This is a genomic window from Streptomyces purpureus (assembly GCF_014648195.1).
GTDB classification, from domain to species: domain Bacteria; phylum Actinomycetota; class Actinomycetes; order Streptomycetales; family Streptomycetaceae; genus Streptomyces; species Streptomyces purpureus.
In genome coordinates, this window is record NZ_BMQQ01000004.1 from 104274 (window position 1) to 161944 (window position 57671).

Genomic DNA, 57671 nt, shown 5'->3' on the forward strand with positions numbered 1-57671 from the left:
GGAGCTGACCCGACCATGCCCATCGCCGCCCGCCTCGCCCCCGGCTGCCGCCCCCGCGGCTGCCGGGCGCCCGCGCGGCGCGTGCACGGGCGACGCGTGCGGTACGTGATCGGCGACGAGCCGGGCCAGGTCAACGGCATGCGATGGTGCGCGCGCTTCACGCGCGCGATCTGACCCGTCCGTAAGCCCGTTGTGCCCACCCCCTGACGTGGTCCAGGGGGACGATTGCCCACACGGGACGGCGGCGGATCGCGCGCATAACGTCGCCATCGAACCGCACGTCACACGGGGCCCCGCCCCGCGAGGAGCAGTCGCATGTCCAGCGAGTTCTTCATTCCGGACCCCCAGGGTCAAGTCCCCAACGCCGAGGGGTACTTCGGCGCCTACGGCGGCAAGTTCATCCCCGAGGCGCTCGTCGCCGCCGTCGACGAGGTCGCCGTCGAGTACGAGAAGGCCAAGGCCGACCCCGCCTTCGCCGCCGAGCTGAACGACCTGATGGTCCACTACACCGGCCGGCCCAGCGCGCTGACCGAGGTCCCCCGGTTCGCCGAGCACGCGGGCGACGCCCGCATCTTCCTCAAGCGGGAGGACCTCAACCACACCGGCTCGCACAAGATCAACAACGTGCTCGGGCAGGCCCTGCTCACCAAGCGCATGGGCAAGACCCGGGTCATCGCCGAGACCGGCGCCGGCCAGCACGGCGTCGCCACCGCCACCGCCTGCGCGCTCTTCGGCCTCGAGTGCACCATCTACATGGGTGAGATCGACACCCAGCGCCAGGCGCTCAACGTCGCCCGGATGCGGATGCTCGGCGCCGAGGTCGTCCCCGTCGCCTCCGGCAGCCGCACCCTCAAGGACGCCATCAACGAAGCGTTCCGCGACTGGGTCGCCAACGTGGACCGCACCCACTACCTCTTCGGTACGGTCGCCGGTCCGCACCCCTTCCCGGCGATGGTCCGCGACTTCCACCGCGTCATCGGCGTCGAGGCCCGCCGCCAGATCCTGGAGCGGGCCGGCCGGCTGCCCGACGCGGCCGTCGCCTGCGTCGGCGGCGGCTCCAACGCCATCGGCCTCTTCCACGCCTTCATCCCGGACACCGACGTCCGCCTGATCGGCTGCGAGCCCGCCGGGCACGGCGTCGAGACCGGCGAACACGCCGCCACCCTCACCGCCGGCGAGCCGGGCATCCTGCACGGCTCCCGGTCCTACGTCCTCCAGGACGACGAGGGCCAGATCACCGAGCCGTACTCGATCTCGGCCGGCCTGGACTACCCCGGCATCGGCCCGGAGCACTCCTACCTCAAGGACACCGGCCGCGGCGAGTACCGCGCGGTCACCGACGACGCCGCCATGCAGGCCCTGCGGCTGCTCTCCCGCACGGAGGGCATCATCCCGGCCATCGAGTCCGCCCACGCCCTCGCCGGCGCGCTGGAGGTCGGCCGGGAGCTCGGCAAGGACGGGCTGATCGTGGTCAACCTCTCCGGCCGCGGCGACAAGGACATGGACACCGCCGCCCGCTACTTCGGGCTGTACGACGACACCGCCGAGGGGGACTCGAAGTGAGCGGCAACATCCAAATCCTGAGCGAGACCCTCGCCAAGGCGAAGTCCGAGAACCGGGCCGCGCTCATCGCCTACCTGCCGGCCGGGTTCCCGACCGTCGACGGCGGCATCGAGGCCGTCAAGGCCGTCTTCGACGGCGGCGCCGACATCGTCGAGATCGGCCTCCCGCACAGCGACCCGGTCCTCGACGGCCCGGTCATCCAGACCGCCGACGACATCGCCCTGCGCGGCGGCGTCAAGATCGCCGACGTGATGCGCACCGTCAAGGAGGCCTACGCCGCCACCGGCAAGCCGGTGCTGGTCATGACCTACTGGAACCCCATCGACCGCTACGGCGTCGAACGCTTCACCGCCGAGCTCGCCGAGGCCGGCGGCGCCGGCTGCATCCTGCCCGACCTGCCGGTGCAGGAGTCCGCGCTGTGGCGCGAGCACGCCGACAAGCACGGCCTCGCCACCGTCTTCGTCGTCGCCCCCAGCAGCAAGGACGAGCGCCTGGCCACCATCACCTCGGCCGGCTCCGGCTTCGTCTACGCCGCCTCGCTGATGGGCGTCACCGGCACCCGCGAGTCCGTCGGCGAGCAGGCCGCCGACCTGGTCCGGCGCACCCGGGCCACGAGCGAGCTGCCGGTCTGTGTCGGCCTCGGCGTCTCCAACGCGCAGCAGGCCGCCGAGGTGGCCGGCTTCGCCGACGGCGTCATCGTCGGCTCCGCCTTCGTCAAGCGGATGCTGGACGCCGACGACCACGCGTCCGGTGTGGCCGCCGTACGCGAACTGGCGGCCGAACTCGCCGAGGGCGTCCATCGCGATTCGTAGTCCGAACGGGTGGAAGTGGGACCGGGGAGGCACGCACGTGCCTCCCCGGTTCGTTTGCGAGGCGTGAGCGAGAAGAACCGTGATGCAAAGCGAAGCGCCCGGGAGCGGCTCCACGAGGAGCGCGAGCGGCAGAAGGCGCGCGAGAAGCGACGGCGTCTGCTGATCGTGTCGTCCGCCGTGGTGGGCGTGCTGGCCCTGGCCACGGTCGTCGGCGTGATCGCCGCCAACACCGGCGGCAAGGGCGCCGACGGTGACAGCGCCACCGGCCCCGTCGTCGCCCCCACCGGCGCCAACGGCGACGATCAGCTGGCGATCCCGACCGGCTCGCCCGACGCCCCGTCCACGCTCACGATCTGGGAGGACTTCCGCTGCCCCGCGTGCGCCTCCTTCGAGAACGGGTTCCGGGACACCATCCACGAGCTGGAGGCGGCCAAGAAGCTCAAGGTCGAGTACCGCCTCGCCACGCTCATCGACCGGAACATGGGCGGCAGCGGCTCCCTGCGCGCCGCCAACGCCGCCGCCTGCGCGCAGGACGCCGGAAAGTTCACGCCGTACCACGACGAGCTGTACATCAACCAGCCGCCGGAGCCCGACGACGCCTTCGCCAAGAACGACCGGCTGATCGAGCTGGCGGGCAAGGTCGAAGGCCTCGACACCCCCGCCTTCCGCAGCTGTGTGCAGGAGGGCAAGCACGACAGCTGGGTGGTGAAGTCGAACGAGGCCTTCCAGAAGAGCGACTTCCAGGGCACCCCGACCGTGCTGCTCAACGGAGAATCGATCTTCCCGTCGAAGGGGGACGAGCAGATCTCCCCGGAGAATCTGAAGAAGTGGGTCGACGAGGCCAACAAGACCCGGAAGCCGAATTCCCCCTCGCCCGGCTGACCCCGTTACTCAGACGTAGCCGGGTGCGGTTGCCGCTTCGCCCACCCGGCACGGTAGCGTCGGGTCTGCCATGGACCTTGCCTACATTCCCAGCCCGTCGACCGGAGTGATCCACCTCGGACCCCTCCCGCTGCGCGGCTATGCGTTCTGCATCATCATCGGTGTCTTCGTCGCCGTCTGGTACGGCAACAAGCGCTGGGTCGCCCGCGGCGGCAAAGCCGGCACCGTGGCCGACATCGCCGTCTGGGCCGTGCCCTTCGGCCTCGTCGGCGGCCGCCTCTACCACGTGATCACCGACTACCAGCTGTACTTCAGCGAGGGTGAGAACTGGGTCGACGCCTTCAAGATCTGGGAGGGCGGCCTCGGCATCTGGGGCGCCATCGCGCTCGGCGCGGTCGGCGCGTGGATCGGCTGCCGCCGCCGGGGCATCCCGCTGCCCGCGTACGCCGACGCCCTCGCGCCCGGCATCGCCTTCGCCCAGGCCATCGGCCGCTGGGGCAACTGGTTCAACCAGGAGCTGTACGGCAAGCCGACGGACCTGCCGTGGGGCCTGAAGATCACCGCGGGCGCGAACCGCGAGGCCGGGATCTACCACCCGACCTTCCTCTACGAGTCGCTGTGGTGCGTCGGCGTCGCCCTCCTGGTGATCTGGGCGGACCGCCGCTTCAAGCTGGGCCACGGCCGGGCGTTCGCGCTGTACGTCGCCGCGTACTGCGCAGGCCGCGGCTGGATCGAGTACATGCGGGTCGACGAGGCGCACCATGTGCTGGGGCTGCGGCTCAACGTCTGGACCGCGATCTTCGTCTTCATGCTGGCCGTGGCGTACATCGTGATCTCCGCCCGGGTGCGGCCCGGCCGGGAGGCGGTCGTGGAACCGCCGAGGGACGCGGCGGCCCCCGTCGAAGCGGGCAAGGACGAGGACGAGGACGGGGTGGAGGACGCCGCCCCGAAGACCGCCGATGCCGATGACTCCGCCGTGGAGCGGAAGGACAAGCCGGACCAGGCCGAGAACTCCGGATCGGGGTCGGCCGCCAAGGGCTGAGCAGGACATGGCCGTCGTACGGGGCCGCCGGACCACACAGGGTCCGGCGGCCCCGTCGTGTGTCCGGCAGTGGTGGCGGCCCGCGCGGGTTCGGCGAGCCTGGTACCTGCCAGGGCGGGGTGGGCCGTGGCGGGCATTGGCGGCGGCCCTGTCGTGTGTCGGGTCGCGGTGGCGGCGGCCCGCGCGCGGGTTCGGCGAGGCTGGCATCTGCCAGGGCGGGGTCGGCCGTGGCGGGCAAGAGGCGGGGGCAGGGGTGACGTCGGATCGCACGGTCCGGCGGGCCCCGGGCTTGTCACAGACGGTCGGCCAGGGTCAGGGTGCGGTGGGCGCAGGCCACCAGGGCCGGGTCGACGAAGCGGCCGTCCGGCAGGGCCTGGGCGCCCTCGCGGGCCGTCGCGGCGTGGACGATCTCGCGCGCCGAGGCGACCTCCTCCGGCGTCGGCAGGTAGGCCCGTTCGATGACCGGCAGCTGGCACGGGTGGATCGCCGCCCGGCCCATGAAGCCCAGCGCCCGGCCCCGCGCACAGCTCGCCGCGAGTCCCTCCAGGTCCCGGATGTCGGGGTGGACCGACTGGGCCGGCGGGGGCAGCCGGGCCGCGCGGGCGGCGACCACGACCCGGCTGCGCGGCCACAGCAGCCCGGCCTCGTCCCGTACGCCCAGGTCGGCGCGGAGATCCGCCTCGCCGAGAGCGATGCCCGCCACCGAAGGGTGGGCGGTGGCGATGGCATAGGCGTGTTCCACGGCGAGCGCGGACTCCAGCAGGGGGTGGAGCGCGATGCCCGGGGCAAGAGCGGCCGCGCGGTGGACCTGGGACGGGGTGGCGGTCTTCGGCAGCCGCAGGGCGGCCAGGCCTGGCAGGGCGCACAAGGCCTCGATGTCCGGCTCGGCGTGGACCCGGACATGGACCGGGACCTCATGGCGGGTGGTGAGCAGCTCGGCCGTGGCGGCCAGCGCGTACGCCTTGCGCTCGGGGGCCACCGCGTCCTCCAGGTCGACGATGACCACGTCGGCGCCGCAGGCGAGCGCCTTGCGGACCGTCTCCGGCCGGTCGCCGGGCACGTACAGCCAGGTCAGCGGGGTCGTCATAGGGCGCCTTCGGTGGCCAGGGAGGTGATCTCGGCGGGGCTCAGGCCCAGCTCGGCGAGGACGTCGGCGGTGTCGGCGCCGTGCGGGCGGCCCGGCCAGCGGATGGCGCCCGGGGTCTCGGAGAGCCGGAAGAGGACGTTCTGCATCCGGATGGTGCCCAGCTCGGGATCGGGGAGTTCGGTGATGGTGTCCAGGGCCTGGAACTGCGGATCGGCCAGCACGTCCCGGATGTCGTAGACCGGCGCGATCGCCGCCTCCGCCTTCTCGAACGCGGCCAGCGCCTCGTCGCGGGTGTGCCGGGCGATCCAGGAGCCGACGGCCTCGTCCAGGACGTCCGCGTGCGCGACCCGCCCGGCGGCGGTGGCGAACCACTCCTCGTCGATCAGCTCGGGCCGGCCGACCAGAAGCATCAGGCGTTCCGCGATCGACTGGGCGGAAGTGGAGACGGCGACCCAGGAGCCGTCGGCGGTGCGGTAGGTGTTGCGGGGGGCGTTGTTACGGGTGCGGTTGCCGGTGCGGGGCTGGACGTAGCCGAGCTGGTCGTACCAGAGGGCGTGCGGGCCGAGAACCGAGAGGATCGGCTCGATGATCGCCATGTCGACGACCTGCCCGCGCCCGGTGCGCTCGCGCGCGCTGAGCGCGGTCATCACGGCGTACGCGGTGGCCAGCGCGGTGATCGAGTCGGCGAGGCCGAACGGCGGCAGGGTGGGCGGACCGTCCGGCTCGCCGGTGATGGCGGCGAAGCCGCTCATCGCCTCGGCGAGCGTGCCGAAGCCGGGACGGTGCGCGTACGGACCGAACTGTCCGAAGCCGGTGACCCGGGTGAGGACCAGCCGGGGGTTGACGGTGGAGAGCTCCTCCCAGCCCAGACCCCACTTCTCCAGGGTGCCGGGACGGAAGTTCTCCACGACGACATCGGCGGTGGCGGCGAGCCGCAGCAGGGTGTCGCGGCCGCCGGGGGTGGACAGGTCGAGGGTGACCGTGCGCTTGTTGCGGCCCAGGACCTTCCACCACAGCCCGACGCCGTCCTTGGCGGGGCCGTGGCCCCGGGACGGGTCGGGCCTGCGGGGGTGCTCGATCTTGATGACGTCGGCTCCGAAGTCGCCGAGCATGGTGGCGGCGATGGGCCCGGCGAAGAGGGTGGCGAGGTCGAGTACGCGGAGTCCGTGCAGGGGCTGGGCGTCGGTGTGGGGGTGCGGCTCGGGCGGCGGCTGATGACGTGGCTGGGTCACAGGGCGTCCATTCGCGAGTTGGTCTCCATGTCGATCTCGGAGCGGTACGGCATCGACGTCGAGGCGCCCGGCCGCTGGACCGACAGCGCGGCCGCGACCGACGCCCAGGCCAGGGCGCCGGGCACCGGACGGCCCTCGCCGAGGGCGACGGCCAGGGCGCCGACGAAGGTGTCCCCGGCGGCGGTCGTGTCCACGGCCGTCACCCGCGGCGCGGACACCGTGACCGGAGGGGCCTCGCGGGAGGCGTACAGACTTCCCCGCGCCCCGAGCGTGATCACGACCTCGGGCACGACCCGCAGCAGCGCCTCGGCCGCCGCGTACGGGTCGGTCACGCCGGTGAGGGCGGCGGCCTCGTGTTCGTTGGGCACCAGCAGGTCGGTGGCGGCGACGAGTTCGGGCGGCAGCGGCTTGGCGGGCGCGGGGGTGAGGATCGTCCGTACCCCGAGGCGGCGGGCGGTCCGGGCGCCCTCCGTCACCACCGACAGGGGCAGTTCGAGCTGGAGGAGCAGCGCGTCGGCGTTGCCGATCAGGGCCTCGTCGCCGTGGGTGAGCGCGGTGACGGCGCCGTTGGCGCCGGGAATGACGACGATGGCGTTGCCCCCCTCGTCGTCGACGACGATGTGGGCGGTGCCGGAGGGTCCCTCGGCGGTGCGCAGAAGGTCCGTGTCGACGCCCGCGCCGTCCAGCGCGGCCCGGAGGCGTACCCCGAAGTCGTCCGTGCCGACCGCGCCGATCATCGACACCTCGGCTCCGGCGCGGGCGGCGGCGACGGCCTGGTTGGCGCCCTTGCCGCCGGGGACCGTACGGAACTCCCGGCCGGTGACGGTCTCGCCCCGGGCCGGGGCCCTGGCGACGTAGGCGACCAGGTCCATGTTGGTGCTGCCGAGCACGACGATGCTGGTCATACGGGGCGTACCTCCTGGAGGGTGAGTGTGGCGAGCGCGTCGAAGCCGATGCCGTCGAAGCCGCCGACGGAGGTGGCGAGCCGGTTCTTGAGCGGGTCCGTCCAGCGGGCGGGGATCCGGTCCGGGTGGCCGGCGAGCAGACCGGCGACCGAGCCGGCGGTGGCGCCGTTGGAGTCGGTGTCCCAGCCGCCGGAGACCGCGGAGCAGATGGAGCGGGAGAAGTCGCCGTCGGCATGGGTGAGGGCGGCGGCGACCAGAGCGGCGTTGGGGACGGCGTGCACCCAGTGGTACGCGCCGAGGGCGTCGTGGAGGCGGTCGGCGACGGTGTCGAAGTCCTGGTGGCGCCGGGCGGTGTCGATTCCGAGGCGGACGGCCTGGGCGAGACGCGAGCCGGGCGGTACGACGGTGAGACCGGCGGCGAGGCACTGGTGGACGTCGGCCGTGCCGGTCGCGGCGGTGGCGGTCACGGCGGCCGCGAACAGCGCCCCGTACAGGCCGTTGGCCGTGTGGGTGAGGGAGGCGTCACGGTAGGCCTGCGCGGCGGCGGCCCCGGGGTCGCCGGGGTGAGTCCAGCCGTGCACGTCGGCGCGGATCTGGGCGCCGATCCACTCCCGGAAGGGGTTGCGGACGACGGCGGTCAGCGGGGGCTCGATGCCGTCGAGGAGGTTGCGGTACGCGACCCGCTCGGCGGTGAACGTCCGCCCGGCGGGCAGCTCGTCGAGCCAGAGCCGGGCGACGTCGGCGGTGGTGAAGTCCGGCCCGTACCGCCGCAGGAGCAGCAGATTGAGCAGCGGGTAGTTGAGGTCGTCGTCCTCGGGCATCCCGTCGATGTTCTCGGCGAGCGAGGTCGGCGCGGAGCGTCTGTTCCAGGGGTACGTGGCGGTGAGCTCGGCGGGCACGCCGCGTGCGGTGAACCAGCCGACCAGGGGCCAGTTGCCGGCGGCCCGGGCCAGGGCGCGGATACCGGCCAGGGGCAGCTTCTCGACCGGCTTCCCCAGCAGACACCCCGCGGCCCGGCCGAGCCACGCGGCGTGCAGCGCGCCGCGGAGCCGGTCGTCCGCCGGACACGGTCCGGACGGCGGTGTCCGGGGCCAGTCCGGGCAGGCGGCGACGATCGCGCCGAGGCCGCCCGGCTCCCGGGGCGCGAGCGGGCTCGGAAGGGCGGCCAGGTCGGCGAGGAGCCGCTCGGCCAGGGGGCGCAGATGGGGCGCCGGGGTGAGGGAGGCGCCGGAGGCGGGCGGGGCGGGGTGGCCACCGTGGGAGAGCCACTGGAACTCGAGGGTGTGCGGGGCGCGCCCGTCCTCGTGTGCCTGGCGCAGCTCATGCGCGACGAGGTCCTCCGGCTGGACCCAGGTGAGACGGAGGGTCATGTGGGGTCCGCGAGGTTGGTGGGGCGGGCGGGGCCGACTGGGGTGGCCGGGTGGGCTGTGTCAGCGGGGGCGGTCGGGATTGCTGGGGTGGCCGGGTGGGGCGGCGCGTCGGCGGGGGCGGTCGGGAGGGCTGAGGAGACCGGGGCTGGTGTGGCTGGTGGGGCTGCCCCCTCGGGCAGATCCGTCAGGCCGGACACGTCCGGCACGTCCGTCAGGACCGGCACCTCCGTCAGGCTCGGCAACCCCGCCGGCCCCGGGGTCTCGGTCATGCCGCCCGGCACGTCCGTGAGGCTCGGTACCTCCGCCAGGCCCGGGGTCTTGGTCATGCCGCCCGGCACGTCCGTGAGGCTCGGCACCTCCGTCAGGCCCGGGGTCTTGGTCATGCCGCCCGGCACGTCCGTGAGGCTCGGTACCTCCGTCAGGCTCGGGGTCTTGGTCATGCCGCCCGGCACGTCCGTGAGGCTCGGCACCTCCGCCAGGCCCGGGGTCTTGGTCATGCCGCCCGGCACGTCCGTCAGGCTCGTCGGGCCGGCCGGGTCCGTCAAGGACGCGAACGCGGCCTCGTGGGCGCGGCGGCGGGCCACGTCGCGGGCGAAGATCTCCCGGGCGACCCCGGCCAGGACCGTCGCGGGGGCCCGCAGGTCCAGCCTGCTCGCCTCGGCGACCGCCGTCGCCCATTCGGCCGGCACCGCCGCCTCGCCGTGCAGCGCGCCCACGAGCGCGCCGGCCATCGTGGCGATCGAGTCGCAGTCCCGGCCGTAGTTGACGGCGCCCAGGACCGTACGCCGGTAGTCGCCGCCCTCGATCAGCAGCATTCCCAGCGCGATGGGCAGCTCCTCGATCGAGTGCAGCCGGGAGGGGCGCCGGGCGCCGAGGGACGGCGAGCGGTAGTCCGGGCCGACGGTGTCGAACGGCGCGACCGCCTCCCGGAGCGGGACGAGCGCCGACTCGAAGTCCGCGTGGCCGGGGGCCACTTCGGCCACCGCCTCGATCGCCGCCTGGGTGCCGTCCTTGGCCAGCGCCACCGCCGTCTCGACCACCGACTCCGGGGTCGCCCCCGGTGCGCAGGCCGCCGCGACCGCCGCCGCGAAGACCCCCGCCGCCTCCCGACCGTACGACGACTGGTGCGCCCCGGCGAGGTCCAGGGCCTCGGCGTACGCGGCGCGCGGATGGGCGGCGTTGACCAGACCGACCGGCGCCATGTACATCGCCGCACCGCAGTTGACGATGTTTCCGTTGCCGGCCTCGCGCGGGTCGACGTGCCCGTAGTGCAGCCGGGCGACGAGCCACTTCTCGGCGAGGAAGATCCGCTGGAGGGGGAGCGCCTCGGTCTCCAGCTCGGGGATCCAGACAGGGGTCCCCATGAGCTGGGGGACCAGGTGGTCGGCCGTCGAGTACGCGTCGAGGTGGTCGCGGACCGTGTCGTACACGCGGATCAGCGCGTGGGTCATCAGGGTGTCGTCGGTGACGTGTCCGTTGCCCTTGTGGTACGGGGCGAGGGGGCGGGCGGTGCGCCAGTGGGCGCCGTTCCAGGGGCCGACGATGCCGGTGACCCGGCCGCCGTGGCGCTGGACGATCTGGTCGGGGCTGTACCCCTCGACCGGGCCGCCGAGCGCGTCACCGACGGCCGCTCCGACGAGACTGCCCGTGATCCTGTCCTCGAGTGTGGTGACCCTCCCGGCCACTGTGGTCGTCATGCCGGAATTGTCCACCTTGGGTGGTCAGTTCCGTGGGTGCGAGCCGCTCGGCGAGTTCGACGAGGTCGGTGCCCGCGAGGCGCGGCAGCGCGCAGCCCGCGAGGGTGCGGCAGGCCTCGCGCCAGGTCGCGGGGATCGCGTCCGCGCCGCCGAGCGCGCCGGTCAGCGCCCCGACGAGGGCGGGCGCGGAGTCCGCGACGCGAGAGAGGCAGGCGGCGGCGGGAAGGGCCGCGGCGACCTGGCCCCGGGCCACGGTCGCGAGGGCGAGGGCGACGGGGACGGTTTCGGCAGCCGCGATGCCGTAGCTGTAGACGTGGTCGACGATCTCGTGCTCCAGGAGCGGGACGAGTTCGAACGCGCTGCTCGCGGTGCGGGCGGTCTTGACGGCGTGCTGGGCGTTGCGGCCGATCTCGGTGGCGGGCGGGAGCTGGTCGAGCGCCGCCTCCACGGCGTCGTCGACCCCGGCCCCGCCGAGCGCCACCGAGACGGCCGCGGCCATGGCGCGGGCGCCGTGCACGCCGTCCCCGTCCTGGGTGTACCGGGCGTCGAACTCGGCGAGTTCGGCGGCCGATTGGGGATCGCCCGGATGGACGACGGCGAGGACGGCGGCGCGGACGCAGGCGGCGTCGTCGAAGTAGTGCGGGTTGTCGTGGCCGGTGGCGGGCGGGCGCAGACCGGTGGCGAGGTTGCCGAGCCCGGCGCGTACGGAGATCCGGGCGCGCAGGGGCAGGACGGCGGACTCGACCTCGGGGGCGCGGTCGGCGGCGGCGGCGATCTGGCCGGCGAGGGAGTTCCAGGCGAGATCGACGGCGGCGCGCAGCCGCAGGCCGGGCGCGATCCCCAGGAAGACCTCGCCGGAGGCGGCGAGTACGGCCTCGGCGGTGAACGCGGCCCACTCGGCGTCGTCGGAGGGCCCGAGCCGCAGGGGCTCGGGAGGCTGGTTGAGGGCGATGGGCACGGGCAGGGTGGTGGTGGCGTTCTGCTCGGCGAACGTGTCGAGCTCCCGGGTGAGCCGCCGCGTCCACTCCGGCATCCGCGCGGCCCGATGCCGCGCGGCGGGCCACCCGGCGGCATCCCCGGCGGCCAGCCCCAGCAGCATCCCCTCGACTCGGCGGGGGTGGGGGGCGGGGGCCCGGGCCCCACCCCCTTCCATGGAACCCAGGTCCGTCATCTCGACTCCTCCTCCGGGGTCAGCAGCTCCGCGATGTCCAGCACGTGGTAGCCCCGCATCGAGGGCAGACAACTGCCGCGGACCGGGCCGATCGCCGAGGACCACTCCTCGGGGATCGCGCTCGCGCCCGACATCGCGCCGGACAGCGCTCCCGCCACCGCCGCCGTCGTGTCCGCGTCCCGGCCCATGTTCACGGCCGTGAGCACCGCCGTACGGAAGTCGCCGCGCGCCGCCGCGAACGCGCCGAAGGCGAGGCCTACGGCCTCCGGGGCGAGGTCGGTCCAGGGGTAGCCGCCGATGACCACGGCCGAGCGGACCGTACGTTCGCGGATCAGCGGGTCCCGCTCCACGCGCTGCGCCGCGACCACCGCGCGCCGTATCGAGCGCGCCGTCCACGAATCCATCGGGACCACCGAAAGCGCCGCCGCGATGACCGACGTCACCCCCGCCCCGGACATCGCCGCCGCGACGCCCGCCGCCACCGCCTGGCCGCCGTAGATGCCCTCCCCGTCGTGGCTGACGCAGCCGTCGATGGCGACCAGGCGGGCCGCCTCCGCCGGGCGGCCCGCGGCGAACACCCCGAACGGCGCCGCCCGCATGGCCAGTCCGTCGCTCCAGGCGTGCCGGTGCTGCGCGGAGATCGGGGCGGCCAGCCCGCGCCGCAGGTTCTCCAGCGTGCCCCGCTCGCTGAAGCCCGCCCCGCGGAACGGGCCCTCGTCCAGATCCGCGATCCAGTGGTGCCACGCCTTCTCCACATGGGCGACGGTCAGCGCCGAACCGTGCCGGGCCAGCAGCAGCCCGGAGAAGATCGCGTACTCGGTGTCGTCCGTACCGGCCGGACTGTCCGTCACGAACCCCTCGATCCGGCCCCACCGGCGCCGGATCTCGGAGGGCCGCATGTTCTCGGCCGGGGCGCCGAGCGCGTCGCCGACCGCCAGACCGAGCAGCGCGCCCTGCGCCCGGTCCCGTAGCGTCTCGGCCTCACCGTGGACCGGATCGCATGCAATCGCCTCCAACGCCTGGCCCCTTCCTGCGTACCCGAGCCCCTCCTGGATCTGTGCCACACGGCGGGGCCCGGGAGTCGGGCGAGGCGCCGGAGTCACCCGGCTGACACTCCGGCCGCCCAGGCCCGGCACGGTGGCCCGCACCGGTCGGCGTCGCCATGCTCCCCCGCTGGTCAGGGTGGCCTTTCTGAGGTTCACCTACCTGAGGCAGACCTTCGTAAGTAAGGCCTTACTTGCTGGCAGACCCCTTACATCGGGCGTATTTTCGGGGGTGTTGGCGGGGGAGCGGACCCATCGGGGAGCCGGACCGCGAGAAACGTAAGGGGAGAGCTGTGTCCATCATCGAGACCGAGGCGACGCTTCACGAGGCGCACCGCGACAATCACACGCACCGCGATGTGAACGGCGGTTGGCTGCGTCCGGCGGTCTTCGGCGCGATGGACGGACTCGTCTCCAACCTCGCCCTGATGACCGGTGTCGCCGGAGGCGCCGTCTCCCAGCAGACCATCGTCATCACCGGCCTCGCCGGTCTCGCCGCGGGCGCCTTCTCCATGGCCGCGGGGGAGTACACCTCCGTCGCCTCGCAGCGTGAGCTCGTCCAGGCCGAACTGGACGTCGAGCGGCACCAGTTGCGCAAGCATCCCATCGACGAGATGGAGGAGCTCGCCGCGCTGTACGTGGCCCGCGGCGTCGAGCCCGCGCTCGCCCGCGAGGTCGCCATGCAGCTCTCCCGCGACCCCGAGCAGGCGCTGGAGATCCACGCCCGCGAGGAGCTCGGCATCGACCCGGACGACCTGCCGTCGCCGATGGTCGCCGCCGTGTCGTCGTTCGGCTCGTTCGCGCTCGGCGCCCTGCTGCCCGTCCTGCCGTACCTGCTGGGCGCGACCGCCCTGTGGCCGGCGGTGCTGCTCGCGCTCCTCGGCCTGTTCGCCTGCGGCGCGCTGGTGGCCCGGGTCACCGCCCGCACGTGGTGGTTCAGCGGCCTGCGCCAGCTGGCCCTGGGTGGCGCCGCGGCGGCCGTCACGTACGGCCTCGGCATGCTCTTCGGCGCGGCACTCTGAGTCGTACGCGTAGGCCGTAGGCGCGTGACGGCGCCCACGCGCGTGGCGGCGCCATGCGTGTGGGCCGTATACGCGTGGGTCATACACGCGTGACGGGCGCCGGCCCTTTACGGTCGCCCGTCGCGCCCGGCGCCTACTGCGGCCCGGGTGCCGCCCGTACGGCCCGGCGGCAGGCCCTGGGGCCGCTGTTCGCCCGTACGGCCCTGCGGCGTCGGCCCCTGCGCGGGCCGGGCGCCGTCGCCCGTACGGCCCAGCCCTCGCACCCCCCGCCCCCGGCGGGGTTTCGCGCGTCTCACGGCCGCTGTGACCAATCTCCCTGGGCGGATCCGGCCCGTCGATGAGACACTATGCGCAGCGCCGAATAAGTAGCCATTACCTGTCGGTTTCGATTCCCTCATCATCGGGCATGAGCCGAAGGCGCCGCGGGCAATGACGCCTGCTCCTGCGACGGGTCGCCGGCGACCCCCGGATACCGATCCCGTCCCTTGTGACACCACACGTGTGATCGCACCCGTGATGACGCCCCTGTGATCACACCCTGAGCACTCCACCGCCACCCCGCGGTGTCCGCATGCTGGAATGAGCTATCCACTTTCCGAGAATCACTCCATCATGTAACCTGCACGAAATTTCGCGGAGGGCCAACGTCGTCCCTCGGCTGCTTCATATGCCACGACGACGACGGGAGTGCCGATGCGTTCCGACGCCTGGTCGCCCATGGACGGTCGCCCTGCACCGCAGGGGATGTACGACCCCCGTAACGAACACGACGCCTGCGGTGTCGGGTTCGTGGCCACCCTCACCGGTGTTGCCAGCCACGCACTGGTCGAGCAGGCGCTGACCGTACTGCGCAATCTCGAGCACCGCGGCGCCACCGGCTCCGAGCCCGACTCCGGAGACGGCGCCGGCATCCTCCTCCAGGTCCCCGACGCGTTCCTGCGCGAGGTCACCGACTTCGACCTGCCCGAGCCCGGCGCGTACGCCGTCGGCATCGCCTTCCTCCCCGCCGACGGCTCCGCACAGGCCGTCTCGCGGATCGAGACGATCGCCTCCGAAGAAGGCCTGACCGTCCTCGGCTGGCGCGAGGTCCCCGTCGCCCCCGAGCTGCTCGGCGCCTCCGCCCGCTCCACCATGCCGGTCTTCAGCCAGCTCTTCGTCGCTGGGGGCACCTCCCGGACGGAGTCTGGGGGAGGCGAGAACACGGGCATCGCGCTGGACCGCAAGGCGTTCGTGCTGCGCAAGCGCGCCGAGCGCGAGGCCGGAACGTACTTCCCCTCGCTCTCCGCCCGCACGATCGTCTACAAGGGCATGCTGACCACCGGCCAGCTGGAGCCCTTCTTCCCGGACCTCTCCGACCGGCGCTGCGCCACCGCCGTGGCCCTGGTCCACTCCCGCTTCTCCACGAACACCTTCCCCAGCTGGCCGCTGGCCCACCCGTACCGCTTCGTCGCCCACAACGGCGAGATCAACACGGTCAAGGGCAACCGCAACTGGATGCGGGCCCGCGAGTCCCAGCTCGCCTCCGACCTCTTCGGCCAGGCCGAGCTGGAGCGGATCTTCCCCGTCTGCACGCCGGACGCCTCCGACTCCGCCTCCTTCGACGAGGTCCTGGAGCTGCTCCACCTCGGCGGCCGCTCCCTGCCCCACAGCGTCCTGATGATGGTCCCCGAGGCGTGGGAGAACCACGACTCCATGGACCCGGCCCGGCGCGCCTTCTACCAGTACCACTCCACGATGATGGAGCCCTGGGACGGCCCGGCCTGCGTCACCTTCACCGACGGCGTCCAGGTCGGCGCGGTCCTCGACCGCAACGGTCTGCGCCCCGGCCGCTACTGGGTCACCGACGAGGGCCTCGTCGTCCTCTCCTCCGAGGTCGGCGTCCTCGACATCGACCCCGCCAAGGTCGTCCGCAAGGGCCGCCTCCAGCCCGGCAAGATGTTCCTCGTCGACACCGCCGAGCACCGCATCATCGAGGACGACGAGATCAAGGCCGCCCTCGCCGCCGAGCACCCCTACCAGGAGTGGCTGGAGACCGGCGAGATCGAGCTCGAGGACCTCCCCGAGCGCGAGCACATCGTCCACACCCACGCCTCGGTCACCCGCCGCCAGCAGACCTTCGGCTACACCGAGGAAGAGCTCCGCGTCATCCTCGCCCCGATGGCCCGCACCGGCGCCGAGCCGATCGGCTCCATGGGCACCGACTCCCCGATCGCGGCCCTCTCCGAGCGGCCCCGGCTGCTCTTCGACTACTTCACCCAGCTCTTCGCGCAGGTCACCAACCCGCCGCTGGACGCCATCCGCGAGGAGCTCGTCACCTCGCTGCGCTCCTCGCTCGGCCCGCAGGGCAACCTCCTGGAGCCGACCGCGGCCTCCTGCCGCAGCGTCACCCTGCCCTTCCCGGTGATCGACAACGACGAGCTGGCGAAGCTCATCCACATCAACGCCGACGGCGACATGCCCGGCATGAAGGCCGCCACACTCTCCGGTCTCTACCGCGTCTCCGGCGGCGGCGACGCGCTCGCCGCCCGGATCGAGGAGATCTGCGCCGAGGCCGACGCCGCCCTCGAGTCCGGCGCCCGGCTGATCGTGCTCTCCGACCGCCACTCCGACGCCGAGCACGCGCCGATCCCGTCGCTGCTGCTCACCGCCGCGGTCCACCACCACCTCATCCGCACCAAGCAGCGCACCCAGGTGGGCCTGCTGGTCGAGGCCGGCGACGTCCGTGAGGTCCACCACGTCGCGCTGCTCATCGGCTACGGCGCCGCCGCCGTCAACCCGTACCTCGCGATGGAGTCGGTCGAGGACCTGGTCCGCGCCGGCACCTTCATCGAGGGCCTGGAGCCCGAGAAGGCCATCCGCAACCTGATCTACGCGCTGGGCAAGGGCGTCCTGAAGGTCATGTCCAAGATGGGCATCTCGACCGTCGCCTCCTACCGCGGCGCCCAGGTCTTCGAGGCCGTCGGCCTCGACCAGGCCTTCGTCGAGAAGTACTTCGACGGCACCGCCACCAAGATCGGCGGCGCCGGCCTCGACGTCGTCGCCCAGGAGGTCGCCGCCCGGCACACCAAGGCGTACCCCTCCTCCGGCATCCCCTCCGCGCACCGCGCGCTGGACATCGGCGGCGAGTACCAGTGGCGCCGCGAGGGCGAGCCGCACCTGTTCGACCCCGAGACCGTCTTCCGCCTGCAGCACGCCACGCGCTCCAAGCGGTACGACATCTTCAAGCAGTACACCGAGCGGGTGAACGAGCAGTCCGAGCGGCTCATGACGCTGCGCGGCCTCTTCGGCTTCACCTCCGACCGCCCCTCGATCCCCCTCGACGAGGTCGAGCCGGCATCCGAGATCGTCAAGCGCTTCTCCACCGGCGCCATGTCGTACGGCTCCATCTCCAAGGAGGCGCACGAGACCCTCGCCATCGCCATGAACCAGCTGGGCGGCAAGTCCAACACCGGTGAGGGCGGCGAGGACCCGGAGCGCCTGTACGACCCGGCGCGCCGCTCGTCGATCAAGCAGGTCGCCTCCGGCCGCTTCGGCGTCACCTCCGAGTACCTGGTCAACGCCGACGACATCCAGATCAAGATGGCCCAGGGCGCCAAGCCCGGCGAGGGCGGCCAGCTGCCCGGCCACAAGGTCTACCCCTGGGTCGCCAAGACCCGGCACTCCACCCCCGGCGTCGGCCTCATCTCCCCGCCGCCGCACCACGACATCTACTCCATCGAGGACCTGGCTCAGCTGATCCACGACCTCAAGAACGCCAACCCCGAGGCCCGCATCCATGTGAAGCTGGTCTCCGAGGTCGGCGTCGGCACGGTCGCCGCCGGTGTCTCCAAGGCCCACGCGGACGTCGTCCTGATCTCCGGCCACGACGGCGGTACGGGCGCCTCGCCGCTCACCTCGCTCAAGCACGCGGGCGGCCCCTGGGAGCTCGGCCTCGCCGAGACCCAGCAGACCCTGCTGCTCAACGGCCTGCGCGACCGGATCGTCGTGCAGACCGACGGCCAGCTCAAGACCGGCCGTGACGTCGTCATCGCCGCGCTGCTCGGCGCCGAGGAGTTCGGTTTCGCCACCGCGCCGCTCGTCGTCTCCGGCTGCGTCATGATGCGCGTCTGCCACCTGGACACCTGCCCGGTCGGCATCGCCACCCAGAACCCGGTCCTGCGGGAACGCTTCTCCGGCAAGGCCGAGTTCGTCGTCAACTTCTTCCAGTTCATCGCCGAGGAGGTCCGCGAGCTCCTCGCCGAGCTGGGCTTCCGCACGCTGGAGGAGGCCGTCGGCCACGCCGAACTCCTCGACACCACCCGCGCCGTCTCGCACTGGAAGGCGCAGGGCCTCGACCTCGCCCCGCTCTTTTACGTGCCCGAGCTGGCCGAAGGCGCTGCCCGCCACGCCCTGGTCGAGCAGGACCACGGCCTGGAGAAGGCCCTCGACAACGAGCTCGTCGAGCTCGCCGCCGAGGCGCTGAACGCGGCCACCGCCGAGGACGCCCAGCCGGTCCGCGCCCAGGTGCCGATCCGCAACATCAACCGCACCGTCGGCACGATGCTCGGCCACCACGTCACCAAGAAGTTCGGTGGCGCGGGCCTGCCCGACGACACCATCGACATCACCTTCACCGGCTCCGCAGGACAGTCCTTCGGCGCGTTCCTGCCGCGCGGTGTCACACTGCGCCTGGAGGGCGACGCCAACGACTACGTCGGCAAGGGGCTCTCCGGCGGCCGTATCGTGGTCCGCCCCGACCGGGGCGCCGACCACCTCGCCGAGTACTCCACGATCGCGGGCAACACGATCGGCTACGGCGCCACCGGCGGCGAGCTGTTCCTGCGGGGCCGTACGGGCGAGCGCTTCTGCGTCCGCAACTCCGGCGCGCTGGTGGTCTCCGAGGGCGTGGGCGACCACGGCTGCGAGTACATGACCGGCGGACAGGCCGTCGTCCTCGGCGAGACGGGCCGCAACTTCGCGGCCGGTATGTCGGGCGGCACCGCCTACGTCGTCGACCTCGACCGGGACAACGTCAACGCCGGCAACCTGGAGGCGATCGAGGCCCTGTCGGACACCGACAAGGCGTGGCTGCACGACGTCGTGCGCCGCCACCACGAGGAGACGGGCTCCACCGTCGCCGAGAAGCTCCTCGCCGACTGGTCCGTGAACGTGGACCGCTTCAGCAAGATCATCCCCACCACGTACAAGGCAGTGCTCGCCGCCAAGGACGCCGCTGAGCTCGCCGGTCTCTCCGAGGCCGAGACCACCGAGAAGATGATGGAGGCGGCGACCAATGGCTGACCCCAAGGGCTTCCTGACCACCGGCCGTGAGGTCGCCAAGACCCGCCCGGTGGCCGAGCGACTCAAGGACTGGAACGAGGTCTACGTCCCCGGCTCCCTGCTGCCGATCATCAGCAAGCAGGCCGGCCGCTGCATGGACTGCGGCATCCCGTTCTGCCACAACGGCTGCCCGCTGGGGAACCTGATCCCCGAGTGGAACGACTACGCCTACCGTGAGGACTGGGCGCAGGCCTCCGAGCGGCTGCACGCCACCAACAACTTCCCGGAGTTCACCGGCCGCCTGTGCCCGGCTCCCTGCGAGTCGGCGTGCGTCCTCGGCATCAACCAGCCCGCCGTCACCATCAAGAACGTCGAAGTCTCCATCATCGACAAGGCGTGGGACTCCGGCGACGTCACCCCGCAGCCGCCGGAGCGGCTGTCCGGCAAGACCGTCGCGGTCATCGGCTCCGGCCCCGCGGGCCTGGCCGCCGCGCAGCAGCTGACCCGGGCCGGCCACACCGTCGCCGTGTACGAGCGGGCCGACCGCATCGGCGGCCTGCTGCGGTACGGAATCCCCGAGTTCAAGATGGAGAAGGTGCACATCAACCGGCGCATCGAGCAGATGCGTGCGGAGGGCACCAAGTTCCGCACCGAGGTGGAGATCGGCGTCGACGTCGACGCGGCGCAGCTGCGCCGGCGCTACGACGCGGTCGTCGTCGCGGCCGGGGCGACCGTCTCCCGCGACCTGCCCGTGCCGGGCCGTGAGCTGAACGGCATCCACTTCGCGATGGAGTACCTGCCGCTCGCCAACAAGGTCCAGGAGGGCGACTTCATCGCCCCGCCCATCACGGCCGAGGGCAAGCACGTCGTCGTCATCGGCGGCGGCGACACCGGCGCGGACTGCGTCGGCACCGCCCACCGCCAGGGCGCGGCCTCGGTCACCCAGCTGGAGATCATGCCGAGGCCGGGCGAGGAGCGGAACGCCAACCAGCCCTGGCCCACCTTCCCGATGCTGTACAAGGTGACATCGGCCCACGAGGAGGGCGGCGAGCGGGTCTACTCCGTCTCCACCACCCACTTCGAGGGTGACGAGGACGGCAACGTCCAGGCGCTGCACCTGGTGGAGGTGGAGTTCAAGGACGGCAAGCTGGAGCAGAAGCCGGGCACCGAGCGCCGCATCCCGGCGCAGCTGGTCACCCTGGCGATGGGCTTCACCGGCACCGACCAGTCCAACGGCCTGGTGTCGCAGTTCGGCCTGGAGCTCGACGCGCGCGGCAACGTCGCCCGCGACGCGGACTTCGCCACCAACGTCGACGGTGTCTTCGTCGCCGGTGACGCGGGCCGCGGCCAGTCCCTGATCGTCTGGGCGATCGCCGAGGGCCGCTCGGCCGCCCGCGGCGTGGACCGCTACCTCACCGGTACGAGCGCCCTGCCGGCCCCGATCCGTCCGACCGACCGCGCGCTGACCGTCTGACGGACGGCACCAAGCGTCCCGTACAACGGCGTACGGAACTGAGCGTGGCGCCTGCCAAGTCCCCGACCGGACCACGGCAGGCGCCACGCGCCCTTTTCCCGAAGTTTTCTCCGAGCGTTACGGTCGCGCCACACCGGCCAGCCAGGCCGCGGCCGAGTCCAGCGCGGCGTCCGCCTCCGGCAGGACGCCCGTCGCGCCCAGGAAGCCGTGGAACATGCCGGTGTGCACATGCACCGCCGCGCGTCCGCCGGCCGCCGAGAGGCGACGGGCGTACGCCACGCCCTCGTCACGCAGCGGATCGCAGTCCGCGACGACGACCAGGGCCGGCGGGAGCCCGGACAGGTCGGCCGCCAGGCCGGGGGAGGCGGCCACCGGGTCGCCGTGCGGGCCCAGATACTGCTGCCAGTACCAGCGCATATGGGCGGTGGTGTGGAAGAACCCCTCCGCGTACGCCTCCGCCGACACACCGTCCAGCCGGTGGTCCAGCGCCGGATAGATCAGCAACTGCGCGGCGATCTCCGGCCCTCCCCGGTCCCGCGCCCGCAGCGCCGTCGCCGCGGCGAGGTTCCCGCCACTGGAGTCACCCGCCACGACCAGGGGCCGCCCCGGGTACCGCCGGGCGGCCCACCATGTGACCGTGCACGCGTCGTCCTCGGCGGCGGGGTGGCGGTGCTCGGGGGCACGCCGGTAGTCGACGGAGACGACGGTGGCCCCGACCCTGGCCGCCAGCGCCCGGCAGAGCCGGTCATGGGTGTCGAGATCGCACAGCACCCAGCCGCCGCCGTGACTGAAGACGATGACGGGGCCGGGCGCGCGCGAGTCTGGGGTGCCGGTGCCGGAAGCGGCCCCCGGGGCCTGCATGCCGGGGCCGGCGGCAGCCGACCTCGGGCCCCGCGCGCCCGTGCCGACGGGACCCGTCTCCCCGAGGTCGCGTCCCGGGCCCCCGCCCGAGTCCGCCGCCCCCGCCGCCCCCAAGTCCCGTACGCCCGCGCCGACGGCACCCGCGTGCCCCAGGCCACGCCCCGGGCCCCCGCCCGAGCCGCCCGCCGCCTCCGGCGGTTCGTAGATCCGCACCCGTACCCCGTCCGCCAACTCCTCCCGCGCCGCAGGCAGTTCGCCCAGGCGTGCCCTGGCCGCCGCGCGGAGGGAGGCCGGGTCGCCCGGGGGTGGGAAGCCTGCCGTCAGGGCGTCGCAGAACGCCCGTGCCGCCGGGGTCAGCGGATCCGTCAGTGAGTTCGTCATCCTGTCGTCAGCCCTCCGTCCACCGCGAACTCCGCCCCCGTGACGTACGAGGACGCGTCCGACACCAGGAACACGACCAGCTCGCCGACCTCCTCCGGCCGGCCCATCCGCCCCAGCGGCACGTGCGACCAGTCCCTCCCCGCGACCGCCGCCGTCATGGGCGTGTCGATCGCGCCCGGGTGGACCGAGTTGACGCGGACCCCGTACGGCGCCAGGTCAAGCGCCGAGGACCGGGTCAGGCCGCGCAGGGCGAACTTCGTCGAGCCGTACGCCGCGTGGCCCGGGATGCCGACCAGGCCCGCCGTCGACGACACGTTCACGATCGAACCGCCGCCCGCCTCCTTCAGCGCCGGCAGCGCCGCCTGGATGCCGAGGAAAGGCCCCAGCAGATTGACCCGGAGCAGGGTCTCGAAGGTCTCGTACGTCTCGTCCTCCACGGAGGCCGTACGCCACAGCGCCGCGTTGTTGACCAGCGCATCGAGCCGGCCGAAGGCCCGTACCGCGGCGACCACCGCCCGCGTCCAGTCCGCCGCGTCCGAGACGTCGTGCCGGACGAACAGCCCCTGCCCGCCGAGGGAGTCGGCGACCTCCCGGCCCTCCTCCTCCCGTACGTCCGTGACGACCACTCGCGCCCCCGCCGCCGCGCACAACCGGGCCTCCGCCGCGCCCTGACCCCGGGCCGCGCCCGTCACCAGGACCACCTTCCCGGTCAGTGATATCGCGCCGTCACATGGCACACCCGCACCCCGTTCCCGCTCGACTTCCCGCTCGACTTCCCGTTCGGCTTCCCGCTTCGACATGACGAACAGGAATACTTCTAGCAGTCATATCGAGACCCGGGAAGGGCAGCGGCGACGGGAGCCGCCCGGCGATCACGTAGGCTCGAAGTCACCGCACGGAGAAGGGACTTCCCGCCCATGGCCATCAGCCTGCGCAAGGTCGAGGAGACCGCGCCCACGCTCGTCAGCCTCTTCAAGAGCGCGGGTGTCTCCCTGCGCAAGCACGGCCTGGACGGGCAGCGCGTCGCCGTCTACCTCGTGATCGACTACTCCGGTTCGATGAAGCCGTACTACAAGGACGGCAGCGTCCAGGCCCTCGCCGACCGGGTCCTCGGACTGTCCGCGCGGCTCGACGACGACGGCCGGGTGCCGGTCGTCTTCTTCTCCACGGACGTCGACGCCGAGACGGACATCTCCCTCGCCGACCACGAGGGCCGCATCGACCGGATCGTCGCCGGGCTCGGGCACATGGGCAAGACCAGCTACCACCTGGCCATGGACGCCGTCATCGACCACTACCTGGACAGCGGCTCCACCGCGCCCGCACTGGTCGTCTTCCAGACCGACGGCGGCCCCATCAACAAGCTCGCCGCCGAGCGGTACGTCTGCAAGGCGGCGCGGCTCCCGCTCTTCTGGCAGTTCGTCGGCTTCGGCGACCCCGGCAGCAGGCAGTTCGAATTCCTGCGCAAACTGGACGAGTTGTCCGTCCCCGGCCGCCGGCCCGTCGACAACGCCGGCTTCTTCCACGCGGGCCAGGACCCGCGCCGGGTCACGGACGACGAACTGTACGACCGGCTGGTCGCCGAGTTCCCCGCCTGGCTGGCAGCCGCCCGCGCCCAGGGCATCGTCCGCACCTGACCGGGGCGCAGGCGAAGGGCGGCGAGCAGGCCGAATAATCGGCTCGCCGAGCGCGGGTGCCGGCCGCGATAGTGGCGAACATGGCATCTCTCGTAAGACATGTGACATTCGACTGCGCCGACGCCTACGCCCTGGCGACCTTCTGGGGCGCGGTCCTCGACGCCCCGGTCTCGGACGAGGACCAGCCCGGCGACCCGGAGGCGCTGGTCGAGACCCCCGGCGCGGCGGTCCTCTTCGTGACCGTCCCCGAGCCCAAGACCGTGAAGAACCGCGTGCACCTCGACATCCAGCCGCAGGACCGCACCCGCGACGAGGAGGTCGAGCGGATCCTGAAGCTCGGCGCCACCCTCGTCGGCGACCACCGCACGGAGGACGGCCGGGGCTGGGTGACCCTCGCCGACCCCGAGGGAAACGAGTTCTGCGTCGAGCGCAGCGCCGCCGAACGCGGCTGAGCGTTCGGCCGACCGGGGAAACCCGACAGAAGATGTCGGGGTTCCCCGCTTTCATGGACGCATGGAGAACAGCGAGACGAACACTCCCGCGGACCGTACGGGCATGAGCTGGGCCGGTTTCGCGGCGGCCGAGCCGGACTTCGCCGCCGTGGTGCGCCGACGCTTCGAGGCCTACACCCACCACGTCCTGGCGACCCTGCGCGAGGACGGCTCCCCCCGGCTCAGCGGACTGGAGGTCGACTTCCGCTTCGGCGAGCTGTGGCTGGGCATGATGCCCAACTCGCACAAGGTACGGGACCTGCTGCGCGACCCCCGGTTCAACGTGCTGGCCAATCCGGGCAGCGGTACGGACATGGGCGGCGGCGACGTCCGCGTCGGCGGACAGGCGGTCGAGGTCACCGACCCGGAGACCGTCGACCGGTACGTGAAGGAGACCGGCCCGCCACTGCCGTTCCACCTCTTCCGCGTCGAACTGACCGAGGTCGTACGGACCTCGGTCGACGGCGAGGACCTGGTCGTGCAGTCCTGGGCGCCGGACCGGCCGCTGCGCCGTGTCCGGCGCGGCCCCGACGACAGCGCCCCGCGCGAGGACGTGCCCTAGCCCCCGAAGCCCCCGGGGCGGTCCCCGAGCCCGTCGAGGACCAGGGCCCGGCAGCGCGCGGGCGTTCCCCATGCGTCGCGCAGCGGGCGGGCTTTGCGCAGCCAGAGGGAGAGGTCGAGCTCCTCGGTGTAGCCGACCGCGCCGTGCAGCTGGAGCGCGGTGCGGGCGGCCGCGTATCCGGCCTCGCCGGCCGCGGCCTTGGCGGCGGCGACGTCGGCCGTACGGAGGGTGAGCGCCGCCCCGTACAGCAGCGGCCGCGCGAACTCCAGGGCCAGGAGCGTGTCCGCCAGCCGGTGTTTGACCGCCTGGAACGAGCCGATCGGGGTGCCGAACTGGCTGCGCTGTTTCACATACGACACGGTGCGCTCCAGGAGCGCGAGCCCGACGCCCAGCGACTGGGCGGCGGTGGCGAGGGCCGCCCAGCGAGCCGCGTACCCGGCGGCCTCGGCGACGGCGGGCCCGACGGCCAGCGGCTCCCCGCCCGCGTCCGGGCGGGCGAGCCGCCGTGCCGGATCGAGTGACCGCACCACCGGCCCATGCCCGGCCGCCAGCCGCAACTCCTCACCCTGGACGACGAGTACGGCGTCGGCGGCATCCGCGTCGAGAGCCATGCCGAGGGCGCCGGGCCGTGGCGCCGCGCTCCCGGCCTCGGGTGGTCCGTCTGGAGCGGCGCTCCCGGCCTCGGGTCGGGGGGCCGCCCCGACGGTCTCGGCTCGCCCGTCCGGCGTCGCGCTCGCGGCCTCGGGGCGTGGTCTCGCGCTCCCGGCCTCGGGTGGCCCGTCCGGAGCGGCGCTCCCGGCCTCCGGTCGCGGCGCCGCGCTCCCGGTCTCCGGTGGTCCGGGTTCCGACACAACGAGCGTTGCCATCGTCCCTCCCCCCACGATCCCCGGCAGCAGCCGTTTCGCCGGAGTGTCATGGCCGAGGGCGGCGAGCCGGGACAGCAGGGCACCCGCCGCCGCGGTCTCCGCCAGGGGGCCGGGGACCGCGTGCCGGCCCAGCTCCACGAAGGCGACGACCGTCTCGACGGGCAGCGGGCCCACCCCCTCGTACGCCTCCGGGACCGCCAGCGACCACACCCCCGCCTCCGCGAGCCGCGTCCACACCGCCCGGCCCGGCGTGTGGTCTCCGGCGCCCCACGCCCGTACTGCCGCCGCCGTGTCGGCCGCGCCGAGCATGGTGTCCAGGGCGCGGGCGAAGGCCTGTTGCTCGTCGGTCAGCAGGAATCGCATCAGCGCCGGCCCTTCGGAAGGCCGAGCAGACGCTCGGCGACGATGTCGCGCTGGATCTCGTTCGTCCCGGCGTAGATGGGGCCCGCGAGCGAGAAGACGTACCCCTCCGCCCACTCCTGGTCCGCCCGCTCACCCTCCGGTCCCAGCAGATCCAGGGCGGTCTCGTGCAGTGTGATGTCGTACTCGGACCAGAAGAGTTTGTTCAGGCTCGACTCCGCGCCGATCGTGCCCCCGGCCGCGAAACGCGACGCGCCCGCCGCCGTGAACAACTGATAGGCCCGCGCGCCGATGACCGCGTCCGCGACCCGGTCCCGTGCCCCGGGTTCCTCGCCGCGCTCGCGCCACAGCCGTACGAGCCGGTCGGCGGCGGCCAGGAACCGGCCGGGGGAGCGCAAGGTCAGCCCCCGTTCGTCGCCCGTCGTCGCCATCGCGATCCGCCAGCCCTGCCCCGGCTCGCCGATCACGTCCTCGTCGGGTACGAAGACCTCGTCGAGGAAGAGCTCGGCGAACGCGGGCCGGCCGTCCAGCCGGCCGATCGGCCGGACCGTCACCCCCGGGGCCCGCAGGTCGAACATCAGGTACGTGAGGCCGTGGTGCGGCTTGGCGGCCTCCGGGTCCGTACGGAAGAGTCCGAAGGCCCGGTCGGCGAAGGCCGCCCGCGAGGACCACGTCTTGTGGCCGGACAGCAGCCAGCCGCCGTCGGTCCGTACGGCCCGGGAGCGCAGGGCCGCGAGGTCCGAGCCGGCCTCCGGCTCGGACCAGGCCTGCGCCCAGACGGCCTCGCCGCTCGCCATCGACGGCAGCACCCGGGCCCGCTGTTCCTCCGTGCCGTGGTCGAAGAGGGTGGGGGCGAGGAGGCTGATGCCGTTCTGCGAGACCCGGCCGGGCGCCCCGGCCGCGTAGTACTCCTCCTCGAAGACCAGCCAGCGGAAGATCCCGGCGTCCCGGCCGCCGTACCGCTCCGGCCAGGACACCACCGACCAGCGGTCGGCGGCGAGCTCGGCCTCCCAGGCGCGGTGGGCGGCGAATCCCACCTCGGTCTCCAGCGAGGGCAGCGGCCGGGCGGGCACATGGGCGCGCAGCCACTCACGCGCCTCGGCCCGGAACGCGTCCTCGTCCGCCGTGTGCGTCAGATCCATGCGGTTCCGTCTCCCCTTCGGGCGTCCGGGACAGCTTCCCTAACAAGTGTTTGGTAGGTTAACGTGCCGCTGTGACGGACAACAAGGCGCAAGGACGGGAACAAGGACAGGAACAACGGCAGGAAAAGCGACAGTCACCGGGGCGGCCACAGGGGCACGCGCCGGATCGGGACCAGACACAGGCGCGGTACGTGACAGGACACGCACTCCTCGACGGCCGCACCGCCGTGATCACCGCCGCCGCCGGAGCCGGCATCGGCGGAGCGACCGCCCGCCGCTTCCTCGAAGAAGGCGCGCGGGTCCTGCTCAGCGACACCCACGCCCGCCGCCTCAAGGAGACCGAGGAGGCACTCGCGGCCGAGTTCGGCCCGGCGGCCGTCGACTCCCTGGTGTGCGACGTCACCGACGAGGCCCAGGTCCAGGCCCTGTTCGACACGGCGGTACGGCTCCATGGCAGCCTCGACGTCGTCGTCAACAACGCCGGACTCGGCGGCACCGCCGAACTCGTCGACATGACCGACGGCCAGTGGCACCGCGTCCTCGATGTCACACTGCACGGCACCTTCCGCTGCACCCGGGCCGCCCTGCGCTCCTTCCGCGCCACCAACCACGGCGGGGTGATCGTCAACAACGCCTCCGTCGTCGGCTGGCGCGCCCAGGCCGGCCAGGCCCACTACGCCGCCGCCAAGGCCGGCGTCATGGCACTCACCCGCTGCGCCGCGGTCGAGGCCGCCGCCTACGGCGTCCGCGTCAACGCCGTCGCCCCCTCCCTCGCCATGCACCCCCACCTGGCCAAGGTCACCTCCGCCGAACTGCTCCAGGAGCTGACCGCGAGCGAGGCCTTCGGGCGGTACGCCGAGCCCTGGGAGGTCGCCAATGTCATCGTCTTCCTGGCCGGCGGCTACTCCTCGTACATGACCGGCGAGACGGTCTCCGTCAGCAGCCGGCACCCGTAGGACCAGAATGGACGTGTGTCCACGACCGAGAAGAAGCCCCAGGTGACCGCCGCGCCCGAGCGGCGCCGTGAACTCCTCGACACGGCCGCCGAGGTGTTCGCCGCCCAGGGGTACAACGCCACCACCGTCCGCAAGATCGCCGACGCCGCCGGGATGCTCGCCGGCAGCCTCTACTACCACTTCGATTCCAAGGAATCGATGCTCGACGAGATCCTCTCCACCTTCCTCGACGAACTCTGGCAGGGCTACGACACCGTGCTCGCCGCCGGACTCGGCCCCCGGGAGACCATCGAGGCCCTCGTCACCGAATCCTTCCGCGAGATCGACCGGCACCGCGCCGCCGTCGCCATCTACCAGAAGGAGGCCCGGCACCTCTCCGCCCAGCCCCGCTTCCACTACCTCAGCGAGTCGCAGGTGAAGTTCGAGAAGGCCTGGCTCGGCACGCTGGAGCGCGGAGTCGCCGCCCGGGTCTTCCGCGCCGACCTCGACGTCCGCCTCACCTACCGGTTCGTCCGCGACACCGTCTGGGTCGCCGCGTCCTGGTACCGGCCGGGCGGCCAGCACAGCCCGGACGAGATCGCCCGCCAGTACCTCTCCATGGTCCTGGACGGGATCGCCGTACGTACCTAGCCGTACGCACCTAGCCGATTGGGGAACAGTCATGGCCGAGGCCTACATCGTCGAAGCGGTACGGACCCCCGTGGGGCGCCGCAGGGGAGGGCTCGCCGCCGTCCACCCGGCGGACCTCGGCGCGCATGTCCTCACCGCCCTCGTCCGGCACTCCGGCATCGACCCGGCGGCCGTCGACGACGTCGTCCTCGGCTGCCTGGACACCGTCGGGCCGCAGGCCGGCGACATCGCCCGTACGGCCTGGCTGGCCGCCGGACTCCCCGAGGAGGTCCCCGGCGTCACCGTCGACCGGCAGTGCGGCTCCTCCCAGCAGGCCGTCCACTTCGCCGCCCAGGGCGTCCTCTCCGGCACCCAGGACCTCGTCGTCGCGGGCGGCACCCAGAACATGTCGATGATCCCCATCGCCTTCGCCTCCCGGCAGGCGGCCGAACCGCTGGGACTCACCGACGGCCCCTACGCCGGCAGCCGGGGCTGGCGCGCCCGCTACGGCGACGCCCCGGTCAACCAGTTCCACGGCGCCGAGCTCATCGCGCGGAAATGGGGCATCACCCGCCGCGACCAGGAGGAGTTCGCCCTGCGCTCCCACGAGCGGGCGATCCGGGCGATCGACGAAGGACGCTTCGACCGCGAGACGGTGCCGTACGGCGACGTCACCCACGACGAAGGCCCCCGCCGGGACACCACCCTGGAGAAGATGGCCGGCCTGAAACCCGTCGTCGACGGCGGCACGATCACCGCCGCCTGCTCCTCCCAGGTCTCCGACGGCGCAGCGGCGATGCTCCTCGCCAGCGAACAAGCCGTACGGGACCACGGGCTCACCCCGCGCGCCCGCGTCCACCACCTCTCCGTACGCGGCGAGGACCCCATCCGGATGCTGTCCGCGCCCATCCCCGCGACCGCCCACGCGCTGAAGAAGACCGGCCTGAGCATCGACGACATCGACCTCGTCGAGATCAACGAGGCCTTCGCGCCCGTCGTCCTCGCCTGGCTGAAGGAGACCGGCGCGGACCCCGAGCGTGTCAACGTCAACGGCGGCGCCATCGCCCTCGGCCACCCCCTGGGCGCCACCGGCGTGAAGCTGATGACCACACTCCTGCACGAACTGGAGCGCACCGGCGGCCGCTTCGGCCTGCAGACGATGTGCGAGGGCGGCGGGCAGGCCAACGTGACGATCATCGAACGCCTCTGAGTGGCGGCGGAGAGCCGGCCGGGGCCGCCGTCCTGCGATTCCGGTCATGAACATCTCATCTTTGAGATGTTCATGACCGGAATCTCGGGTCCTGGCGGCCCTTCGTGGTAAAGTCAGCGGGTTGTGGTTTTGGTACCCATGGACTTCATGTGCGCCTGACGGGAATGGCCCTCAGGCGCATTGTTGTTTCCGGCCAGACCGGATTTTCCCCGAAACCTCTCCGGACGCGTCGCTCGTAGCCGGGACCCGCACCGACGAAGGTGCGTGTCCCGGCTTGTGCTGTGCCCAGGCCAGGAAGGCATCTCCTCATGACCCGCTCCGAACGCCCCACCACCCGGCGGCGCCCCGCTTCGGCGGCCCCCGGCCAGGCGAAGGCGTCCGCGAAGGCGCCGGCCCGGAAGTCCGGCCGGGGCCGCGGGCCGGCCGCGCCCCCGCCGCCGCGTGAGTTCACCCCGCCGCAGACCCTCACCCCCGCGCTGCCCGCCGTGGAGTCCTTCGACGCCCTCGACATGCCCCCCGCGCTGGTGAAGACCCTCGCCGCGCAGGGCGTGACCGAGCCGTTCCCGATCCAGGCCGCCACCCTGCCGAACTCCCTCGCGGGCCGCGACATACTCGGCCGCGGCCGCACCGGCTCCGGCAAGACCCTCGCCTTCGGCCTCGCCCTGCTCGCCCGCACCGCCGGCCGCCGTGCCGAGCCCAAGGCCCCGCTGGCCATGGTCCTCGTACCCACGCGCGAGCTGGCCCAGCAGGTCACCGACGCCCTCGCCCCGTACGCCACCTCCGTGCAGCTGCGGCTCGCCACCGTCGTCGGCGGCCTGTCGATCACCAAGCAGGCCGCCACCCTGCGGCGCGGCGCCGAGGTCCTGGTCGCCACCCCCGGCCGCCTCAAGGACCTCATCGAGCGCGGCGACTGCCGGCTCGACCAGGTCGCCGTCACCGTCCTCGACGAGGCCGACCAGATGGCCGACATGGGCTTCATGCCGCAGGTCACCGCCCTGCTCAAGCAGGTCGAGCCCGGCGGCCAGCGGATGCTCTTCTCGGCGACCCTGGACCAGAACATCGACCGCCTGGTGCGGATGTTCCTGACCGACCCGGTGGTCCACTCGGTCGACCCGTCCGCAGGCGCCGTCACCACCATGGAGCACCACCTCCTCTACGTCGCCGACGAGACCGACAAGAAGGCCGTCACCGTACGGATCGCCGCCCGCGACGGACGCGTCATCCTCTTCCTGGACACCAAGCGGTCCGTGGACCGGCTCGTCAAGAAGCTCCTCGCCAGCGGTGTACGGGCGGCGGGCCTGCACGGCGGCCGCTCCCAGCCGCAGCGCAACCGCACCCTGGACCAGTTCAAGAACGGGCAGGTCACGGCGCTGGTGGCGACCAATGTGGCGGCCCGTGGCATCCACGTCGACGACCTCGACCTGGTCGTCAACGTCGACCCGCCGGTCGACCACAAGGACTACCTCCACCGCGGCGGACGCACCGCCCGCGCCGGCGAGTCCGGCAGCGTCGTCACCCTCGTCCTGCCCGAGCAGAAGCGCGACATGGGCCGGCTGATGTCGCACGCCGGGATCAGCCCGCGCACCGCGCAGATCAAGTCCAGCGACGAGACGCTCACCGAGCTGACCGGCGCCCGCGAGCCGTCCGGGGTGCCGGTCACCATCGAGGTGCCGCAGCCCGCGCAGCCGGCGACCGCGCCCAAGCGGACGCGCCGGGGCGGCTCCGGCCGCTCCCGTGGCACCGGCGGCGCCGCGGCCTCCGGCACGACGGCCCGTACGGCGGCGGGCACCGGCGGCGGGACGCGCAACGGCGCCGGGCGTACCGGCGGGGCCCGCCCCACCGGCGGCGGCGCCCGCACCCGCGGCGCGGGCGCCGGATCCGGCCGGACCGGCCGAGGCGGCCAAGGCGGCGGCCGCCGAGGCGCCGCCTGAGCCGCATGAGCCGCCTGTGCTCAGGCGCCCGAGGCGTCTGAGCTGCCTGAGCCGCCTGCGGTCAGCTGCCTGACCAGCCTGTTTCGCCTGAGCAGGTCGGCGGCGCGGTCAGGTCAGTCGACCAGCCTGGCGTGGAGCGCCGCGAGCGTGCCCAGGTCCAGGCCCAGGCCGGTCGTCAGATAGCGGTGGAGACCGCCGTAGCCGGACTTCACCTCGGCGAGGGCGGTCTCCAGATACTCCTTGCGAACCTCCTGGAGCGGTATGAGCAGGTCCGGGTTCTGCATCAGCCCGGTCTGCTTGAGGCTCTCCCGCAGCTTCGCGTCGTAGACCGCGCGGAACGTGTTCGACGCCAGGAAGTCGGCGACCGCCTCCCACTCCGGCACGCCGACCACGGTGAGCAGCAGGTAGCTCGTCCAGCCCGTACGGTCCTTGCCCGCGGTGCAGTGGTACATCAGCGGCGCCGCACCCGGGCGTGCGATGTCACGTAGCGTGGCGCCGAACTGGGCGCGGTTGCCGGGGCTGGTCACGAACGAGCGGTAGACCTCCCGCATGAACGCCGCGGCCTTGCCGTTGCCGAGCATCTCCTCCTGACGCACCGGGTCGCGGGACCCGATCACGGTCCTCAGCTGGGTGTACAGACCGTTGTCGGTGACCGGACGGCTCACCAGCGCGACACCGGCCGGGAGCCGGTCGGCCCCGTCGTACTGCACCTCGACGGGGATACGGAAGTCGACGACCGTGCCGAGCCGCAGCCCGGCCAGCGTGGTCACATCGGCGTCGGTGAGCCGGTTCAGGCCGTCGGCCCGGTAGACCAGGCCGCGGCGGACCCGGTCGCCGCCGTAGGTCGGATACCCGCCCAGGTCACGGACGTTGACCGCGCCCTGCAGGGGGATGTGCCGGACGGCCGTGGCCGCGTGGGTGCGACGGCCCGGTACGGCGGCGCTCGCCGCGGCGGGGACGGCGGCGGTGGCCGCCGTCAGGGCGGCGGCGGTGGCGGTGCTCAGCAGGGCGCGTCTGGAGAGAGGCATGAGCGGACTCCCGTGGGGGGGATGGGGTGTCACCCTGGTGTCGGCAGGGCGCGGAGCACGTGCGCGGCCTCGGACATGACGCGGAGGACGAGTTCCTCGCAGCTCGGGAGGTCCTCGATCACCCCCGCGACCTGCCCGGACGCCATGACGCCGAGGTCCGTACGGCCCTCGACCATGGACGCTTTGAGAAGCATCGGGGTGTTCGCGGCGAGCAGTACCTGGCTCCAGGTCAGGTCCTTGCCGTGCCGCATCGCCAGACCGTCCCGCACCATCGCGGCCCAGGACAGCCCGGAGACCTTCCGGAAACCGGCGGCGCGGCGCACGGCCTGCGCCAACGCCCGTACCCGGCCCGCCTTTTCGAGGGCGGCGACCATCTCCGTACGGAGCATGCGGTGCGGCAGCCCGTCGACGGCGGTGGTGAGCGTGACGTCCTTCACCGACGCCGCCAGATAGCGCGCCTTGACCGCGTCCGGCACGGTCGAGTCGGAGGTGAGCAGGAAACGGGTGCCCATCGCGATGCCCGCCGCGCCGTAGGCGAGCGCGGCGACCAGCCCGCGCCCGTCGTGGAAGCCGCCGGCCGCGACCACCGGCAGCTCCACGGCGTCGACGACCTGCGGCAGCAGGACCGTCGTCGCCACGTCACCGGTGTGCCCGCCACCCTCGCCGCCCTGCACGATCACCGCGTCCGCGCCCCACGCCGCGACCTTCTCGGCGTGCCGCCGTGCCCCGACGGACGGCACGACGACCACGCCCGCGTCCTTCAGCTCGGCGATGAGGTCCCGCGACGGGGCGAGGGCGAAGGAGGCGACCCGTACCCCCTCCTCGACCATGATCCGCACCCGTTCCCGGGCGTCGGCGGCGTCGGCCCGCAGGTTCACCCCGAACGGCGCGCCGGTGCGGGACTTCACCTCCCGGACGGCGGCCCGCAGCTGCTCCACACTCATCGTGGCGGAGGCGAGGATGCCGAGCGCCCCGGCGTTCGCCGTGGCCGAGACCAGCCGCGGCCCGGCGACCCAGCCCATCCCGGTCTGGACGATCGGGTACCGGACGCCGGTGAGCTTGGTGAGCGCCGTCTCCATCAGACCCGGACCTCCCGGTCCCGCAGCCCCTCGGGGTCGAGCACCTCGCGGATCAGCCGCAGCTCCTCGCCGGTCGGCTCGCGGGTGTACGGGACGTTCTCGCCGATCACCAGGTCGAAGCCGGTGGCCGCCCTGACCTGGTCGACGGTGACGCCCGGGTGGAGCGAGGCGAGCCGCATCGAGCGGTCGGGCGTCTCGAAGTCGAGGACGCCGAGGTCGGAGACGACGCGCCCGAGACGGTGGAAGCGGGTGGCCCCGGCGGCCGCCGCCCGGTCGTGGCCGACGCCGCTGACCATGTCCACGCGCTCGACGAAGACCCGGGGCGAGTGTTTCGGGATCCAGTAACTGACCGGATTGTTGAGGGTGTTGACGGGCGCGCCGCGTACGCCGAGGAGCTGGCGGGCGGGCCTGGACCAGTCGCCGATGCAGGAGATGTTCTGGTTGCCGTGCCGGTCGATCTGGCTGGCGCCCATCATGACGTGCCGCTTTCCGCCGGTGACCATCGTCAGGTGGCGGCGGTAGGGCAGCCAGCCCTCGGGCTCCCCGTCGAGGCCGACGAGCATCGCCTCGCCGTCGGTCAGGAGCAGGTCGGGGGCGAAGGAGCGCTTGGCGAGACGGGCGCCGAAGGTGGAGACGGGGGCCATGGCGGCGGCGAGGACCTCGCCGTTGTCGCGCCAGGCCTCGGCGCAGGCGACGACGCAGTATTCCGAACGGCTGATCATCGCAGCTCCTCGTGCCAGGCCCGTACGGCCTGCTGGTAGTCGTCCTCGCTCTTGCCGGAGAGGAACCGCTCGGCGAACGCGGGCCAGGGCGTGGTCGCGTACATCTTCTGGAAGGGCTCGTCGCGGTCGTGGTCGGGGACGCAGGAGGTGAAATGGGCGCCGTTGGGGGTCTCGACGACGCCCGTGACGCTGTGCCGGCTGACGAGCAGGGACTGCGGGGCGGTGTCGCGGGCGAACCGGTCGACGAGCTGTTCGCAGGAGACGTACGCGGTGTCGGCGGCCTCGCAGAAGAGGTCGTCGAAGTACGGGTCGGGGCCGAGGTACTGGCCGTTGCCCAGCCGGTCGGCGCGGTTGAGATGGACGAAGGCGGCGTCCATGCGCAGCGCGGGCACGGCGACGAACGTCTCGCCGTCCTCGTACGGTGAGGTGACCGTCCGCAGCCCGGCGTTGACCGTCATGACGTCGGAGCCGAGACCGGCCCGGACGGGCATGAACGGCAGCCGGTTGGCGGCGGCGTGCAGACCCCACATGAACATGGCCTCGTCGAGCTCGGTCAGGGCGAAGGCGCCGGATTCCCGGGCGGCACGGAAGTGCGGTTCGAGGGGGATGGAGTCGAGGGTGACGAAGGCGGCGACCAGCTTGCGGATCCGGCCGGCGGCGGCGAGCAGACCGACGTCGGGGCCGCCGTAGGAGACCACGGTGAGATCGGTGATCTCGGACCGGAGCAGCGCTCTGACCAGGGCCATCGGCTTGCGCCGGGAGCCCCAGCCGCCGATGCCGAGGGTCATGCCGGAGCGGAGACGGCCCACAACCTCCTCGGGGGTCATGGTCTTGTCGGTCACGAGGCGCCCTCCTCGGCCGTGTCCTTGCCGAAGGTGTCGCGGACGCGATCGGCGACCCCGCTGAGGTTCGCCTCGAAGGTGAAGCCCTGCTCGAAGCGGTAGCTGCGGCGCACGTCCACGGGGTCGATGCCGTTGATGGCGGCCTTGGCGAGCCGGATCAGATACCCGTCCTTACGCGCGATCTCACCCGCCAACTCCAATGCGGTGGTGAGGAGTTCGGCGCGCGGCACGACCTTCCAGACCGAGCCGTGGGCGTGGAGTTCGGCGGCGGTGGCCGTCCGGGAGGTGTAGTACAGCGCCCGCATCAGATGCTGCGGGACCAGCCGGGCGAGGTGGGTGGCGGCGCCCAGCGCGCCCCGGTCCAGCTCCGGCAGTCCGAAGACGGCGTCGTCGGAGGCGACGATCACGTCCGCGTTGCCGGCCAGGCCGATGCCGCCGCCCAGACAGAAGCCGCCGACCGCCGCGACGACCGGCACCTCGCAGTCGTACACCGCCGAAAAGGCCTCATAACAACCGTGGTTGGCGCCGATCAGCGCGCTGTGGCCGCGGTCGCGCTGCATCTCCTTGATGTCCACGCCCGCGTTGAAGCCCCGGCCCTCGGCGGCCAGCACCACACAGCGGTTGTCCGGATCGCGGCCGGCCGCGCGCAGCGCCTCGGCGAGGTCGAACCAGCCTTGCGCGGGCAGGGCGTTGACGGGCGGGAAGTCGACGGTGACCAGGGCGATGCCCTTGTCCGGGCGTGCGGTGGAGACACCCATGAGAGGATCAGCTACCTTTCCACCAAACATTTGTTAGGTGACTGCTTGGTGAGGAAAGGTAGCAGCGGATGGAGCTGGACGGGAGGGTTGCCGTCGTCACCGGCGGCACCCGCGGTGTGGGCGCGGGCATCACGCGGGCCTTTCTCCGGGCGGGCGCCCACGTCGTGGTCTGCGCCCGCAGACCACCGGACGCGCCCCTCGAAGAGGCGGGCCGCACCGCCGAGTTCCACCCCCTCGACCTGAGGGACGAGACCGCGGTCACCGCGTTCTTCGACCGCGTCGCCCAGACGTGCGGACGGCTCGACGTGCTGGTGAACAACGCCGGCGGAACCCCCTACCGGCTCCTCGGCGAGGGCGCCGCCGCCCAGCACGCCCGGGTCGTCGCGCTCAACCTGATCGCACCGCTGACCGCCTCGCTCGCCGCCCACGGGCCGCTGACGGCCGCGCGCGGCTCGGTCGTGATGGTCGGCAGCGTCAGCGGCACCCGCCCCTCCCCGGGCACCGCCGCCTACGGCGCCGCCAAGGCCGGCCTGGAGAACCTCGCCCGGTCGATGGCGGTGGAATGGGCGCCCGACGTCCGGGTCAACACCCTTCTCCTCGGCATGGTCCGCACCGAACTGTCCCACCTGCACTACGGCGACGACGACGGCCTCGCCGCCGTCGGCCGGACCGTACCGCTGGGCCGCCTCGCCGAACCGTCCGACGTCGGCGAGGCGGCCGTCTTCCTCGCCTCCGACCGGGCCGCGTACGTCTCGGGGGCGTCGCTTCTGGTGCACGGCGGGGGAGAGCGCCCCGCGTTCCTGGATGCCGCGACCGTCAACACCGTCGACAAGGAGAGCTGAGATGGGCATCTGCGACGGGCGGGTCGTGATCGTGACGGGCGCGGGACGGGGACTGGGCCGGGCCCACGCACTCGCCTTCGCGGCGGAGGGGGCGCGGGTCGTCGTCAACGACCTCGGCGTCGGCCTGGACGGCTCGGGCCCCTCCGCCTCCCCGGCACAGCAGGTCGTGGACGAAATCCGCCGCGCGGGCGGCGAGGCGTGCGCCCACGGCGGTGACATCGCGACGGGGGAGGGGGCGGCGTCACTCGTGGCCGCCGCGCTCGACACGTACGGACGGCTCGACACCCTCGTCAACAACGCCGGCTTCCTGCGCGACCGGATGCTCGTCAACCTCGACGAGGACGACTGGGACGCCGTACTCCGCGTCCACGTGAAGGGTCACTTCCTGCCCCTCAAACACGCGGCGGCCCACTGGCGCGCGGCGTCGAAGGCGGGCCGCCCGGTGGCGGCCCGGGTCGTCAACACCACCTCCGGCGCGGGCCTCCTGGGCAGCGTCGGCCAGGCCAGCTACGCGGCGGCGAAGGCCGCGATCGTCGCCCTGACCCTCGTCGCTGCGGAGGAACTGCGCCGCTACGGCGTCCAGGCCAACGCGATCGCCCCGGCGGCCAGAACCCGCATGACCGAACAGACCTACGCCAGCCTCCAGGGCGTCCCGGAAGACGTCTCCCCCCTCGTCGTCTGGCTGGGCTCGACGTCCTCGGCGGGCGTGTCGGGCCGCGTCTTCGAGGCGGAAGCAGGCCGCATCACGGTGATGGAGGGCTGGCACCCCGGCCCCACGACGGACAAGGGCACCCGCTGGACCCCGACGGAGGCGGGCGAGACGGCCTTGAAGCTCCTGTCAGCGGCGCGGCCGCCGGGGGAGGTGTACGGGGCGGCGGGGGGCTGAGGGGGGAGGGGGCGGTGCGTGGCGCGGGGCCCGCTCGGCGGCGGGGCGAGAGAGTGGCCCGCTGCCGACGACGGCGGGTTGCGGCCGCGTCGCGCGGCCCCAACGGGCCTACACCCCCGGGCCCCGGTGGGTGGGAGGCTGCCCGGCCCTCAGCACCGGCGGGTGGCGGCCGTCCCGTCGGCGCGTACGGCGGCCGCCCCACCCGGCGCGTACGGGCGGCCCGCCCCTCCACGCCCCCGCCCCCTCAGCGGTACCTCGGCGTCGTCCACTCCAGGCGCGTTCTCGTCAGCGGGTCCTGGATGTGGGACAGGGCGTCGAGGGCCGTGTCGCGGGCGCTGCCGTCCGGGTCCTCGTCGGCGAGGAGGCGGGTCAAGGGGGCGATCGCGCGCGGGTCCTGGCGGATCGCCAGGCCGCGGGCCGCCTCCGCGACGACGTCCGGGTCCGGGTCGTCGAGGCGGTCGGCGAGGGCCGAGCGCAGCTCGGGGGAGTCGTCCGGGAGCTCCGCGAGGGCCAGCGTCGCCCAGTCCCGGACCCCTTCGTCAGCGTCCCGGCTCAGGCCCACCAGGACCGCGCCCGCCTCCGCGTGCCCCGCGGGCACCATGCCGACCAGCGCGACCGCCACCCGCCGCCGCACCTCCGGCTCCGGGTGCCCCGCGCACGACAGCACCTCCGGCAGCGCCGCCGGGTCCCCGTACTGCCCGAGCGCGGCGATCACCGCCCGTACCAGCTCCTCGTCCTGCGCCTCCCGCGCCAGCTCCCGCAGCAGCGGCACCGCCCGGGCCCCGGCCCCCAGCCCGCCCAGCACGTCCACACCGAGCGCCTGCCGCAGCACGTCGTCGCTCGCGCACCACGCCGCGGCCGTCTCGAAGGTGTCCTCGTCGGCGCGGGCACGCAGCGTCGACACCACCTCGATCCAGTCGTCCAGCTCGGGATCCCCGCAGCTCAGGGCGCGGACCGCCAGCTCCTCGTCCGGGGTGCGGATGCCGAGCGCCACCTCCAGCATCGTCGCGATCGCCGCATGCCCGGTCTGCTGCTCCTGGCCCGTGGTCGGGCGGCCGTCGCGCACGATCTCGACGACGACGGTGATCCCGCCGTCCTCCGGCACACGCCGTGACACCACCTCGAACGAGCCGTCCTCGACGCCGCCCTCCATCTCCACCAGGGAGTCCCGCAGCACCTGCTCCACATCCGCCCCGATCCAGCGCCGCGCCTCCGCCAGCGCCTCGGTCAGGGCCGGACGCGTCGCCCCGGCGCCGTGCCGCAGCAGCGCCCGTACCGTCGTCGCCGAGCCGCGGCGGGCCGCCGCGACCAGCGGCGGAAGTCCGTTCGCGCCGGGCAGGAGCGGGTCGGCGCCGTGTTCGAGGAGGGCCTCGACTGTGTCCGCATGGCCCTGCTGGACCGCCCAGGACATCGCGTTCCAGTTGTACGACTCCCGCAGATCCACCTGCGCCCCGGCGGCCAGCAGCGCCCGCACCACCTCCGTATGGCCCCCGCACGCGGCGCCGCACAGCGGCAGCTCCCCGCCGTCCTCGCCGCTGGCCCCGTCGGGGTCGGCGCCGGCCGCCAGCAGCAGCCGGACGATCACTGGCTCGTCGCTGACGGAAGCGCGGTAGAGCGGCGTCTCCCCGTCCGGGTCGGCCGCGTCGGCGGGGACCCCCGCCCGCAGCAGCCGGACGACGGCGTCCGCGTCGCCGCCGTGCACCGCCTCGAACAGGCCGTCCGTACCCACCCCGTCCGTACCCACCCCGTCCGTACCCACCTTGTCCGTACTCATCCCGCCCACCTCGGGTGCCACGTCACACTGCGCCACGTCACACTGCACGTCATAAGGGCAACCCTACGGAAACCGGATCAGGTGTCGCATTCGAGAATCGTCCGGCACAACGCGCATCGCGCCCTCACCCGCCCCCGCACCGGCACCCGCACCCGCTGGTGGCAGGTGGGGCAGGGGAAGGAGACCCGCAGGTCGTCGCCCCGCCCGCGCTCGAAGGCGTACGGCACCCCGGCGGCGGGCGCGCCCCGCCTCTCCCGCGCGTACCGCCGCTCCTTCGCGTACCGGTGGCGCCCCGACCAGCCCGCGGCCACCAGCGGCGGCTGCTGCCCGTCGCGCAGCGCGCGGGCCCGCCCGGCGGTGTAGGCGCGGTAGGCCTGTGGGCTGGTGAACCAGGGCGAGGGGTCCTCGCCGAAGGCCAGCGCCCGCTTGGCGAGGACGTAGCCGAACTCCTCCGGGGTCAGATAGCCGAGCTTCTGGCTGGTGAGCTCGTCCTCCCGGAAGGCGTCGAGAAGCAGCCAGCCCGCGCCGAGGTACGTCGTCACGGTGTCGGTGAGGATCTCGTTGTCCCGGGCCCCGGGGAACTCCAGACCCAGCCGGTGCAGCAGCACATGGGTGATCTCATGGGCGAGGGCCGCCCCGATGTCCCTGCGGTGCGTGCGGAAGCGGTCGTTGAGCTCGATGAAGTACTCAGGACCGGCGGTGAGTTCGACGCTCGCGGCATGGTCCATCTCACGGAACGAGACAATCATCCGTGCCTCGGGCAGCCGCAGGTGCTGCACCAGAGCATGCGCCACCCGCTGGGCTCCGAGGTGCAGATCGTCCAGGTCGCCGAAGGTGACATCGGCGGGCGGGACGCTGGTCGCGTACTGCGTCATGCCGTCCGGTGACAGCCGCCGGTAGAGCGCGGTGATCGCGGCCCGCGCGGTGTCCAGATGCGGGTAACCGTGCACGACCTCACTGCCGTTGACCACGATCCGCACCCCCACGTGCGCCCATGTACGAAAGCTCCGACCCTCGGCCCGCTTCCACTGTACGGGCCCGCCGGGGCGGGCCGCGCGATGGCTGAAATCCCCTCCTTGTGACCACGGCCGCGACGTCCTCATAATCCGGACCACGCCTTGACGGGCTCATGTCATTGCGCCTGTCGAGGTTCTCAACCCCCCACGAAAGGCGAACCCTTGAACCTCGTCCGTACGCTCAAGAGATGCGTCGCCACCGCCGCCGTCATACTCGCGGCGGTCAGCCTCCAGCCCTCCACCGCCTCCGCCGCCCAGGCACCCGTCGTCGGCGGCACCAGGGCTGCCCAGGGCGAGTTCCCCTGGATGGTCCGGCTCTCCATGGGCTGTGGCGGGTCGCTGCTCACCCAGCAGATCGTGCTGACCGCCGCCCACTGCGTCAGCGGCTCCGGCAACAACACCTCCATCACGGCCACCGCCGGAGTCGTCGACCTCCGGAGCAGCAGCGCCATCAAGGTCCGCTCCACCAAGGTCCTCCAGGCCCCCGGCTACAACGGCAAGGGCAAGGACTGGGCGCTGATCAAGCTCGCCCAGCCCATCAACCTGCCCACGCTGAAGATCGCCGAGACCACCGCCTACAACAACGGCACCTTCACCGTCGCCGGCTGGGGCGCGGCCCGCGAGGGCGGCGGCCAGCAGCGCTACCTGCTCAAGGCCCAGGTCCCGTTCGTCTCCGACGCCACCTGCCAGCAGGCGTACGGCAGCGACCTGGTCCCCGGCGAGGAGATCTGCGCCGGCCTCCCCCAGGGCGGCGTCGACACCTGCCAGGGTGACTCCGGCGGCCCCATGTTCCGCCGCGACAACGCCGGCGCCTGGGTCCAGGTCGGCATCGTGAGCTGGGGCATCGGCTGCGCCCGGCCCAACTACCCCGGCGTGTACACCGAGGTGTCCACCTTCGCCGCGCAGATCAAGACCGCGGCGGCGGGAATGTAACCCAGCCCGCACCAGCGGGTGAACCGTGGCCCGCGATAGCGGGCGAACCGGGGGCGGGCCAGCCACACGGCCCGCCCCTTCGCTCCGCCCCCTCACAGCTGCACCCTCCTCCCACAGCTGCACCCCCGGGCCACGCCTCCTCGGAACAGCCGCACGTCCCCTCAGGACAGCCGCACACCCGCGTCCGCACCGGCCCCCTCCAGCTCCAGCACCCATACCTCGTTGCCACCCTCCCGCAACACCGGCCCCGGCACGAACAGCGCCTCCTGCGGGCCGACCGACCAGTACCGGCCCAGACAGAAACCGTTCACCCACACGAAGCCCCGGCCCCAGCCCGGCAACCGCAGCCACGCATCGCCGCGTACGGTCACATCGCACACCCCCCGATACAGCCCCACCCCCTCACCAACCCCGGCGCCCCCCTCCGCCTCCCGCCCCCGCTCAAGCGCGCGGAACGGCACCTTCGCCACCGCCTCCGGCACGAACGCGTCCAGCCGCAGCCCCCGCGCCCGTACCCCGTGCAGATACTGCCGCTCATGGCGCACTCCGGCCGTGATCCCCTTCGCCTCACCCAGCCGCGGCCCGTAGTTGACCCGCCCCCACGACTCCACCCACAGCTCCACCGACGCCGGCCCCGCCACCGCCGCCCCCGGCTCCGCCCGCCGACCGTCCACGTACAACGTCACATGGTCACGCAGCCCCTCCACCGTCAGCGGATACGGCCGCCGCGGCCCCGGCACCTCCAGCCGGTAGCACACCACCCCCCGGTCCACCCCCAGCTCCTCGAACGCCGGCGGCAGCGGAGTGTCCCACTCCTCGTCCCCGAGCACCTCCAGGACCTCCCCGAGCGGCGCCCACCCCTCCAGCACAGCCCCCACCGGGCCCGCCAGCCGCACCGGCGCCGCCGGAACCTCCGGCAGCGGCCCCGACGCGTACGCCGACAGCACCTCCCGGAACCGCCAGAACTTCTCCGTCGGCAACCCCGCCTCATCCACCGGCGCGTCATAGTCGTACGACGTCACCGTCGGCTCCAAAGGCCCGTCGTGCGCCCCACCCGACCGGTTCGCCCCCGCCCAGCCCGCGAAATTCGTTCCCCCATGCGCCATGTACACATTCACCGACGCCCCGCACTCCAAAATCTCCCGCAACGCCCCCGCAGCATCCCCCGCATCGCGCACCACACCCTCCTCACCCCAATGCGCGAACCAGCCACACCAGAACTCCATACACATCAGCGGCCCCCGCGGCTGATGCCGGCGCAACACCCCGAACGCCTCCCGCGCCCCGGACCCGAAATTCACCGTCGCCAACACCCCCGGCACACTGCCGCCGGTCAGCATGTGGTCCTCCGGCCCGTCCGAGGTGAACAACGGCACCGTCACATCGCACGCGTGCAGCAGATCCACCACATGACGCAGATAGCCCCGGTCGGAGCCGTAACTCCCGTACTCGTTCTCCGCCTGCACCATGACCACCGGACCGCCCCGGTCGATCTGCCGCGCCACGACCTGTGGCAGCAGCGCCCGGAACCAGCGCTCCACATGCACCAGATACTCCGCGTCGTCGGTCCGCACCCGCCGCCCCAGCCGCCCCGTCAGCCAGTGCGGCAACCCGCCGTTCTCCCACTCGGCACAGATGTACGGCCCCGGCCGCACGATCGCCCACATCCCGGCCGCCGCCACCACATCAAGGAACCGCCCCAGCGCCCCCACGTCCCGAAACCGCCCCAGCTCCGGCTCGTGCAGATTCCACGGCACATACGTCTCCACACAGTTGAGCCCCATCGCCCGCAGCATCGCGACCCGATGCCCCCACTGCTCCTCATGCACCCGGAAGTAGTGCAACGCCCCCGACAGCAGCCGCACCGGCCGCCCGTCCAGCAGAAAATCCTCGTCCCCCACCGTGAACACGCTCATGGCCCCCACCCTCGCCCTCTGGCGGCCGGCCGGTCCATGGACAAAGATCGGCGCTGATTGGACGCAGTCGCACGGACGTACGGGACGGGGAAGACGGGAACGGCGACCGGGACCGGGACCGGGACCGGGACTGGGACTGGGACTGGGAACGGACCAGGAACGGCGACCGGGAACGGGCCGGCGACCGGCGACCGGCGAGCGTACGCGACGAGCGACCGTACGAAAGGGGCGACCGCGGATGTACCACACCTGGATGCGCTACTTCACGCCCAGCCCCGTCCACCACCGCCTCGGACTGGTCTGCCTCGGCGTCGGACTCCAGCACGGCACCCTCCCCACCGTCGGCCCCCGCACCCTCGACCACCACGTCGCCGTCGTCATCAGCGCCGGCAGCGGCTGGTACCGCACCACCGACGGCCGCCGCACCACCATCACCGCCCCCGCCCTCATCTGGCTCACCCCCGGCACCCCCCACCACTACGCCGCCGACCCCACCACCGGCTGGGACGAATGCTTCGTCGACTTCACCGGCCCCGCCACCACCACCTACACCGAACTCGGCTACATCGAACCCGACCGCCCCGTCGTCCCCCTCGCCGACGCCACCCCCGCCCGCACCACCGTCGGCCGCATCGCCCGCGCGGCCCGCCGCGGCAACCCCCTCCTCGAAGTCGAAACCGCCGCCGCCGTCCACGAACTCCTCGTCACCCTCCGCCGCGCCCGCGCCGACACCACCGCCGACGGCGACCCCCTCCTCACCGCCCTCGCCCGCGACGCCTTCCAGCCACTCTCCGTCGCCGAACACGCCGCCCGCCACGGCATGACCGCCACCGAACTACGCACCGCCGTCCGCCGCGCCGCCGGCTGCAGCCCCAAGGACTACCTGCTCTCCCTACGCCTCGGCCGCGCCAAAGAACTCCTCGCCGCCACCGAACTCCCCGTCGCCGCCGTCGCCCGCCGCGTCGGCTACGACGACCCCTCCTACTTCTCCCGCCTCTTCACCCGCCGCGTCGGCACACCCCCCGTCCGCTTCCGCGAACAACAAGGCCGCACCGTCCCCGGCGGCTGGAGCGACCGCGTCCCAGATCCCGGGCATCCCCCGACAATCACCACATGATCCGTCTAAGCTCGCTGCTCATGAGCGAGATCGACGAGTCCGTCACCGCGGAACTGACCCGGCTGCGAGAGAGCATCGACAACATCGACGCGGCGGTCGTCCACATGCTCGCCGAACGCTTCAAATGCACCCAGCAGGTCGGCGTCCTCAAGGCCAAGCACCACCTGCCGCCCGCCGACCCCGCCCGCGAAGCCCGCCAGATCGCCCGGCTCCGCCAGCTCGCCGAGAGCGCCAGACTCGACCCCGCCTTCGCGGAAAAACTCCTCAACTTCATCATCGCCGAGGTCATCCGCCACCACGAGACGATCGCCGACGGAGCACACTGATGCCCCGCGTCAGGGTCATCACCCTCGGCGGCACCATCTCGGCCCGCGGCGGCGACGCCACCCGCATGAGCGGCACCGAAGTCCTCGCCGGACTCGGCGTCACCGACACCCCCGACCTCCACGTCGAACTGCACGACTTCCGCCGCCTCCCCAGCTCCTCCCTCACCCTGGAAGACCTCGCCGCCCTCGCCCACGACGTACGCGAAAGCGTCGCCGCCGGCTACGGCGTCACCGCCGCCTTCGCCCACCTCACCGGCGCCGGCCCCGCCTGACCCCCCGGCGCGGGCGCGCCCCACCCCGCCGGGCCCCCGCTCCCAGCCATCGGCGAAACCCCCTGCCCAGCCCCCACCCCCATCGGGCAGCATGGCCCCATGCCCGTACTGACGCGCGACGAAGCGCAGACCCGTGCCCAGCTCCTCGACGTCCACCGGTACACGATCACCCTCGATCTGACCACCGGCGACGACACCTTCGACTCCACCACCGTCATCCGGTTCACCACCCGCACCACCGGAGACACCTTCGTCGAGCTCAAGCCCGCCACCTTGCGCTCCGTCACCCTCGACGGACACCCCCTCGACCCCGAAAAACTCGTCGAGAACCGCCTCCCGCTCCCCGCCCTGAGCGAAGGCGAACACGAACTCCGCGTCGACGCCGCCATGCGCTACTCCCGCACCGGCGAAGGCATGCATCGCTTCACCGACCCCACCGACGGCGAGACCTACGTCTACACCCAGCTCTTCATGGAAGACGTCCAGCGCGTCTTCGCCGCCTTCGACCAGCCCGACCTCAAAGCCGTCTTCGAACTCACCGTCACCGCCCCCGACGGCTGGACCGTCCTCGCAAACGGCATCACCACCCAGCTCCCCGACGGACGCTGGCAGGCCGCCCCCACCCCACCCATCTCCACCTACCTCGCCGCCATCGCCGCCGGCCCATGGCACTCCGTACGCACCGAACACGCCGGCATCCCCTTCGGCATCCACTGCCGCCGCTCCCTCGCCCCCCACCTCGACGCCGACGCCGACGAAATCCTCGACGTCACACGACAGTGCTACGACCGCTACCACGAGAAATTCGAGGAGCCCTACCCCTTCGACTCCTACGACCAGGCCTTCGTCCCCGAATTCAACGCCGGCGCCATGGAGAACCCCGGCCTCGTCACCTTCCGCGACGAATTCGTCTACCGCTCCGCCGTCACCGTCACCGAACGCCAGACCCGCGCCATGGTCATCGCCCACGAAATGGCCCACATGTGGTTCGGCGACCTCGTCACCCTGCGCTGGTGGGACGACATCTGGCTGAATGAGTCCTTCGCCGAGTACATGGGCTACCAGACCGTCAACGAAGCCACCACCCGCTACCCCGACACCTGGATCGACTTCGGCATCGTCCGCAAGTCATGGGGCTACGACGCCGACCAGCGCCCCTCCACCCACCCCGTCGCCCCCGACCCCGACGCCGTCCCCGACACCGCCTCCGCCCTCCTCAACTTCGACGGCATCTCCTACGCCAAGGGCGCCTCCGCCCTGCGCCAGCTCGTCGCCTGGATGGGCGAGAAGGACTTCCTCGCCGGCATCAACGTCCACTTCCACCGCCACAAGTTCGGCAACGCCACCCTCGCCGACTTCATCGACAACCTCGCCTCCGTCACCGACCGCGACGTCCACGCCTGGGCCGAACGGTGGCTGCGCACCACCGGCGTCGACACCCTCACCCCCAAACTCACCGGCGAAGGCACCCGCTGGGACCTCACCGTCGACCGCACCGGCAGCCGACCCCACCGCGTCGCCGCCGGCATCTACGACCACGCCCTCGACGGCTCCGGCGACCTCGTCCTGCGCGAACGCCGCGAGATCGACGTCCCACAGCACGAACCCACCCACCTCTCCGGCCCCCGCCCCGCCCTCGTCGTCCTCAACGACGCCGACCTCACCTACGCCAAGGTCCGCCTCGACACCCACTCCGAAGAACCGGCCCTGCGCTGCCTCTCCAAGATCCCCGACCCACTCACCCGCGCCGTCGTCTGGAACACCCTGCGCGACATGGTCCGCGACGGCGAACTCGAACCGGACGCCTACCTCCAGACCGCCCACGCCCACCTCACCCAGGAGAGCGACCTCGCCATCGTCCAAGGCGTCCTCGGCTTCGCCCGCACCCAGATCGCCGACCGCTACCTCCCCACCGAACAGCGCCCCGCCGCACTCGCCCTCCTCACCTCCCTCGCCAAGGCCCTCATCCGCCGCACCGAGGACGGCGAAGCCCCCGGCCTGCGCCTGACCGCCGTACGCGCCCTCATCGACAGCGCCACCCAGCCCGGCACCCTGCAGAGCTGGCTCGCCGACGGCACCGTCCACGGCGGCCCCGAACTCGACCACGAACTGCGCTGGCGCATCCTCGGCCGCCTCGCCGTCCTCGGCGCCACCGACGAAGCCGCCATCGCCGCCGAACTCGCCCGCGACCCCAGCGCCACCGGCCAGGAAGGCGCCGCCCGCTGCCGCGCCGCCCTGCCCACCCCCGAGGCGAAAGCCGCCGCCTGGTCCCGCCTCTTCGACACCGACGACCTGTCGAACTACCTCTTCACCGCCGTCGCCCAAGGCTTCTGGCAGCCCGAACAGGCCGAAGTGGTACGGCAGTACGTGCCCCGCTTCTACCCCGACGCGATCGCACTCGCCGCCCGCCGCGGCCCCGCCATCGCCGAAGCAGCAGGGCGCTACGCCTTCCCCGTCCACGCCGTCGACGCCGACTCCCTGCACACCGGCGAACAACACCTCACCAACGACGACCTCACCCCGGCCCTGCGCCGCAAACTCGTCGACCAGCTCGACGACCTCCGCCGGGCCCTGCACGTCCGTACCTTGCGCGCCGACGCCTGACAGACGGCAGACGGCAGACGGCAGACGGCAGACGGCAGCGGACAGCGGACAGCGGACAGCGGACGCCCGACGGCTGACAGCAGACGGCTGACAGATGACAGCCAACGGATGACGGATGACGGATGACGGCCGACAAATGACAGCCATCACCTGACCGTTGGCAGCCGACCACCGACCGGACGGGGCCCCACACCAAGGGCCCCGTCCCCCGTTCGAGTGAGCTCAGCCGCTCGCCGGACGAATCCGGCAAACCCCCGGCAAGCTGGTCCCCATGCCCGCCCCGCCACCCCTGGCCCGCCCCGACGCCCTGCACCCCCTGCTCGCCACCGTGCTCGACGCCCTGCGCACCGGAGCCCAGCGACGCGGCGGACCCCTCCCCGCCGGCGGCCCGGCAGCCGTCGCCGACCGGATGCACACCACCCTCGCGCCCGTCCTGCCCGACACCGGCACCGGCGCCCAGGAAGCACTCCGCACCCTCGTCACCGCCCTCACCGAAGGCGCGGCCGACCCCGCCGACCCGCTGTGCGCGGCCCACCTCCACACCCCGCCGCTCGCCCTCGCCGCCGCGGCCGACCTCGCCGCCTCCGCGCTCAACCCCTCCCTGGACTCCTGGGACCAGGCACCGGCCGCCTCCGCCCTCGAAGCCGAAGTGGTACGGGCCCTCGCCGCCGAGATCTACCCCCGCGCCGCCCACCCCGACGCCCTCGCCACCACCGGCGGCACCGAGTCCAACCAGCTCGCCCTACTCCTCGCCAGGGAACACCACGGCTCCGTACGCCTCCTCCACGGCGACGGCGCCCACCACTCCCTGCGGCGCGGCGCCTGGCTCCTCGGCCTGCCCGAACCGGTCACCATCCCGGCCCCGGGCGGCACCCTCGACCCCGCCGCCCTCGACAACGCCCTCACCGACCTGCCGGGCCCCCACCTCGTCGCCGCCACCGCCGGCACCACCGACACCGGCCGCATCGATCCGCTCCCCGATATCGCCGACCTCTGCGAGCGCCACGGCGCCACCCTCCACATCGACGCCGCCTACGGCGGCCCGCTGCTCTTCAGCGCCGCCCACCGCCCCCTCCTCACCGGCCTCGACCGCGCCCACACCGTCACCGTCGACCTGCACAAACTCGGCTGGCAGCCCGCCGCCGCCTCACTCCTCGCCGTACGCGACACCCGCACCCTCGACGTCCTGGCCCACACCGCCGACTACCTCAACGCCACCGACGACACCGACGCCGGCCTGCCCGACCTGCTCGGCCGCTCCCTGCGCACCACCCGCAGGCCCGACATCCTCAAAACCGCCGTCACCCTGCGCGCCCTCGGCCGCACCGGCCTCGAAGCCCTCGTCGACCGCGTCCTCACCCTCGCCCAGGAGCTCGCTGCCCTCGTCGACCACCACCCCGGCCTTGAGCTCTACGAACGGCCCACCATCAGCACCGTCCTCTTCCGCCCCACCGACGCGGACGACGCCACCGTCGCCACCATCCGCCGCACCCTCCTCACCGAAGGCCGCGCCGTCCTCGGCCGCGCCCACGCCGACGGCCGCCTCTGGCTCAAAGCCACCCTGCTCAACCCGCACGCCACCCCCGGCGACCTGGCCCACCTGCTCAAGCTCGTGACCCACCTCGTGGAAGGCAGCACCGACCGATGACCGGCACCCCCCAGCGCGACCCCGCCCCCCACGCCCCAGGGACGCGCGAGGACACCCCGCCCCGCGACCTCGTCGGCATCGGCATCGGCCCCTTCAACCTCTCCCTCGCCGCCCTCGCCCACGGCATCCCCGACGGCCTCGACGCCGCCTTCTACGAACAGCGCCCCGCCTTCCACTGGCACCCCGGCCTCCTCATCGAAGGCGCCACCCTCCAAGTCCCCTTCCTCGCCGACCTCGTCACCCTCGCCGACCCCGCCAGCCCCTGGTCCTTCCTCAGCTACCTCCGCTCACGCGGCCGGCTCTTCCCCTTCTACTTCGCCGAGAAGTTCCACATCCAGCGCGCCGAATACGACGCCTACTGCCGCTGGGTCAGCGACCAGCTCCCCGGCCTCCACTTCGGCCACCAGGTGGACTCCGTCCGCTGGAACCCCGACCGATCCCTCTTCGAAGTCGACTTCACCCGGCTCGCCCCCGACGGCGAAGCCGAAGCCCTCGGCCGCACCTACACCCGCAACATCGCCCTCGGCGTCGGCACCGAACCTTACGTACCCGAACCCCTGCGCCCCCTCGCCGACGCCCCCGCCGTCCCCGTCTTCCACTCCGCCGACTACCTCACCCACCGCGACCAGCTGCTCGCCGCCGGACACATCACCGTCATCGGCTCCGGCCAGTCCGGCGCCGAGATCTTCCTCGACCTGCTCCGCGCCCGCCCCACCGGCGCCGAGAAAATCCACTGGCTGGCCCGGACCGAGGCATTCGCCCCCATGGAGTACTCCAAGCTCGGCCTGGAACACTTCACCCCCGACTACACCCGCTACTTCCACGCCCTCCCCGAAGCCGTACGCGACGGACTCGTCCCCCGCCAATGGCAGCTCCACAAAGGCATCGACGCCGACACCATCGCCGCCATCCACGACGAGCTCTACCGCCGCACCCTGCACGGCGGCTGGCCCGACGCCGTCCTCACCCCCGGCGTCCGCGTCCGCACCGCCGGCCGCGTCGCCACCACCAAGGTCGAGCTCCACCTCGAACACGTCCAGCAGGGCACCCGCTCCCGCCTCACCACCGACGCCGTCGTCCTCGCCACCGGATACCGCGAACGCCCCCTCGGCCGGATCCTCGCCGGGCTCGACCCCTACCTCCGCCACGACGCCTCCGGCCGGCCCCGCATCGACACCGAGTTCCGGATCGTCCTCGACGGCTCCGTCACCGGCTCGGTCTACGTCCAGAACGCCGAGAAACACACCCACGGCGTCGGCGCACCCGACCTCGGACTCGCCGCCTGGCGCAGCGCCGCCATCCTCAACTCCCTCACCGGCAAAGAGCCCTACCCCCTGCCCCGCCGCACCGCCTTCACCAGCTTCGGCCTGGAACGGCAAGAGGCGCCACACGTCCCGGCCCAGGCCGGCACACTGACGCCTCTCACCGGCACCCGCTAGAGCGAGCTCGGAAAACCGGCGCTCAGAAGAGCAGTGCTCAGAGGAGCAGTGCTGAGAAGACCGGTGCTCAGAACACCGGCACCCCGTCCCGGGTCAGCTTCCACCCCACCGACGCGAACTGCCCCGGGTCGACGGTCCCCTTCGCCCGCACCCACTGGATGATCGTGTTACGGATCTCGTCCGAGTTCGCCCACACCTGCGGCGCCCCGGCGATGTGCGGGAACGCCCCGCCACCACTCGCCCGGTAGTTGTTCACAGCCAGCACGAACCGCGCCGCCGGATCCACCGGCCTGCCCTCGAAGGACAGATTCACGATCCGCGAACCGACGGCCCGCGCGATGTCGATCTCGTACGTCAGCCCATACAGGGCGTCGTAGTTGTAGTCCGGCGTACCCTCCGCGTTGGACAGCTTCGCCGGCTCCACCGGCGCACCCGCCGGCGTTCGCACGTAGTACTTCGCCGAGTACTCCAGATAGTCCTTCAGCTGCGCCCCCGTCAGCACCCTCGCCTCCAGGGTGTTCTCGAAGGGGTACAGCCCGGCCGCGTCCTTGATCGTCACCTGACCGGCCGGGATCCCCGCCGTCCGGGAGAAGCACGACGCCTGCGACAGCACCGGCAGCGCCGCGTGCTCACCCCCGGCGAGGGCCGCCCGCACCGTCTCCGCCTGCACGTGGTTGATCAGATCGATGATCGGCTCGTCCTTCCAGGCCGCCTCGGCCGTCGACATCGCCACGGTCGACGTACCGATCACCTGATTGACGTACGCGACAACCTTGCGGTGCTCATCCGTGAGCAGCCGCGTGATCCGAGCGTCCTCCGCGACCGTGTTCGAGTTGAGCACCCGCGCGCCCACCTTCTCGACGACCCAGCGCCCCTTCTCCCACACCAGATCGAACCCGAACAGCGTCAGCCGCTGCCCCCACTTCAGCGGCTCGGACAGCACCACGTCCTTGCCGGTCTCCTTGTTCGTCACGCGGTACTCGGCGATCTCCGTGTGCGCGTGCCCGACCAGGATCGCGTCGATCCCCGGCACCTGCTCCGCCACGAGCGCGGCGGCGTTCTCGACGTACGGCAGCTGGTCCCCGTACGACGACGTACCGCTCGAACCACTGTGCGCGGACACGATCACCACATCCGCGCCCATCGACCGCAGCTTCGGCACCCACTTCGCGGCCTGCTCCTCCAGGCCGGGGAACACCATCCGCCCCTGGACGTTCGCCTTGTCCCACAGCGCGATCCCAGGATTGGTGAGCCCGAGCACCGCCACCCGCACATCCCGCCCGCACGGCGTACGCAGCCGGTGCATGCTGTACGGCCGGAACGCCGGCCGGAGCGTCTTCGCGTCCAGCGCGTTGGCCCCGAGCAGCGGGAAATCACACTGCTCCTCGAACTTCCGCAGTACCGGGATGCCGTAGTTGAACTCGTGGTTGCCGAGCGCGGCGGCGTCGTAGCCGATGGCGTTCATCGCCTGCGCCATCGGATGCACCGGACCGCGCCGCGCGGTGATGGGGTCGATCTTGGCGTAGTAGTACGACAGCTGGGTGCCCTGGATCGTGTCACCCGCGTCGATCAGCAGCGTGTTGCGCCGCCCCTTCTCCTTGCGGACCTGCTCCACCAGCGTCGATATCTTCGCGAGACCGACGTCGTTGTGAGCCTTGTCGTCGAACTCCCGGTCGGTGAAGTAGTCCCAGTTGAAGACGTGACCGTGCAGGTCGGTGGTGCCCATCACGGTGAAGGAGTACCGCTTCGGCGGCCGCCCATGGGCCTGGGCCGCCGGGGCCGTCCCGGCGACGAGGGCGGCCGCGCCCGCTCCGGCGGCAACCGACCCCTCCAGGAACGTCCTACGGTTCAGCGGCATGTGATCTCCTTCGTTCTCGGTGCACAACGCGCGTAGATTCTGGCCCAGGAGACCCGCCGCGCAACACCCCTGACGGGCAATCCGATGGGAGAGTGGAAGAGACCGCCGTCGCCGCTACCCGAGGAGCGCGTCCGTGACCACGGAAGAACCCACCCCCGCCACCGCCGTCCCCTACGGCACCCCCGAGGCGCCCCGGCTCGCCGTCCGAGGCGAAGCCAGGCTGGAGTTCGACCCCGAGATCGCGCGCATCGGCATCACCGTCAGCGCACGAGGCACCGACCGCCGCTCAGCCCTGGACGACCTGACCCGCCGCAACAACGAGGTCCTCGACCTCATCAAGTCCTACGGCGAATCCGTCGAAAAGGTCGAGACCGGCGCATTCTCCATCTCGCCCGAGCTCACCCGCCACGGCCGAGGAGAACGCATCCGCGCCTACCACGGCCGGGTCCACATCACCGCCGAACTCACCGACTTCACCGCCCTCGGCGAACTCACCACCCGCCTCGCCGACCTCGACCTCACCCGCGTCGACGGCCCCTGGTGGGCCCTGCGCCCCGACTCCCCGGCCCACGGCGAGGCCCGCCGCCAGGCAGTCCGCGAAGCGGTCCAACGCGCCCGCGAATACGCCGAAGCCCTCGGCACCACCCTCGCCTCCCTCGTCGAACTCGCCGACCTCGGCGCGGAGAACGCCCCCTACGACACCCTGCCCCCGGCCGGCGGCGGCCTCCGCATGGCCTTCGCGGCAGAGGCCACGGAAGCGGCGCCCCCACTGGACCTGGAACCCGAACGCCAGACGGTCTACGCCCAGGTCAACGCCCGTTTCACGATGGCCCCGCCAAGGCTGTAGCCCCGGGGGAGTGGCCCCCACCCCGCCCCTTCCCGAAACCCTGACGGGGACCAGGGGCCCAGCCTCGCCCCCGCCGCGGCAGCTTCGCGCCACAGACGCCCCCCTGTTGTGGGCAATCGTCCCGCGGGGCTGTGGGTCCCCCCGGACGGAGCCTGGGGGAGGGTGGGCGCAGCGCCCCGACAGGCGGCGCCCCCTTCGGTTCCGGCCCACCCGGACCGCCCTCGGGGCCCGTCCCGGCCCACCTCGAACGTCTTCGGGCCTCGGGGCCGACTACTCCGACGGCCGCGGCGCCCAGGGCCCGGCGGTTCCGACCCGGACCGCCCTCGGGGCTCAGGCGGTCCGCTCCGACGATCGCCGCGCCCTACCCCTTCAGCAGTCCGAACACCCTCCCCGCCTCCACCTCATGCGCCGCCCCGATCTCCTCCACATCCGCCCCCTCCAGCACCCGCTCCACCAACCGCCCGAACAGCACCCGCAACGCCCCTCCCAGCTGCGCCGCCACCGCGTACGGCGTGATGTCCTCGGCCGGGGATCTCACACCCGCCTCCTCCGCCAGCACCCCCGCCACCGCCGCCTCCCTCAGCTCATGGAACTCCCGCAGCCGCGCCAGCAGCACCGGGCTCTCCGTCAGCATCCGCGCGAACGGCTCCGGCGCGAAGCCGATCACCGGGTCCCGGCGGCGTACGGCCGCCAGATAGTCGTCCCGTAGCGCCTCCACCGGCGACACCCCCGGCGCCCGCGCGGCCACCGCCCGCGCCGGGCCCGAGACGAAGTCCTCACCGAGGTCGAGAACCAGGTCCTCCTTGCGCGGGAAGTAGTTGGTGACCGTCATCTTCGAGACGCCGGCCTCCGCCGCCACCTCCGCGATCGTCACATGGTCGAAGCCGTGCCGCAGGAACAGCCCCGTCGCCGCGTCGGAGATGACCTGCCGGGTCTGCTGCTTCTTCTGCTCCCGAAGGGTCGGTGCGCTCATGACTCAATCCTCTCATAGGTCGAACCTAAATTTATGCTTGACATAGTTTCTTGGTCCAGCCTAAATTTAGGCCCGTCACAAGGAACCGTCGACGTCACCCAACCGGAAGGCCCCGCGTGCCCACCACCGCCACCGCCCAGCACCACTCCGCCGACCAGATCCGCGACTACCTCCGCCAGATCGGCCGCATCCCCCTCCTCACCGCCGACCAGGAAGTCGCCCTCGGCGAACGCATCCAGGCCGGCCTCCGCGCCGAACAGCAGATCGCTGACACCGCCACCCCCACCCCCGAACTCGAACGCCTCTCCCGAGACGGCCGCCGCGCCAAGGATCAGATGATGGAGGCCAACCTCCGCCTCGTCGTCTCCATCGCCAAGCGCTACACCGGCCGCGGCATGCTCTTCCTCGACCTCGTCCAGGAAGGCAACCTCGGCCTGCTCCGCGCCATCGAGAAATTCGACCCCGCCAAGGGATTCAAGCTGTCCACCTACGCCACCTGGTGGATCAAGCAGGCCATCGGCCGCGCCCTCGCCGACCAGAGCCGCACCATCCGCGTCCCCGTCCACATGACCGAGGAGATCAACCGCCTCACCCGCGTCCGCCGCGACCTCACCACCACCCTGGACCGCGACCCCACACCCGAAGAACTCGCCACCGCCCTCGACATCCCCGTCGCCCGCGTCCTCCAGATCCAGGGCTACGACCGCACCCCCGTATCCCTGCACACCCCCCTCGGCGACGACGGCGGCGAACTCGGCGACGTCATCGAGGACCGGGCCGCCCCCACCGCCGAAGACATCGTCGGCGCCGACCTCCTCGCGGCCCAGCTCCGCACCCTCCTCGCCTCGTTCACCGAACGCGAAGCGGGCGTCATCACCCTGCGGTACGGACTCGACGGCGACGACCCCCGCACCCTCGACGAGATCGGCAAGGTCTACGGCGTCACCCGCGAACGCATCCGCCAGATAGAAGCCAAGACCATGTCGAAGCTCCGCCACCCCTCACGCCTGCGCGCCCTCAGCGGCTACCTCTCGTAACCGCTCATCGGAGCAGGCCCCCGCCCAATTCAACACTTGTCAACAACCCTTCATGCAAAGGTTGTTGAGTAGTCACGCAAGCCCAATTCTCTACCCGTCGGTAAGCCATAGGCTCGAACCATGCGCCGAGCAAAGATCGTCTGTACCCTGGGCCCCGCCACCGACACATACGACCAGATCAAGGCATTGGTCGAAGCCGGCATGGACGTCGCCCGGTTCAACCTCAGCCACGGCACCTACGCCGAACACGAGGAGCGCTACCAGCGCGTACGCAAAGCCTCCGACGAAACCGGCCGCAGCGTCGGCGTCCTCGCCGACCTTCAAGGCCCGAAGATCCGCCTCGGCCGCTTCCGCGAAGGACCCGTACTCCTTGAACGCGGCGACGACTTCACCATCACCGTCGAACCCATGGAAGGCGACCGCCACACCTGCGGCACCACCTACCCCGGCCTCGCCACCGACGTCACCCCCGGCGAACGCATCCTCGTCGACGACGGCCGCGTCACCCTCGAAGTCACCGAAGTCGACGGACCCCGCGTCCACACCACCGTCGTCGAAGGCGGCATGGTCTCCGACCACAAGGGCCTCAACCTCCCCGGCGTCGCCGTCTCCGTCCCCGCACTCTCCGACAAGGACGTCGAAGACCTCCGGTGGGCCCTGCGCACCGGTGCCGACATCATCGCCCTCTCCTTCGTCCGCAGCGGACGCGACATCGACGACGTCCACCGCATCATGGACGAGGAAGGCCGCCGCCTCCCCGTCATCGCCAAGATCGAGAAGCCTCAGGCCGTCGAGAACATCGACGGCATCGTCGCCGCCTTCGACGGCATCATGGTCGCCCGCGGCGACCTCGGCGTCGAAATGCCGCTGGAACAAGTCCCCATCGTCCAGAAGCGCGCCGTCAAACTCGCCAAGCGCAACGCCAAGCCGGTCATCGTCGCCACCCAGATGCTCGACTCGATGATCGACAATTCCCGCCCCACCCGCGCCGAAGCCTCCGACGTCGCCAACGCCGTCATCGACGGCACCGACGCCGTCATGCTCTCCGGCGAAACCAGCGTCGGCAAGTACCCCGTCGAAACGGTCAGGACCATGGGCCGCATCGTCGAAGCCGCCGAAGAAGACGTCCTCGCCAAGGGCCTCCCGCCCCTGACCGACCGCAACAAGCCCCGCACCCAAGGCGGCGCCGTCGCCCGCGCCGCCGCCGAGATGGGCGACTTCCTCGGCGCCGCGTTCCTCGTCGCCTTCACCCAGTCCGGCGACACGGTGAAGCGCCTTTCCCGCTACCGCTCACCCATCCCCCTCCTCGCCTTCACCCCCGACCCGGCGACCCACGCCCAACTCAGCCTCACCTGGGGCGTGGAGACCTTCCTCGGCCCCCACGTCGAATCCACCGACGCGATGGTCGCCCAGGTAGACGAACACCTCCTGCGCATCGGCCGCTGCGCGAAGGGCGACCTGGTGGTCATCACGGCGGGCTCCCCGCCCGGCGTAGCGGGCTCGACGAACCTGGTCCGGGTGCACCACATCGGGGACCCGGTGACGGGCTGAGGGGCCGCTCAGTACTTGGGCCCGACGTGGAGGTCCATGAGGGCGACGGACGCCTTGCGGGCGACGGATATGTTGAGCGGGTCGCTCCCCCTCGCGAGCGTGGTCCACTCCACGCCGACGAGATCGAGGGCCTTGCCGAAGAGTCCGCGGATGTCGTCCGACTTGTTGGTGAAGAAGTACCGGGGGTACTTGTACCGCTTCTTCTCGCCGCCCCCGAGGCGCGTGGTCCAGTTGGTGATCCGGCAACCGTCGGAGTGGATGAGCCCCCGGATGAACTCCCAGGGGTAGGCGTCGACGATGGCTTGCTGCCAGTCTTCGAGGGCGGTGCGTCGCTTGTGTTTCCGGCCCGGTCCGTGTTGCGGGAAGAGGCAGGTCCAGTGGCGGCCGTAGCTGGTGACGGCGACGCACCCCTGTTTCTGCAGCACGCAGACGCTGCCTTCCGGTCGTACGGCCAGGACGGCGTCGCGGCATGCGTCGATGAGGCCGGGCCACGCGTCCGCGCAGGCGATGCGGAGGACATGACCGCCACGCGGGTGGTCGCTGATGCAGCCGTCGCCCAGGTACAACCCGAGCAGATAGGCGTATGCGGCCGGGTCCTCGGGCGGGCCGGGTACGGCTCGGCAGCGCGGACACGGGGC

General features: G+C 72.4%; 46 protein-coding genes and 4 pseudogenes (2 of these 50 cut by a window edge). 28 read left to right on the forward strand and 22 right to left on the reverse strand.

What is annotated here, in order from left to right; translation table 11 throughout:
• From trpC to lgt, 6 genes are all read left to right on the forward strand, one after another.
• A protein-coding gene (gene trpC, locus IEZ01_RS07595; protein WP_028797420.1) for an indole-3-glycerol phosphate synthase TrpC crosses the window boundary here: on the forward strand, positions 1 to 8 show its final stretch. The gene continues 802 nt to the left of window position 1, outside the view; 8 of the gene's 810 nt are visible here — the last part of the coding sequence; the start codon falls outside the window, past its left edge; its stop codon occupies positions 6 to 8.
• 7 nt (positions 9 to 15) lie between these two features.
• Positions 16 to 174, forward strand: coding sequence for a tryptophan biosynthesis modulator TrpM (trpM, locus tag IEZ01_RS07600; protein ID WP_019885473.1), 159 nt, complete (start codon positions 16 to 18; stop codon positions 172 to 174).
• 141 nt (positions 175 to 315) lie between these two features.
• On the forward strand, positions 316 to 1563 hold the full coding sequence (gene trpB / locus IEZ01_RS07605) for a tryptophan synthase subunit beta (RefSeq protein ID WP_189200596.1): 1248 nt from the start codon (positions 316 to 318) through the stop codon (positions 1561 to 1563).
• A complete protein-coding gene (gene trpA / locus IEZ01_RS07610) occupies positions 1560 to 2375 on the forward strand; it encodes a tryptophan synthase subunit alpha (protein WP_189200598.1) in 816 nt (271 codons plus the stop codon). The genes trpB and trpA overlap by 4 nt, the downstream gene beginning before the upstream one ends.
• Before the next feature lie 63 nt (positions 2376 to 2438).
• Positions 2439 to 3257 (forward strand): DsbA family protein, encoded by an 819-nt coding sequence (locus IEZ01_RS07615; protein WP_019885470.1) that lies wholly within the window; start codon positions 2439 to 2441, stop codon positions 3255 to 3257.
• 70 nt (positions 3258 to 3327) lie between these two features.
• Positions 3328 to 4299, forward strand: a complete 972-nt coding sequence (lgt, locus tag IEZ01_RS07620; protein WP_028797419.1) for a prolipoprotein diacylglyceryl transferase — start codon at positions 3328 to 3330, stop codon at positions 4297 to 4299.
• A 292-nt stretch (positions 4300 to 4591) separates the two neighbouring features.
• On the opposite strand, the gene IEZ01_RS07625 is transcribed toward lgt, so the two are convergent.
• From IEZ01_RS07625 to IEZ01_RS07655, 7 genes and pseudogenes are all read right to left on the reverse strand, one after another.
• On the reverse strand, positions 4592 to 5386 hold the full coding sequence (locus IEZ01_RS07625) for an HpcH/HpaI aldolase/citrate lyase family protein (RefSeq protein WP_189200600.1): 795 nt from the start codon (positions 5384 to 5386) through the stop codon (positions 4592 to 4594).
• Complete coding sequence (locus IEZ01_RS07630) at positions 5383 to 6618, reverse strand: CaiB/BaiF CoA transferase family protein (protein WP_189200602.1); 1236 nt, start codon at positions 6616 to 6618, stop codon at positions 5383 to 5385. The genes IEZ01_RS07625 and IEZ01_RS07630 overlap by 4 nt, the downstream gene beginning before the upstream one ends.
• Positions 6615 to 7523, reverse strand: a complete 909-nt coding sequence (gene rbsK, locus IEZ01_RS07635) for a ribokinase (RefSeq protein WP_019885466.1) — start codon at positions 7521 to 7523, stop codon at positions 6615 to 6617. The genes IEZ01_RS07630 and rbsK overlap by 4 nt, the downstream gene beginning before the upstream one ends.
• Positions 7520 to 8893: an ADP-ribosylglycohydrolase family protein gene (locus IEZ01_RS07640; RefSeq protein ID WP_189200604.1), complete on the reverse strand. Its 1374-nt coding sequence runs from the start codon at positions 8891 to 8893 to the stop codon at positions 7520 to 7522. Before IEZ01_RS07640 ends, rbsK begins: the two co-directional genes overlap by 4 nt.
• 539 nt (positions 8894 to 9432) lie before the next feature.
• Positions 9433 to 10590 (reverse strand): annotated as a pseudogene (locus tag IEZ01_RS07645) (ADP-ribosylglycohydrolase family protein); the annotation flags it as partial.
• Entirely contained in the window at positions 10511 to 11761 is a 1251-nt protein-coding gene (locus tag IEZ01_RS07650) for an ADP-ribosylglycohydrolase family protein (RefSeq protein ID WP_019885463.1), read from the reverse strand. The pseudogene IEZ01_RS07645 and the gene IEZ01_RS07650, both read right to left, overlap by 80 nt.
• Positions 11758 to 12777 carry an ADP-ribosylglycohydrolase family protein gene (locus IEZ01_RS07655; RefSeq protein ID WP_019885462.1) on the reverse strand — a complete coding sequence of 340 codons (1020 nt, stop codon included), beginning with the start codon at positions 12775 to 12777 and terminating at the stop codon, positions 11758 to 11760. Before IEZ01_RS07655 ends, IEZ01_RS07650 begins: the two co-directional genes overlap by 4 nt.
• A 320-nt stretch (positions 12778 to 13097) precedes the next feature.
• Here IEZ01_RS07655 and IEZ01_RS07660 point away from each other — a divergent pair, with 320 nt between their 5' ends.
• The 3 genes from IEZ01_RS07660 to IEZ01_RS07670 all read left to right on the forward strand — a co-directional run bounded on the left by IEZ01_RS07660 (position 13098) and on the right by IEZ01_RS07670 (position 20559).
• Entirely contained in the window at positions 13098 to 13826 is a 729-nt protein-coding gene (locus IEZ01_RS07660; protein ID WP_189200606.1) for a VIT1/CCC1 transporter family protein, read from the forward strand.
• 693 nt (positions 13827 to 14519) lie between these two features.
• Positions 14520 to 19106 carry a glutamate synthase large subunit gene (gltB, locus tag IEZ01_RS07665; protein WP_189200608.1) on the forward strand — a complete coding sequence of 1529 codons (4587 nt, stop codon included), beginning with the start codon at positions 14520 to 14522 and terminating at the stop codon, positions 19104 to 19106.
• The gene (locus IEZ01_RS07670; protein WP_019885458.1) at positions 19099 to 20559 is read left to right on the forward strand and encodes a glutamate synthase subunit beta; all 1461 of its coding nucleotides are present in this window, start codon (positions 19099 to 19101) and stop codon (positions 20557 to 20559) included. The genes gltB and IEZ01_RS07670 overlap by 8 nt, the downstream gene beginning before the upstream one ends.
• Positions 20560 to 20676: 117 nt before the next feature.
• Here IEZ01_RS07670 and IEZ01_RS07675 read toward each other — a convergent pair whose 3' ends face one another.
• A complete protein-coding gene (locus tag IEZ01_RS07675) occupies positions 20677 to 21801 on the reverse strand; it encodes an alpha/beta hydrolase (protein WP_229832777.1) in 1125 nt (374 codons plus the stop codon).
• Positions 21798 to 22520, reverse strand: a complete 723-nt coding sequence (locus tag IEZ01_RS07680) for a glucose 1-dehydrogenase (protein WP_189200805.1) — start codon at positions 22518 to 22520, stop codon at positions 21798 to 21800. The genes IEZ01_RS07675 and IEZ01_RS07680 overlap by 4 nt, the downstream gene beginning before the upstream one ends.
• 198 nt (positions 22521 to 22718) lie before the next feature.
• On the opposite strand from IEZ01_RS07680, the gene IEZ01_RS07685 reads away from it, so the two are divergent.
• From IEZ01_RS07685 to IEZ01_RS07695, 3 genes and pseudogenes are all read left to right on the forward strand, one after another.
• Positions 22719 to 23438, forward strand: a complete 720-nt coding sequence (locus IEZ01_RS07685) for a vWA domain-containing protein (RefSeq protein WP_189200610.1) — start codon at positions 22719 to 22721, stop codon at positions 23436 to 23438.
• A gap of 80 nt (positions 23439 to 23518) precedes the next feature.
• Positions 23519 to 23884 (forward strand): annotated as a pseudogene (locus IEZ01_RS07690) (VOC family protein); the annotation flags it as partial.
• A 67-nt stretch (positions 23885 to 23951) separates the two neighbouring features.
• Complete coding sequence (locus IEZ01_RS07695) at positions 23952 to 24491, forward strand: pyridoxamine 5'-phosphate oxidase family protein (RefSeq protein ID WP_189200612.1); 540 nt, start codon at positions 23952 to 23954, stop codon at positions 24489 to 24491.
• Here the strand turns inward: IEZ01_RS07695 and IEZ01_RS07700 are convergent.
• On the reverse strand, positions 24488 to 25720 hold the full coding sequence (locus IEZ01_RS07700) for an acyl-CoA dehydrogenase family protein (RefSeq protein WP_189200614.1): 1233 nt from the start codon (positions 25718 to 25720) through the stop codon (positions 24488 to 24490). The genes IEZ01_RS07695 and IEZ01_RS07700 overlap by 4 nt on opposite strands.
• Positions 25720 to 26859 carry an acyl-CoA dehydrogenase family protein gene (locus IEZ01_RS07705; protein WP_189200616.1) on the reverse strand — a complete coding sequence of 380 codons (1140 nt, stop codon included), beginning with the start codon at positions 26857 to 26859 and terminating at the stop codon, positions 25720 to 25722. The genes IEZ01_RS07700 and IEZ01_RS07705 overlap by 1 nt, the downstream gene beginning before the upstream one ends.
• Positions 26860 to 27047: 188 nt before the next feature.
• Between IEZ01_RS07705 and IEZ01_RS07710 the strand changes: the two are divergent.
• The 4 genes and pseudogenes from IEZ01_RS07710 to IEZ01_RS07725 form a co-directional block, all read left to right on the forward strand.
• Positions 27048 to 27815 (forward strand): annotated as a pseudogene (locus tag IEZ01_RS07710) (SDR family oxidoreductase); the annotation flags it as partial.
• 15 nt (positions 27816 to 27830) lie between these two features.
• Positions 27831 to 28445, forward strand: coding sequence for a TetR/AcrR family transcriptional regulator (locus tag IEZ01_RS07715; protein WP_019885445.1), 615 nt, complete (start codon positions 27831 to 27833; stop codon positions 28443 to 28445).
• A gap of 31 nt (positions 28446 to 28476) precedes the next feature.
• Positions 28477 to 29634 carry an acetyl-CoA C-acetyltransferase gene (locus IEZ01_RS07720; protein ID WP_189200618.1) on the forward strand — a complete coding sequence of 386 codons (1158 nt, stop codon included), beginning with the start codon at positions 28477 to 28479 and terminating at the stop codon, positions 29632 to 29634.
• 308 nt (positions 29635 to 29942) lie between these two features.
• On the forward strand, positions 29943 to 31565 hold the full coding sequence (locus IEZ01_RS07725; RefSeq protein ID WP_189200621.1) for a DEAD/DEAH box helicase: 1623 nt from the start codon (positions 29943 to 29945) through the stop codon (positions 31563 to 31565).
• A 113-nt stretch (positions 31566 to 31678) separates the two neighbouring features.
• Here IEZ01_RS07725 and IEZ01_RS07730 read toward each other — a convergent pair whose 3' ends face one another.
• The 5 genes from IEZ01_RS07730 to IEZ01_RS07750 are packed head-to-tail and all read right to left on the reverse strand — an operon-like array spanning position 31679 to position 35994.
• The gene (locus IEZ01_RS07730; RefSeq protein WP_189200623.1) at positions 31679 to 32593 is read right to left on the reverse strand and encodes a tyrosine-protein phosphatase; all 915 of its coding nucleotides are present in this window, start codon (positions 32591 to 32593) and stop codon (positions 31679 to 31681) included.
• 29 nt (positions 32594 to 32622) lie between these two features.
• Positions 32623 to 33672 carry an NAD(P)H-dependent flavin oxidoreductase gene (locus IEZ01_RS07735; protein ID WP_189200625.1) on the reverse strand — a complete coding sequence of 350 codons (1050 nt, stop codon included), beginning with the start codon at positions 33670 to 33672 and terminating at the stop codon, positions 32623 to 32625.
• Positions 33672 to 34394, reverse strand: coding sequence for a CoA-transferase subunit beta (locus tag IEZ01_RS07740; RefSeq protein ID WP_189200627.1), 723 nt, complete (start codon positions 34392 to 34394; stop codon positions 33672 to 33674). The genes IEZ01_RS07735 and IEZ01_RS07740 overlap by 1 nt, the downstream gene beginning before the upstream one ends.
• Positions 34391 to 35236 (reverse strand): CoA transferase subunit A, encoded by an 846-nt coding sequence (locus tag IEZ01_RS07745; RefSeq protein WP_189200629.1) that lies wholly within the window; start codon positions 35234 to 35236, stop codon positions 34391 to 34393. Before IEZ01_RS07745 ends, IEZ01_RS07740 begins: the two co-directional genes overlap by 4 nt.
• Positions 35233 to 35994: an enoyl-CoA hydratase family protein gene (locus tag IEZ01_RS07750; protein WP_189200631.1), complete on the reverse strand. Its 762-nt coding sequence runs from the start codon at positions 35992 to 35994 to the stop codon at positions 35233 to 35235. The genes IEZ01_RS07745 and IEZ01_RS07750 overlap by 4 nt, the downstream gene beginning before the upstream one ends.
• 68 nt (positions 35995 to 36062) lie before the next feature.
• Here IEZ01_RS07750 and IEZ01_RS07755 point away from each other — a divergent pair, with 68 nt between their 5' ends.
• Together IEZ01_RS07755 and IEZ01_RS07760 are read left to right on the forward strand one after the other, a co-directional pair.
• Positions 36063 to 36836, forward strand: coding sequence for an SDR family oxidoreductase (locus IEZ01_RS07755; RefSeq protein ID WP_189200633.1), 774 nt, complete (start codon positions 36063 to 36065; stop codon positions 36834 to 36836).
• A 1-nt stretch (position 36837) separates the two neighbouring features.
• Entirely contained in the window at positions 36838 to 37722 is an 885-nt protein-coding gene (locus IEZ01_RS07760; RefSeq protein WP_019885430.1) for an SDR family oxidoreductase, read from the forward strand.
• A 244-nt stretch (positions 37723 to 37966) separates the two neighbouring features.
• On the opposite strand, the gene IEZ01_RS07765 is transcribed toward IEZ01_RS07760, so the two are convergent.
• Both IEZ01_RS07765 and IEZ01_RS07770 read right to left on the reverse strand, forming a co-directional pair.
• Positions 37967 to 39496, reverse strand: a complete 1530-nt coding sequence (locus IEZ01_RS07765; RefSeq protein WP_189200635.1) for an ankyrin repeat domain-containing protein — start codon at positions 39494 to 39496, stop codon at positions 37967 to 37969.
• A gap of 77 nt (positions 39497 to 39573) precedes the next feature.
• Positions 39574 to 40467: a hypothetical protein gene (locus tag IEZ01_RS07770; RefSeq protein WP_028797411.1), complete on the reverse strand. Its 894-nt coding sequence runs from the start codon at positions 40465 to 40467 to the stop codon at positions 39574 to 39576.
• Positions 40468 to 40674: 207 nt separating this feature from the next.
• Between IEZ01_RS07770 and IEZ01_RS07775 the strand changes: the two genes are divergently transcribed.
• Positions 40675 to 41445 carry a S1 family peptidase gene (locus tag IEZ01_RS07775; protein ID WP_019885426.1) on the forward strand — a complete coding sequence of 257 codons (771 nt, stop codon included), beginning with the start codon at positions 40675 to 40677 and terminating at the stop codon, positions 41443 to 41445.
• A 161-nt stretch (positions 41446 to 41606) separates the two neighbouring features.
• Here the strand turns inward: IEZ01_RS07775 and IEZ01_RS07780 are convergent, their stop codons facing one another.
• A complete protein-coding gene (locus tag IEZ01_RS07780; protein WP_189200637.1) occupies positions 41607 to 43361 on the reverse strand; it encodes a glycoside hydrolase family 35 protein in 1755 nt (584 codons plus the stop codon).
• A 238-nt stretch (positions 43362 to 43599) separates the two neighbouring features.
• Between IEZ01_RS07780 and IEZ01_RS07785 the strand changes: the two genes are divergently transcribed.
• The 6 genes from IEZ01_RS07785 to IEZ01_RS07810 all read left to right on the forward strand — a co-directional run bounded on the left by IEZ01_RS07785 (position 43600) and on the right by IEZ01_RS07810 (position 50767).
• The gene (locus IEZ01_RS07785; RefSeq protein ID WP_189200639.1) at positions 43600 to 44478 is read left to right on the forward strand and encodes a helix-turn-helix domain-containing protein; all 879 of its coding nucleotides are present in this window, start codon (positions 43600 to 43602) and stop codon (positions 44476 to 44478) included.
• A gap of 20 nt (positions 44479 to 44498) precedes the next feature.
• Positions 44499 to 44804, forward strand: a complete 306-nt coding sequence (locus tag IEZ01_RS07790; protein ID WP_019885423.1) for a chorismate mutase — start codon at positions 44499 to 44501, stop codon at positions 44802 to 44804.
• Positions 44804 to 45076, forward strand: a complete 273-nt coding sequence (locus IEZ01_RS07795) for an asparaginase domain-containing protein (protein ID WP_019885422.1) — start codon at positions 44804 to 44806, stop codon at positions 45074 to 45076. Before IEZ01_RS07790 ends, IEZ01_RS07795 begins: the two co-directional genes overlap by 1 nt.
• 99 nt (positions 45077 to 45175) lie before the next feature.
• Positions 45176 to 47680 (forward strand): aminopeptidase N, encoded by a 2505-nt coding sequence (gene pepN / locus IEZ01_RS07800; protein ID WP_189200641.1) that lies wholly within the window; start codon positions 45176 to 45178, stop codon positions 47678 to 47680.
• Between the two features lie 271 nt (positions 47681 to 47951).
• Positions 47952 to 49328: a pyridoxal phosphate-dependent decarboxylase family protein gene (locus IEZ01_RS07805; RefSeq protein WP_189200643.1), complete on the forward strand. Its 1377-nt coding sequence runs from the start codon at positions 47952 to 47954 to the stop codon at positions 49326 to 49328.
• Complete coding sequence (locus tag IEZ01_RS07810) at positions 49325 to 50767, forward strand: lysine N(6)-hydroxylase/L-ornithine N(5)-oxygenase family protein (RefSeq protein ID WP_189200645.1); 1443 nt, start codon at positions 49325 to 49327, stop codon at positions 50765 to 50767. The genes IEZ01_RS07805 and IEZ01_RS07810 overlap by 4 nt, the downstream gene beginning before the upstream one ends.
• A 67-nt stretch (positions 50768 to 50834) precedes the next feature.
• Here IEZ01_RS07810 and IEZ01_RS07815 read toward each other — a convergent pair whose 3' ends face one another.
• Complete coding sequence (locus IEZ01_RS07815; protein ID WP_189200647.1) at positions 50835 to 52625, reverse strand: bifunctional metallophosphatase/5'-nucleotidase; 1791 nt, start codon at positions 52623 to 52625, stop codon at positions 50835 to 50837.
• A 133-nt stretch (positions 52626 to 52758) separates the two neighbouring features.
• On the opposite strand from IEZ01_RS07815, the gene IEZ01_RS07820 reads away from it, so the two are divergent.
• Positions 52759 to 53472, forward strand: coding sequence for an SIMPL domain-containing protein (locus tag IEZ01_RS07820; RefSeq protein ID WP_189200649.1), 714 nt, complete (start codon positions 52759 to 52761; stop codon positions 53470 to 53472).
• A gap of 361 nt (positions 53473 to 53833) precedes the next feature.
• On the opposite strand, the gene IEZ01_RS35590 is transcribed toward IEZ01_RS07820, so the two are convergent.
• Positions 53834 to 54445 carry a TetR/AcrR family transcriptional regulator gene (locus tag IEZ01_RS35590; RefSeq protein ID WP_189200651.1) on the reverse strand — a complete coding sequence of 204 codons (612 nt, stop codon included), beginning with the start codon at positions 54443 to 54445 and terminating at the stop codon, positions 53834 to 53836.
• Positions 54446 to 54591: 146 nt separating this feature from the next.
• On the opposite strand from IEZ01_RS35590, the pseudogene IEZ01_RS07830 reads away from it, so the two are divergent.
• Together IEZ01_RS07830 and pyk are read left to right on the forward strand one after the other, a co-directional pair.
• Positions 54592 to 55482, forward strand: a pseudogene (locus tag IEZ01_RS07830) (RNA polymerase sigma factor); the annotation flags it as partial.
• 120 nt (positions 55483 to 55602) lie between these two features.
• On the forward strand, positions 55603 to 57033 hold the full coding sequence (gene pyk, locus IEZ01_RS07835) for a pyruvate kinase (protein ID WP_019885414.1): 1431 nt from the start codon (positions 55603 to 55605) through the stop codon (positions 57031 to 57033).
• An 8-nt stretch (positions 57034 to 57041) separates the two neighbouring features.
• Here the strand turns inward: pyk and IEZ01_RS07840 are convergent, their stop codons facing one another.
• A protein-coding gene (locus IEZ01_RS07840; protein ID WP_189200655.1) for a transcriptional regulator crosses the window boundary here: on the reverse strand, positions 57042 to 57671 show its 3' portion. The gene runs 153 nt beyond the window's last position; 630 of the gene's 783 nt are visible here — the last part of the coding sequence; its start codon lies beyond the right edge, outside the window; its stop codon occupies positions 57042 to 57044.

Coding starts and splice junctions, on each gene's coding strand:
- trpM (WP_019885473.1), top strand. CDS start 16: ATGCCCATCGCCGCCCGCCTCGCCCCCGGCTGCCGCCCCCGCGGCTGC.
- trpB (WP_189200596.1), top strand. CDS start 316: ATGTCCAGCGAGTTCTTCATTCCGGACCCCCAGGGTCAAGTCCCCAAC.
- lgt (WP_028797419.1), top strand. CDS start 3,328: ATGGACCTTGCCTACATTCCCAGCCCGTCGACCGGAGTGATCCACCTC.
- IEZ01_RS07625 (WP_189200600.1), bottom strand. CDS start 5,386: ATGACGACCCCGCTGACCTGGCTGTACGTGCCCGGCGACCGGCCGGAG.
- rbsK (WP_019885466.1), bottom strand. CDS start 7,523: ATGACCAGCATCGTCGTGCTCGGCAGCACCAACATGGACCTGGTCGCC.
- IEZ01_RS07640 (WP_189200604.1), bottom strand. CDS start 8,893: ATGACCCTCCGTCTCACCTGGGTCCAGCCGGAGGACCTCGTCGCGCAT.
- IEZ01_RS07650 (WP_019885463.1), bottom strand. CDS start 11,761: ATGACGGACCTGGGTTCCATGGAAGGGGGTGGGGCCCGGGCCCCCGCC.
- gltB (WP_189200608.1), top strand. CDS start 14,520: ATGCGTTCCGACGCCTGGTCGCCCATGGACGGTCGCCCTGCACCGCAG.
- IEZ01_RS07670 (WP_019885458.1), top strand. CDS start 19,099: ATGGCTGACCCCAAGGGCTTCCTGACCACCGGCCGTGAGGTCGCCAAG.
- IEZ01_RS07675 (WP_229832777.1), bottom strand. CDS start 21,801: ATGACGAACTCACTGACGGATCCGCTGACCCCGGCGGCACGGGCGTTC.
- IEZ01_RS07685 (WP_189200610.1), top strand. CDS start 22,719: ATGGCCATCAGCCTGCGCAAGGTCGAGGAGACCGCGCCCACGCTCGTC.
- IEZ01_RS07695 (WP_189200612.1), top strand. CDS start 23,952: ATGGAGAACAGCGAGACGAACACTCCCGCGGACCGTACGGGCATGAGC.
- IEZ01_RS07700 (WP_189200614.1), bottom strand. CDS start 25,720: ATGCGATTCCTGCTGACCGACGAGCAACAGGCCTTCGCCCGCGCCCTG.
- IEZ01_RS07705 (WP_189200616.1), bottom strand. CDS start 26,859: ATGGATCTGACGCACACGGCGGACGAGGACGCGTTCCGGGCCGAGGCG.
- IEZ01_RS07720 (WP_189200618.1), top strand. CDS start 28,477: ATGGCCGAGGCCTACATCGTCGAAGCGGTACGGACCCCCGTGGGGCGC.
- IEZ01_RS07725 (WP_189200621.1), top strand. CDS start 29,943: ATGACCCGCTCCGAACGCCCCACCACCCGGCGGCGCCCCGCTTCGGCG.
- IEZ01_RS07730 (WP_189200623.1), bottom strand. CDS start 32,593: ATGCCTCTCTCCAGACGCGCCCTGCTGAGCACCGCCACCGCCGCCGCC.
- IEZ01_RS07735 (WP_189200625.1), bottom strand. CDS start 33,672: ATGGAGACGGCGCTCACCAAGCTCACCGGCGTCCGGTACCCGATCGTC.
- IEZ01_RS07740 (WP_189200627.1), bottom strand. CDS start 34,394: ATGATCAGCCGTTCGGAATACTGCGTCGTCGCCTGCGCCGAGGCCTGG.
- IEZ01_RS07750 (WP_189200631.1), bottom strand. CDS start 35,994: ATGGGTGTCTCCACCGCACGCCCGGACAAGGGCATCGCCCTGGTCACC.
- IEZ01_RS07755 (WP_189200633.1), top strand. CDS start 36,063: ATGGAGCTGGACGGGAGGGTTGCCGTCGTCACCGGCGGCACCCGCGGT.
- IEZ01_RS07760 (WP_019885430.1), top strand. CDS start 36,838: ATGGGCATCTGCGACGGGCGGGTCGTGATCGTGACGGGCGCGGGACGG.
- IEZ01_RS07765 (WP_189200635.1), bottom strand. CDS start 39,496: ATGAGTACGGACAAGGTGGGTACGGACGGGGTGGGTACGGACGGGGTG.
- IEZ01_RS07780 (WP_189200637.1), bottom strand. CDS start 43,361: ATGAGCGTGTTCACGGTGGGGGACGAGGATTTTCTGCTGGACGGGCGG.
- IEZ01_RS07785 (WP_189200639.1), top strand. CDS start 43,600: ATGTACCACACCTGGATGCGCTACTTCACGCCCAGCCCCGTCCACCAC.
- IEZ01_RS07790 (WP_019885423.1), top strand. CDS start 44,499: ATGAGCGAGATCGACGAGTCCGTCACCGCGGAACTGACCCGGCTGCGA.
- IEZ01_RS07795 (WP_019885422.1), top strand. CDS start 44,804: ATGCCCCGCGTCAGGGTCATCACCCTCGGCGGCACCATCTCGGCCCGC.
- pepN (WP_189200641.1), top strand. CDS start 45,176: ATGCCCGTACTGACGCGCGACGAAGCGCAGACCCGTGCCCAGCTCCTC.
- IEZ01_RS07805 (WP_189200643.1), top strand. CDS start 47,952: ATGCCCGCCCCGCCACCCCTGGCCCGCCCCGACGCCCTGCACCCCCTG.
- IEZ01_RS07810 (WP_189200645.1), top strand. CDS start 49,325: ATGACCGGCACCCCCCAGCGCGACCCCGCCCCCCACGCCCCAGGGACG.
- IEZ01_RS07815 (WP_189200647.1), bottom strand. CDS start 52,625: ATGCCGCTGAACCGTAGGACGTTCCTGGAGGGGTCGGTTGCCGCCGGA.
- IEZ01_RS35590 (WP_189200651.1), bottom strand. CDS start 54,445: ATGAGCGCACCGACCCTTCGGGAGCAGAAGAAGCAGCAGACCCGGCAG.
- pyk (WP_019885414.1), top strand. CDS start 55,603: ATGCGCCGAGCAAAGATCGTCTGTACCCTGGGCCCCGCCACCGACACA.